At 64.1% G+C, this 44377-nt stretch carries 47 protein-coding genes, 1 tRNA gene and 1 pseudogene (1 of these 49 only partly in view); 23 read left to right on the top strand and 26 right to left on the bottom strand.

From position 1 onward, the window contains the following. Positions 1 to 175: transposase (locus IQ35_RS02440; protein ID WP_199739889.1), on the top strand; the 175-nt coding region annotated here is incomplete at its 5' end. Between the two features lie 207 nt (positions 176 to 382). Continuing rightward, on the top strand, positions 383 to 1087 hold the full coding sequence (locus IQ35_RS02430; protein WP_145071843.1) for a glutamine amidotransferase: 705 nt from the start codon (positions 383 to 385) through the stop codon (positions 1085 to 1087). A 27-nt stretch (positions 1088 to 1114) separates the two neighbouring features. Here the strand turns inward: IQ35_RS02430 and IQ35_RS02425 are convergent, their stop codons facing one another. Then, the gene (locus IQ35_RS02425) at positions 1115 to 1771 is read right to left on the bottom strand and encodes a glutathione S-transferase (RefSeq protein ID WP_145071842.1); all 657 of its coding nucleotides are present in this window, start codon (positions 1769 to 1771) and stop codon (positions 1115 to 1117) included. A gap of 123 nt (positions 1772 to 1894) precedes the next feature. Here IQ35_RS02425 and IQ35_RS02420 point away from each other — a divergent pair, with 123 nt between their 5' ends. Then, complete coding sequence (locus IQ35_RS02420) at positions 1895 to 3118, top strand: polyhydroxyalkanoate depolymerase (protein WP_040602566.1); 1224 nt, start codon at positions 1895 to 1897, stop codon at positions 3116 to 3118. 12 nt (positions 3119 to 3130) lie between these two features. Here the strand turns inward: IQ35_RS02420 and IQ35_RS02415 are convergent, their stop codons facing one another. The 5 genes from IQ35_RS02415 to IQ35_RS02395 form a co-directional block, all read right to left on the bottom strand. Continuing rightward, positions 3131 to 3484, bottom strand: coding sequence for a YbaN family protein (locus IQ35_RS02415; RefSeq protein ID WP_021243782.1), 354 nt, complete (start codon positions 3482 to 3484; stop codon positions 3131 to 3133). Next, on the bottom strand, positions 3484 to 4788 hold the full coding sequence (locus tag IQ35_RS02410; protein WP_031290603.1) for a sensor histidine kinase: 1305 nt from the start codon (positions 4786 to 4788) through the stop codon (positions 3484 to 3486). The genes IQ35_RS02415 and IQ35_RS02410 overlap by 1 nt, the downstream gene beginning before the upstream one ends. A 145-nt stretch (positions 4789 to 4933) precedes the next feature. Continuing rightward, positions 4934 to 5596 carry a response regulator transcription factor gene (locus IQ35_RS02405; protein WP_021243784.1) on the bottom strand — a complete coding sequence of 221 codons (663 nt, stop codon included), beginning with the start codon at positions 5594 to 5596 and terminating at the stop codon, positions 4934 to 4936. 40 nt (positions 5597 to 5636) lie between these two features. Next, positions 5637 to 5945, bottom strand: a complete 309-nt coding sequence (locus IQ35_RS02400; RefSeq protein ID WP_174401667.1) for a hypothetical protein — start codon at positions 5943 to 5945, stop codon at positions 5637 to 5639. A gap of 107 nt (positions 5946 to 6052) precedes the next feature. Then, positions 6053 to 6790: an SIMPL domain-containing protein gene (locus IQ35_RS02395; protein WP_145071841.1), complete on the bottom strand. Its 738-nt coding sequence runs from the start codon at positions 6788 to 6790 to the stop codon at positions 6053 to 6055. Between the two features lie 141 nt (positions 6791 to 6931). Between IQ35_RS02395 and IQ35_RS02390 the strand changes: the two genes are divergently transcribed. The 4 genes from IQ35_RS02390 (at position 6932) to IQ35_RS02375 (ending at position 10742) form a co-directional block, all read left to right on the top strand. Further along, a complete protein-coding gene (locus tag IQ35_RS02390; protein ID WP_145071840.1) occupies positions 6932 to 8716 on the top strand; it encodes an ABC-F family ATP-binding cassette domain-containing protein in 1785 nt (594 codons plus the stop codon). Between the two features lie 2 nt (positions 8717 to 8718). Next, positions 8719 to 9447: a VIT1/CCC1 transporter family protein gene (locus IQ35_RS02385; RefSeq protein ID WP_145071879.1), complete on the top strand. Its 729-nt coding sequence runs from the start codon at positions 8719 to 8721 to the stop codon at positions 9445 to 9447. Between the two features lie 40 nt (positions 9448 to 9487). Further along, entirely contained in the window at positions 9488 to 10033 is a 546-nt protein-coding gene (locus IQ35_RS02380) for a glutathione peroxidase (protein ID WP_031290605.1), read from the top strand. 61 nt (positions 10034 to 10094) lie between these two features. Then, entirely contained in the window at positions 10095 to 10742 is a 648-nt protein-coding gene (locus IQ35_RS02375) for a trimeric intracellular cation channel family protein (RefSeq protein ID WP_021243790.1), read from the top strand. Between the two features lie 90 nt (positions 10743 to 10832). On the opposite strand, the gene sppA is transcribed toward IQ35_RS02375, so the two are convergent. Continuing rightward, on the bottom strand, positions 10833 to 12716 hold the full coding sequence (sppA, locus tag IQ35_RS02370; protein WP_021243791.1) for a signal peptide peptidase SppA: 1884 nt from the start codon (positions 12714 to 12716) through the stop codon (positions 10833 to 10835). Between the two features lie 157 nt (positions 12717 to 12873). On the opposite strand from sppA, the gene gpmA reads away from it, so the two are divergent. The 8 genes from gpmA (at position 12874) to IQ35_RS02330 (ending at position 20597) form a co-directional block, all read left to right on the top strand. Beyond that, complete coding sequence (gpmA, locus tag IQ35_RS02365) at positions 12874 to 13560, top strand: 2,3-diphosphoglycerate-dependent phosphoglycerate mutase (RefSeq protein ID WP_031290607.1); 687 nt, start codon at positions 12874 to 12876, stop codon at positions 13558 to 13560. A gap of 158 nt (positions 13561 to 13718) precedes the next feature. Continuing rightward, the gene (purE, locus tag IQ35_RS02360; RefSeq protein ID WP_021243793.1) at positions 13719 to 14213 is read left to right on the top strand and encodes a 5-(carboxyamino)imidazole ribonucleotide mutase; all 495 of its coding nucleotides are present in this window, start codon (positions 13719 to 13721) and stop codon (positions 14211 to 14213) included. A gap of 1 nt (position 14214) precedes the next feature. Next, entirely contained in the window at positions 14215 to 15285 is a 1071-nt protein-coding gene (locus tag IQ35_RS02355; protein WP_021243794.1) for a 5-(carboxyamino)imidazole ribonucleotide synthase, read from the top strand. After that, positions 15282 to 15782: a dihydrofolate reductase gene (locus IQ35_RS02350; protein ID WP_145071839.1), complete on the top strand. Its 501-nt coding sequence runs from the start codon at positions 15282 to 15284 to the stop codon at positions 15780 to 15782. Before IQ35_RS02355 ends, IQ35_RS02350 begins: the two co-directional genes overlap by 4 nt. Positions 15783 to 15828: 46 nt before the next feature. Continuing rightward, a complete protein-coding gene (locus tag IQ35_RS02345) occupies positions 15829 to 16770 on the top strand; it encodes a bifunctional riboflavin kinase/FAD synthetase (protein ID WP_021243796.1) in 942 nt (313 codons plus the stop codon). Positions 16771 to 16816: 46 nt separating this feature from the next. Then, complete coding sequence (gene ileS, locus IQ35_RS02340; protein WP_145071838.1) at positions 16817 to 19672, top strand: isoleucine--tRNA ligase; 2856 nt, start codon at positions 16817 to 16819, stop codon at positions 19670 to 19672. Beyond that, positions 19669 to 20187, top strand: a complete 519-nt coding sequence (lspA, locus tag IQ35_RS02335; RefSeq protein ID WP_145071837.1) for a signal peptidase II — start codon at positions 19669 to 19671, stop codon at positions 20185 to 20187. Before ileS ends, lspA begins: the two co-directional genes overlap by 4 nt. After that, positions 20187 to 20597, top strand: a complete 411-nt coding sequence (locus IQ35_RS02330; protein WP_021243799.1) for a DUF3035 domain-containing protein — start codon at positions 20187 to 20189, stop codon at positions 20595 to 20597. Before lspA ends, IQ35_RS02330 begins: the two co-directional genes overlap by 1 nt. A 60-nt stretch (positions 20598 to 20657) precedes the next feature. Here IQ35_RS02330 and IQ35_RS02325 read toward each other — a convergent pair whose 3' ends face one another. The 10 genes from IQ35_RS02325 to IQ35_RS02280 all read right to left on the bottom strand — a co-directional run bounded on the left by IQ35_RS02325 (position 20658) and on the right by IQ35_RS02280 (position 31568). Continuing rightward, on the bottom strand, positions 20658 to 20990 hold the full coding sequence (locus IQ35_RS02325; RefSeq protein ID WP_145071836.1) for an ArsR/SmtB family transcription factor: 333 nt from the start codon (positions 20988 to 20990) through the stop codon (positions 20658 to 20660). Further along, the gene (locus tag IQ35_RS02320) at positions 20977 to 21432 is read right to left on the bottom strand and encodes an SRPBCC family protein (RefSeq protein ID WP_145071835.1); all 456 of its coding nucleotides are present in this window, start codon (positions 21430 to 21432) and stop codon (positions 20977 to 20979) included. Before IQ35_RS02320 ends, IQ35_RS02325 begins: the two co-directional genes overlap by 14 nt. 69 nt (positions 21433 to 21501) lie before the next feature. Next, positions 21502 to 23013 (bottom strand): DUF4403 family protein, encoded by a 1512-nt coding sequence (locus IQ35_RS02315; protein ID WP_184204842.1) that lies wholly within the window; start codon positions 23011 to 23013, stop codon positions 21502 to 21504. A 98-nt stretch (positions 23014 to 23111) separates the two neighbouring features. Then, a complete protein-coding gene (gene dxs, locus IQ35_RS02310) occupies positions 23112 to 25040 on the bottom strand; it encodes a 1-deoxy-D-xylulose-5-phosphate synthase (protein WP_021243803.1) in 1929 nt (642 codons plus the stop codon). Between the two features lie 50 nt (positions 25041 to 25090). Then, positions 25091 to 25561: a Fur family transcriptional regulator gene (locus tag IQ35_RS02305; RefSeq protein ID WP_021243804.1), complete on the bottom strand. Its 471-nt coding sequence runs from the start codon at positions 25559 to 25561 to the stop codon at positions 25091 to 25093. A 52-nt stretch (positions 25562 to 25613) separates the two neighbouring features. Next, positions 25614 to 25940 carry a DUF423 domain-containing protein gene (locus tag IQ35_RS02300; RefSeq protein WP_021243805.1) on the bottom strand — a complete coding sequence of 109 codons (327 nt, stop codon included), beginning with the start codon at positions 25938 to 25940 and terminating at the stop codon, positions 25614 to 25616. Beyond that, complete coding sequence (locus tag IQ35_RS02295) at positions 25937 to 27757, bottom strand: monovalent cation:proton antiporter-2 (CPA2) family protein (protein ID WP_376699471.1); 1821 nt, start codon at positions 27755 to 27757, stop codon at positions 25937 to 25939. Before IQ35_RS02295 ends, IQ35_RS02300 begins: the two co-directional genes overlap by 4 nt. Beyond that, positions 27757 to 28179, bottom strand: coding sequence for an iron-sulfur cluster assembly scaffold protein (locus IQ35_RS02290; RefSeq protein ID WP_145071834.1), 423 nt, complete (start codon positions 28177 to 28179; stop codon positions 27757 to 27759). Before IQ35_RS02290 ends, IQ35_RS02295 begins: the two co-directional genes overlap by 1 nt. Before the next feature lie 49 nt (positions 28180 to 28228). After that, the gene (gene purT, locus IQ35_RS02285; RefSeq protein ID WP_021243808.1) at positions 28229 to 29416 is read right to left on the bottom strand and encodes a formate-dependent phosphoribosylglycinamide formyltransferase; all 1188 of its coding nucleotides are present in this window, start codon (positions 29414 to 29416) and stop codon (positions 28229 to 28231) included. Positions 29417 to 29510: 94 nt separating this feature from the next. Further along, positions 29511 to 31568: a transglycosylase domain-containing protein gene (locus IQ35_RS02280; protein WP_145071833.1), complete on the bottom strand. Its 2058-nt coding sequence runs from the start codon at positions 31566 to 31568 to the stop codon at positions 29511 to 29513. A gap of 120 nt (positions 31569 to 31688) precedes the next feature. Between IQ35_RS02280 and IQ35_RS02275 the strand changes: the two genes are divergently transcribed. Beyond that, a complete protein-coding gene (locus IQ35_RS02275) occupies positions 31689 to 31889 on the top strand; it encodes a hypothetical protein (protein ID WP_021243810.1) in 201 nt (66 codons plus the stop codon). A gap of 4 nt (positions 31890 to 31893) precedes the next feature. Here the strand turns inward: IQ35_RS02275 and IQ35_RS02270 are convergent, their stop codons facing one another. Next, the gene (locus tag IQ35_RS02270) at positions 31894 to 33204 is read right to left on the bottom strand and encodes an MFS transporter (RefSeq protein WP_021243811.1); all 1311 of its coding nucleotides are present in this window, start codon (positions 33202 to 33204) and stop codon (positions 31894 to 31896) included. A gap of 152 nt (positions 33205 to 33356) precedes the next feature. Between IQ35_RS02270 and pgsA the strand changes: the two genes are divergently transcribed. From pgsA to IQ35_RS02255, 3 genes are read left to right on the top strand one after another with little or no spacing between them, the layout of a single operon-like run. Then, complete coding sequence (gene pgsA, locus IQ35_RS02265) at positions 33357 to 33920, top strand: CDP-diacylglycerol--glycerol-3-phosphate 3-phosphatidyltransferase (RefSeq protein ID WP_021243812.1); 564 nt, start codon at positions 33357 to 33359, stop codon at positions 33918 to 33920. Positions 33921 to 33923: 3 nt separating this feature from the next. After that, on the top strand, positions 33924 to 34184 hold the full coding sequence (gene moaD / locus IQ35_RS02260) for a molybdopterin converting factor subunit 1 (RefSeq protein WP_021243813.1): 261 nt from the start codon (positions 33924 to 33926) through the stop codon (positions 34182 to 34184). Beyond that, the gene (locus IQ35_RS02255; RefSeq protein ID WP_021243814.1) at positions 34181 to 34624 is read left to right on the top strand and encodes a molybdenum cofactor biosynthesis protein MoaE; all 444 of its coding nucleotides are present in this window, start codon (positions 34181 to 34183) and stop codon (positions 34622 to 34624) included. Before moaD ends, IQ35_RS02255 begins: the two co-directional genes overlap by 4 nt. Before the next feature lie 6 nt (positions 34625 to 34630). Here the strand turns inward: IQ35_RS02255 and IQ35_RS02250 are convergent, their stop codons facing one another. Beyond that, positions 34631 to 35557: a hydrogen peroxide-inducible genes activator gene (locus tag IQ35_RS02250; RefSeq protein WP_021243815.1), complete on the bottom strand. Its 927-nt coding sequence runs from the start codon at positions 35555 to 35557 to the stop codon at positions 34631 to 34633. Between the two features lie 41 nt (positions 35558 to 35598). Further along, positions 35599 to 36372, bottom strand: coding sequence for a sulfite exporter TauE/SafE family protein (locus tag IQ35_RS02245; protein ID WP_021243816.1), 774 nt, complete (start codon positions 36370 to 36372; stop codon positions 35599 to 35601). A 171-nt stretch (positions 36373 to 36543) separates the two neighbouring features. Between IQ35_RS02245 and epsC the strand changes: the two genes are divergently transcribed. Together epsC and IQ35_RS02235 are read left to right on the top strand one after the other, a co-directional pair. Beyond that, the gene (gene epsC / locus IQ35_RS02240) at positions 36544 to 37263 is read left to right on the top strand and encodes a serine O-acetyltransferase EpsC (RefSeq protein ID WP_031290616.1); all 720 of its coding nucleotides are present in this window, start codon (positions 36544 to 36546) and stop codon (positions 37261 to 37263) included. After that, positions 37263 to 37607, top strand: a complete 345-nt coding sequence (locus tag IQ35_RS02235; protein ID WP_021243818.1) for a DUF2794 domain-containing protein — start codon at positions 37263 to 37265, stop codon at positions 37605 to 37607. Before epsC ends, IQ35_RS02235 begins: the two co-directional genes overlap by 1 nt. Before the next feature lie 5 nt (positions 37608 to 37612). Here IQ35_RS02235 and IQ35_RS02230 read toward each other — a convergent pair whose 3' ends face one another. Continuing rightward, positions 37613 to 38686 (bottom strand): hypothetical protein, encoded by a 1074-nt coding sequence (locus tag IQ35_RS02230; RefSeq protein ID WP_021243819.1) that lies wholly within the window; start codon positions 38684 to 38686, stop codon positions 37613 to 37615. 86 nt (positions 38687 to 38772) lie between these two features. Between IQ35_RS02230 and IQ35_RS21370 the strand changes: the two are divergent. Continuing rightward, positions 38773 to 38960: pseudogene (locus IQ35_RS21370) on the top strand (nitronate monooxygenase); the annotation flags it as partial. 67 nt (positions 38961 to 39027) lie between these two features. Here the strand turns inward: IQ35_RS21370 and IQ35_RS02220 are convergent. Continuing rightward, entirely contained in the window at positions 39028 to 39906 is an 879-nt protein-coding gene (locus IQ35_RS02220; RefSeq protein WP_021243820.1) for an alpha/beta fold hydrolase, read from the bottom strand. A gap of 108 nt (positions 39907 to 40014) precedes the next feature. Next, the gene (locus IQ35_RS02215; protein ID WP_145071832.1) at positions 40015 to 41589 is read right to left on the bottom strand and encodes a PAS domain-containing sensor histidine kinase; all 1575 of its coding nucleotides are present in this window, start codon (positions 41587 to 41589) and stop codon (positions 40015 to 40017) included. A 143-nt stretch (positions 41590 to 41732) separates the two neighbouring features. On the opposite strand from IQ35_RS02215, the gene IQ35_RS02210 reads away from it, so the two are divergent. Further along, positions 41733 to 42755: an acyltransferase gene (locus IQ35_RS02210; RefSeq protein WP_145071831.1), complete on the top strand. Its 1023-nt coding sequence runs from the start codon at positions 41733 to 41735 to the stop codon at positions 42753 to 42755. 45 nt (positions 42756 to 42800) lie between these two features. On the opposite strand, the gene IQ35_RS02205 is transcribed toward IQ35_RS02210, so the two are convergent. From IQ35_RS02205 to IQ35_RS02195, 3 genes are all read right to left on the bottom strand, one after another. Continuing rightward, positions 42801 to 42874 (bottom strand) — tRNA-Gly (locus IQ35_RS02205). A gap of 34 nt (positions 42875 to 42908) precedes the next feature. Then, positions 42909 to 43442, bottom strand: a complete 534-nt coding sequence (locus IQ35_RS02200) for a response regulator transcription factor (RefSeq protein WP_145071876.1) — start codon at positions 43440 to 43442, stop codon at positions 42909 to 42911. Next, positions 43432 to 44377 carry the 3' portion of an ATP-binding protein gene (locus tag IQ35_RS02195; protein ID WP_145071830.1) on the bottom strand. 386 nt of this gene lie beyond the right edge of the window, so only the last 946 of its 1332 coding nucleotides appear in the window; its start codon lies beyond the right edge, outside the window — the gene reads right to left on this strand; its stop codon occupies positions 43432 to 43434. Before IQ35_RS02195 ends, IQ35_RS02200 begins: the two co-directional genes overlap by 11 nt.

Raw genomic sequence — 44377 nt, 5'->3', positions numbered from 1 at the left:
CAGGACCGCTGCTCTGGCAAGCGCGGAGTTTACCACCTTGCGCCTGCGGCTGCTCAAGGTCGCTGCGCGCGTCGTAGAAAGTGCTAGCCGCATCCGCATTGCCTTCGCTTCCGCCTGTCCGGATGCCGACCTGTTCCGCGCCCTCGTTCTCCGGCTGAAGCCTGCGCCGACGTAGCCCATGCGGCAGCGCCGCAGAACTCCGAGCCCAGCCCTTCAACCCGAAAAGCCCATCAATCCGAATGCGGTGAAACAAACGCCAGCGATGCCGGTCGTCCGCGCAATACAGCCAGCCGCAGCAAATGCCCAGAGCGGACCCGAAACCGAGCGTCGTGAATAAGAGAGGCTAGCCAATCGCCTCCCTTTGCGCTTATTCGATCCGGCCATGAAGAAAGCGCTCATCGTCCGTCATGTTCCGCGTGAAGGCGCGGCAGGATATCTTCAGCCGATCGAGGCGGCGGGCTATCATATAGAAAGAGTGGACGTGGCGAATCCCGACTTCGCCGGCGTCGATCTGTGCGAGCCTGACTTGCTCATCATGATGGGCGGTCCCATGGGCGTTTACGAGCATGATGCGCATCCCTGGATTCCCCTCCAGATAACCAAGCTGGCGCAGCGGCTGGAACGCGACCGGCCGACGCTGGGCGTTTGCCTGGGCAGCCAGATGATGGCCGCGGCCCTGGGCGCGCCGGTCTATCCCGGCGGCAGGATGGAAATCGGCTTCGCGCCCATTGCTCTCAATGGAACGGGCGCGGCTTCCCCTCTGCGCCATCTGGAGGATGTGCCGGTGCTGCATTGGCACAGCGATACGTTCGACTTGCCGCAGGGCGTGGAATTGCTGGCATCGACCCGGCACTACGCCCATCAGGCATTTCGGCGGGGCGCCAATGTGCTGGCGCTCCAGTTCCATGCGGAAATGGGGGAGGATGCCCGCTTCGAAGATTGGCTGACCCATTTCTGGACCGATCTCGACATGGCGGGACAATGCGGCATCGCCCTGCGCGACGACCATGACAGGCATGGACCGGAAGCGGTGGCGGCTGGCCGGGCCATGATTGCCGAATGGCTTGGAAATATCCGCCAGGATTGAACGCGCGGTCGAAGTCGCGGAGCCGCCTTAAAATTCGTAATCCAACTCTTCGACTTCATCCGGCTCCCGCCGCGCGTCGTCGATCCATTCGCGTATCAGATGCCAGTCGTTGATGGTCCTGCAATAAGCGGCCGAAGCGGGGGACAGCGTGACGGCATAGGTGAGGAAACGCTCCGCCACGGGCGCGAACATCGTGTCCGCCACCGTCGGCTTCTGCCCGAACAGCCAGGGGCCGCCATAGCGGTCGAGACATTCCGCCCATATGGTTTCGATCCGCTCGATATCCGGCCTGGCACCGGGAAAGATCGGGAATTTCTCATGTCGGACCTTGAGATTCATCGGCAGCGCCGATCGCAGATTGGAAAAGCCCGAATGAATCTCACCGGAAACCGACCGGCAATGGGCGCGGGCGATCCGGTCGGCGGGATAGAGGCCGGCCTGCGGGTAAAGTTCATGCAGATATTCCGCGATCGCGAGCGTATCCCACACGCTCGCGCCTTCATGCGTCAGGCGCGGGACCAGCACCGACGGCGAAAGGAGAAGCAGCTCTGCCCTGTTTTCGGGATCGTCGAGCGCGATCATCCGCTCGACGACTTCCAGGCCAGCCAGACGGCACAAGAGCCAGCCCCGCAAGGACCAAGAGGAATAATTTTTGCTCGATAGAGTAAGTTCCGCGACTGCCATGATGTTTTCCCCGTGGAGAAAGGCTTTCAATTGGGTATGATGCGGTGCACCATGAAGCGCTCACAAGGCGTTTTGCGCAAGGCCGAATCGGCACCGGAACGAAAAAAAGGCGCGGCAGGAACGATGCGAATGCTTTATACAGGCTATCAGGCTTGGAATGATATGCTGGCTCCGTCGCGCTGGGGCGCACGGCTGGCGCTGGGCATGAAGGATAGCCTCGGCTCCTTCGCCGATCTGCCGGGGCCGCGCCGCCTTTTTGCCCTGATGGATGTGTTCGAAGGCGCCAAGCTCACGCACAAGCGCCCGTCCTACGACATCGGAACTGTGACCAGTTGCAACGCGGAGGTCGCGGTGAGAGAGGAGGTCGTGCTGGAGATGCCGTTCGGCGATCTTCTGCACTTCGCCAAGGACGATGTCATGACGGCTCAGCCAAAGGTGCTCGTGGTCGCACCGATGTCGGGTCATTTTTCGACATTGCTGCGCAGCACCGTGACGACCTTGCTGCGCGACCATGACGTCTACATCACGGACTGGAAGAATGCGCGGGACGTTCCCCTGAGCGCCGGGCCGTTCGGCTTTGACGACTATGTCGATTATGTCATCGGCTTTTTTCAGGAGCTTGGCCCCGGCGCGCATCTGTTGTCCGTGTGCCAGCCCTGTGTTCCGGCATTGGCCGCAGTGGCGTTGATGGCGGAGGATAAGGACCCGTCCACGCCTCGCTCCATGACGCTGATGGCCGGTCCCATCGATACGCGGACACAGCCCACGGTGGTCAATGAGCTGGCGCAGGACAAGCCGATCGACTGGTTCGAACGGAATCTGATTTCCGTTGTCCCGTTTCGTTTCGCGGGACGCGGGCGGGAAGTTTATCCGGGATTCCTTCAGCTTTCGGCTTTCGTCTCCATGAATCTGGGGCGGCATGGCGCGCAGCATCGCGAACTCTATCAGCTCCTTGCCGATGGAAAGGATGTGGAAGCGCAGCATATCAAGGATTTCTACGAGGAATATTTCGCGGTCCTGGACATGACCAAGGAGTTCTATCTCGAAACCGTCGAACGCGTGTTTCAGCGGACCTTGCTGGCAAAGGGGGAACTGATGCACCGGGATCGGCTGGTCAACCCCGGTGCCATCCGCAAGACGGCGTTGCTGACGGTGGAGGGCGAGAGGGACGATGTCTGCGGCATCGGTCAGACTTCGGCCGCTCATGCGCTTTGCACGGGGCTTCGGCCGCATATGAAACGCCATCACCTTCAGCCCGGGGTCGGCCATTATGGTGTGTTTTCAGGCAGCAAATGGGAAAAGCTGGTTTATCCCCAGGTACGGAACATGATCCTGGCGATGAACTGACGGAGCGGACGGCTAGCTCTCCGGCCTTGTCCATATCCATGCGCCCCCGATCAGGGCAGCGGCGAACGGTATCAGGAACCATGGAAAAGGTGAGAACAGCAGCGCCAGTATCGCGCTGAAAAGGAAAGCGGCCAGCGCGGCCTTTTTCCCCCGGCGGCTGATCGCGCCGCTTTCCCGCCATCGCCGGATATGCGGACCGAAATGGCGATGATCCAGCAAGCGGGCTTCCAGCGAAGGGCTTGAGCGCGCAAAGCAGAAGGCGGCCAGGATCATGAAGGGAACGGTGGGAAGCAGGGGCAGGAACGCGCCGATAGCGCCTAGGCCCAGGGATAGAAAGCCGGAGAGAAGATAGAAGGTCCGGCGCATCAGGCGACGGGCAGCCGCAAGCGGGCCAGCAGGCCGCCCAGATCCTCGCTTTCCTCCAGAGCGACGGAGCCGCCATATATTTCGGCCACGTCGCGCACGATGGCAAGGCCAAGACCGGTGCCCGGCTTGCCCGAATCGAGCCGCACGCCCCGGTCGAAGATGCGGATGCGCTCGGTCTCCGGAATACCCGCGCCGTCGTCCTCCACCAGTATCTCGACCATGTCCCCCTTTTTCTCCACCGTCGCGAAAACGCTGCCTCCGCCATATTTCGCGGCGTTTTCGATGAGATTGCCGAGCATTTCGTCCAAATCCTGCCTTTCGACGCGAACGATGGCGGTCTTGTCGCCACTCATGTCGATGCGCACTTCGGGATACAGGCGCTGAACCGCCCGTTCGACGGCCTGAAGACTGGTCCATAGCTCCGCGCGGCTTTGGGCCGCGCCACGGCGACCCACCGCCCTGGCGCGGGCGAGATGGTGATCGACCTGCCGCCGCATCGTGGTTGCCTCGCGGATCACCGTATCCCCCAGATCGGGCGATTGCGCCGTCGCGGCGTTCATGATGACGGTCAACGGCGTCTTGAGCGCGTGGGCGAGATTGCCCGCGTGGGTCCGCGCTTCCTCCGCCTGCCGCTCATTATGCGCGAGCAGGGCATTCAATTCCTCCACCATCGGCAATACTTCAGCGGGCATCGGTTCGGTCACCCGGCTTTTTTCGCCCGCCCGCATCCGCACGATCTCATGCCGCACTTTGCGAAGGGGCCGCAGGCCATATAAGGTCTGGAGCGTCGTGAGGGCAATCAGCCCCAGGGCGAGCAGGGCGAAGCTCTGGAACAAGGTGGAGCGCAGCGTATGGATTTGCGCGTCCAGCCCATCCCGCGCCGCCGCGACCATGAACATCCATCGGGTATTCGACCCCGGCAAGACGACGGTCCGCTCCATGATCCGCAGATCCTCATCGGGGAACTGCTTGCTGTCATAGGTATGGAAATTCTGGTCGGCATGGCCATGAGATGCCGTGAGCGCCCGGTCCCAGAGGGAACGGGACCGCCAGTCTTCATGGCCCTTGGCGCTGATCTGGTAATAAAGGCCGCTATTGGGTTCGAGGAAGCGCTGATCGGCCAACGGGCGATTGAACAGGACTTCGCCATCGGGACCGATTTCGGCCGAAGCGATCATCGCGGTCAGCACATAGTTGAGGCCATCGTCGAAATTGCGTGTGATTGCGTCCGACAGCACGCGATCCAGCGCTACGCCCCCGCCCAGCAGAAGGACGCTGATCCACAGCGCCGCGACGCCGATCATGCGCCGGCTGAGCGATCCTGTGGAGCGCACCGCGGAAGGCGTGTTGGCTTCCATCATCCCCGTTCACGCGAAGTCGAGACAATTGAGATGCGCCCCGGCCCCGTCCTTCGACTTCGCGCGGGGCGGACAGGGAAGGGGGGTGGGATTATGCCGGTTCGTCCAGACTGTAGCCAAGGCCCCGGATGGTGGTGATGACGTCCGCGCCCAGTTTCTTGCGGATGCGCGTCACGAACACTTCGATCGTATTGGAATCGCGGTCGAAATCCTGATCGTAGATATGTTCGATCAGTTCGGTGCGGCTGACCACCTTGCCCTTGTGGTGGAGGAGATAGGAGAGGAGCTTATATTCCTGTGCGGTCAGCTTCACCGGTTCGCCTTTCAGCGTGACCTTGCCCGATCGCGTGTCGAGCCGCACGTCGCCCGCCGTCAGTTCGCTCGACGCATTGCCCGAAGCGCGGCGGATCAAAGCGCGCAGGCGGGCGATCAATTCCTCGCTCTGGAACGGCTTGGCGAGATAATCGTCGGCGCCCGCGTCAAGGCCCGCCACCTTGTCCGACCAGCTGTCGCGCGCCGTCAGCACCAATACGGGAAAGCCGCGGCCTTCCTTGCGCCAGCGGTCCAGCACGGTCAGTCCGTCGATGGTGGGCAGGCCCAGATCAAGCACCACGGCGTCGTAATTTTCCGTCGAACCGAGAAAATGACCGTCTTCGCCATCGTCCGCCAGATCCACGGCATAGCCCGCGCCTTCGAGCGTATTGCGGAGCTGCTGCCCCAGGCTGGGTTCATCTTCGACGATCAGCAGACGCATAGGACCCCGTTCTTGTTTCGCTGTTTCCGTGCGGCCGCGCCTAGCGCGCCCAGCCCGTTATATCGCCTGTGCGGCCGTCCGCATCAACCCATACCACCTTGCCGTCCTTAACATATTTCAGGCGATAGCGGTTGGAGGAAGGGTTGAATTCGCTTCCCAGATAGGTCGCATTGCCGACCGCGGCGTCAACCCGGCGCTTGATGAGGGAAAAGGGCATGACCTGCCCGTCCAGCATGGCGCGGCGCGCGGCATCCTGTTCGTCGCGCCGGTTTCCGGCCTCGGCCACTGGCGCCATCGCCATGAGGGCGCTCAGCACGCCCAGTCCGGCGATCAGGCTGTTCCTCTTCATCGTCATGGATCATGGCATAGGGCAATGGCATTGAACAACCGGTGAATGGTGCGCGGCGGCAGAAAGGCCGGCGCGACATCGTGCCGCGCCGGCCAAATTTTCAGTGTTCATCGTTCCAGCGCATATTGCACGCTCAGCGTCACCGACGATCCCACCTGTCCGGGTTCGACCGGCGTGGGAACATCGGAGGCCGCTTCCACCTTGAAGCGGGCCGACTGCATCATCGGCATCGGCGGATTGCCGCCGCTGTTGCTTTCCGAGATCGAGAGGAGCCGCGCCGAACGGAAACCTGCCGCCTGCGCGTAGAAATCGGCCTGCGTCTTCGCGCTCTTGAGCGCGGTGACGCGGGCCTGCGCCAGCATCGGTGCGGGATCGTTGACGGAGAAGCTGGGACCGTTGATATTGGTCGCGCCCGCCTTGACCATCGTGTCGAGCAGCGATCCCACCCGTTTCACGTCGCGCAGCTTGACGCTGAGTTGGTTCGACGCCTCATAACCCAGGAAACGCGGGCCGGCCTCAACGCCGTCGCGGTTCGTATAGTCATATTGGGCGTTCAGGTTGATGCCGCTGGTCTGGATATCCTTGCGGGCGATCCCGGCCTTGGTCAGCGCGCCGATCAAGCTGTCCATCTTCGCCGCATTGTCGGTCATGGCCTGCTGAGCGGTAGGCGCGCGGGTCTGAACGCCGGTGCCGACCGTCGCGATGTCGGGTGCGGCCTCGACGGTTTCGGTGACGTTCAGCGTGACGACCGGCGCCGTCTCGGCGATGGTGACGCTGGTCTGGGCGATTGCCGCTACGGGAAGCGCGGCTGCGCCGAGCGCCATCAGGGCGAGAGCGGATTTCATGGGCTTTTCTCCTCTGGAAGCTATGCGGCCTTTTGTATCGGCTGCGATGAATGGACGCTGACATGCGTTGAAAGCCGTCAGACAGCTTCCGGTTCCATGCCCCTCTTGCTCCCGCGCGCGTGAAGCCCTAGCTGCACCGCCATGGCAGCACCGATCCTTTCGTTCGAAAATCTGGGCCTTTCCCAAGGCACCCACTGGTTGTTCCGCGATATCGACATCTTCGTGGGCGAGCGGGACCGGCTGGCGCTGATCGGCCGCAACGGCGCGGGCAAGACGACGCTGCTCAAGCTGCTCGCCGGCCAGATCGAGGGGGATGAGGGTACGCGTTCCGTCCGCCCGGGCGCGCGCGTCATCATGCTGGAGCAGGACCCGGATGTCAGCGCCTTCAAGACGCTGCACGATTTCGCGCTGGCGGGCCAATATGCGCCGCAAGCGCATGAGGTGGAGGCCATCGCCAGCCAGCTTGGCATCGACCTCAGCCGCGAAGCCGCGACCGCTTCGGGTGGTGAGCGCCGCCGTGCCGCCATCGCCCGCGCGCTGGCGAGCGAACCGGACCTGCTGCTGCTGGATGAGCCGACCAACCATCTGGATATCGCCGCGATCGATTGGCTGGAAGGCTGGCTTGGGCGCTATTCCGGCGCATTCATCGTCATCAGCCACGACCGCGCCTTCCTCACGCGCCTGACGCGGCAGACGCTGTGGCTGGATCGCGGGTCGCTGCGGCGCAACGAGATCGGCTTCGGCGGGTTCGAGGATTGGATGGAGGCGGTCTATGCCGAAGAAGCGCGCGCCGCCGAGAAGCTGGACGCCAAGCTCAAGATCGAGGCGCACTGGCTCCAGCGCGGCGTCACGGCGCGGCGCAAGCGCAATCAGGGACGCCTGGCGAAGCTCCACGAGATGCGCGCCCAGCGCGCCGACATGGTCGGGCCACAGGGCGTGGCGAAGATTGCCGTCGCCAGCGACGACAGCAAGACCAAGAGCGTCATCAAGGCCGAGCATGTCACGAAATCTTTCGGCGACCGGGCGCTCATCAAGGATTTCTCGCTCCGCATCCAGCGCGGCGACCGCATCGGCATCGTCGGCGGCAACGGCGCTGGCAAGACGACGCTGCTCAAGCTGCTGACCGGCGAGCTTGCGCCCGACAGCGGAACCGTCAGCCAGGCTAAGACGCTGGACATGATCTTCATCGACCAGCAGCGCAGCCTCATGCAGCCCGATAAACGGGTGCGCGACGTGCTGGCCGAAGGGGGCGACTGGATCGATGTGCGGGGCGTCCGTAAGCATGTCCATGGCTATCTCAAGGATTTCCTCTTCGATCCCTCGCTGGCGGAAGCGAAGGTCGGCACGCTGTCGGGCGGAGAACGCTCGCGCCTGCTGTTCGCGCGGGAGTTCGCGCGCGAATCCAACCTGCTGGTGCTGGACGAGCCGACCAACGATCTCGACCTTGAAACGCTCGACCTCTTGCAGGAAGTCATGGCGGATTATGACGGCACGGTGTTGATCGTCAGCCATGACCGCGATTTCCTCGACCGCACGGTGACGGTGACGCTGGGCCTCGACGGGTCGGGTCATGTCGATGTGATCGTCGGCGGCTATGCCGACTGGGTTGCGAAGCGTCAGCCGCGCAATGCGCCCAGGGCCGGCAAGAAGGCCCCGGCTTCCTCCCCGCCGCCGCCGCGTCCCGCTCCGGCCAAGCTCAGTTACAAGGACCAGCGCGATCTGGACCTGTTGCCCCGGCATATCGAGGAACTGGAAGCCGCCATCGCGCGGGACGAGGAGGCGCTCCACGACCCCAATCTCTATGCCCGCGATCCGAAGAAATTCGATACGCTGACCAGGGCCGTCGAACAGGCGCGCGCCGACAAGGACGCCGCCGAGGAGCGCTGGCTGGAACTGGCGGAAAAGGCCGAGGGGCTGAGCGGTTGAACGTGCGTCCGGGCGAGCGGGGGGAAGCGGTGGCGCCGCCGCGGCCGCATCATGCGGTCCACTATATCAATCGCATCGGCTGGCTGCGCGCCGCCGTTCTGGGCGCGAATGACGGCATCGTGTCCACCGCCAGCCTGCTGACGGGCATTGCCGCGTCCGGCGCATCGCGCGACGCTGTCCTGTTGTCCGGCATCGCGGCGCTGGTCGCAGGCGCGATGTCGATGGCGGCAGGCGAATATGTCTCGGTCAGCGCCCAGTCCGACACGGAGCGCGCCGACCTTGCCAAGGAACGCCGCGCCATTGCCCAGCAGCCGGAGGAGGAATGGGCGGAACTGCGCGACATTTATGTCGAGCGCGGCCTTTCGCCCGATCTGGCGGCGCAGGTTGCGGATCAGTTGATGGCGGACGATCCGCTGGGCGCGCACGCTCGCGACGAGCTGGGCATTTTGGAAGCGACGGCGGCGCGGCCCGTGCAGGCGGCGCTTACCTCCGCCGCGACTTTTGCGGCCGGGGCGATTGCGCCCGTGCTGGCGGCGGCTTTCAGCCCCGCGTCTCGGGCGATCCCCATCGTTGCGATAACCTCGCTGCTCTGCCTTGCGCTGCTGGGTTATGTCGGCGCGCGGCTGGGCGGGGTGAAGCCCCTGCGTTCCGTGGCGCGCGTCGTTTTCTGGGGCGTGTTGGCCATGGCGGTGACAGCGGGAGTGGGCGGGCTTTTCGGCGCGGCCATATGATGGCATGGTCCGCGCCGGCAACCCCCTCAAGGAGACGATCATGTCCGCAATTCAGCAAATCCCCATCAAGACCATCAAGGGCGCCGACGCCAGCCTGGGCGACTATGCCGGAAAGGTGGTGCTGGCGGTCAATGTCGCCTCCAAATGCGGCCTGACCCCGCAATATGAGGGGCTGGAAAAGCTCTACGGCGAGTATAAGGACAAGGGCCTTGTCGTTGCGGGCTTCCCCGCCAACGACTTCGGCGCGCAGGAACCGGGCGGCAACGATGAGATCGCTGCCTTCTGCACCACCAATTTCGGCGTGGATTTCCCGATGTTCGAGAAGATCGTCGTCACCGGCCCGGAAAAACATCCGCTCTATGCGGCTCTCACCAGCGCCCGGCCCAAGGCGCAGGGCGATGGCGATGCCTTCCGCGAAAAGCTCAAGGGCTATGGCATGACGCCCAATCCCGAACCGGAAGTGCTGTGGAATTTCGAGAAATTCGTGATCGCGAAGGATGGCTCCGTCGCCGCGCGTTTCGCGCCGACCACCGCGCCCGACGATCCGGCGCTGATCGCCACGATCGAGGCTGAACTGGCGAAGTGATGGCGCAGCCGCCGTTCCGATGACCGGAGCGGCGGCTTTCCAATCCTGAAAAAGTGCAATCATGCTGTCTTCCAACCCGGATTTCGTGCCCCGGATCGGCACGGTGCTGGAGGTGCTGAGCATCCTTGGCATCTTCGTCTTCGCCGCATCGGGCGCATTGGCGGCGGCGCGCTTGCGTCAGACGATCGTCACCTTCGCTTTTTTCGCGCTGGTGACGGGCGTGGGGGGAGGGACGGTGCGCGACCTGCTGATCGGATCGCCGGTTTTCTGGGTCCATGATGCGGCGCCGGCCATCACCTGCATGGTCGCGGCGCTGCTGGTCTGGATAACGCCGCGTTCCTTCTGGAGCGACCATGCGCTCGACTGGCTGGATGCCGTCGGCCTTGCCGCCTTTGCCGTGTTCGGCGCGGCAAAGGCGTTGAATTTCGGCGTCCCGCCCTTTGTCGCGGGGATGATGGGGGTGGTCACGGGCTGCGTCGGCGGGATCATGCGCGATCTGCTCGCGGGGGAACCGTCCATCCTGTTGCGCCCTGAGCTTTACGTGACGGCGGCGGCGGTTTCATCCGGCTCGTTCGTCCTGTTGCGCTGGTGGGGCATCGATGTGCCCGTTGCCAGCGTCATCGCGGCCTTGCTCGGTTTCGTATTGCGCGCGCTCGCCATAAGGCGCGGGCTGGGCCTGCCCGTCTACCGGGGGATACGTCCAGAATAGCGGGAGGATCGCGAAAATTGTTCGACGGCGCGATTTTTGAGCAGGATATGGGCTGTCCCCTGAACGTCGATCCCCTCCGATGGGCAAGATTCAGCGCCAGAGCGCCGCAAGCGTAGCGAACAGGCCGCGCCTGTCTTCCATGCTCCCCGCACGCGGCGCACCGAATCCCCGGCACTCCAGGCAGTCGGCCTTCATGCCCGCGCCGCTTGCCAGCGCCTTCACGTCGCTGATCGCCTGCATGGCCCAGCGCCGCTGGAGCATCGCTTGCCGCGCCAGCATGTCGCGGGAACTGCTTTTGTCCTCTTCTTCGCGTTCGATCATGGACTGGATGAACTGGGCGAACTTGTCCGGTTCCTTCTCGATGCGATAGGGCCGTGCCGAAGCCGGATCGATCTTCGCCAGCCGCGCCGCTTCGGCGATAGCGTCCTCCAGCCCGCCGAAACGGTCCACCAGGCCGATCTGCCGCGCGGTTCCGCCGTCCCAGACCCGGCCCTGCGCGATGGCGTCGATCTCCCCCGGGGTCTTGCGCCGCGATTGGGCGACGAGGCCCAGGAAGCGGCCATAGATGTTCTCGATGCTCATCTGCATGATCCGGTCGAATTCGGGCGTGGTGCCTCCCGCGAGATCGGGCTGTCCCGACAGCGGCGTGGTCCGCACGCCGTCGGTGGTGATCCCCATCTTTGCCAGTGTGCCTTCAAAGCTCGGCAATATGCCGAACACGCCGATGGACCCGGTGATCGTGCCCGGTTCGGCAAAGATCATATCGGCCGGCGTCGACACCCAATATCCGCCGCTCGCCGCCACATTGCCCATGGAGACGACCACGGGCAGTCCCTTGGATTTCGCTTCCATGATGGCGCTGCGGATCTTTTCCGACGCCATCACCGATCCGCCCGGCGAATCGACCCGGACCACCAGCGCCTTCAGATCCTTTTCCGCCAACGCCTTGTAGAGCAGGTTGGAGATCGTATCGCCCGCCGCGGCGCCCGGCCCGCCTTCTCCATCCACGATGTCGCCCGCGACGGTGAGGACGCCGATTTGCCCGTCATTGGCGGGTTTGCGCGCCTTTACATAGCCGGCAAGGTCGATGCTCGCGAAACCGCCTGCCCGCTTTTCCGAAGACCGGCCCGCGACTTCGGCCACCCGCCGCCCGAAAGCGGTTTCATCGCCCAGCCTGTCGACCAGTCCGGCGCTTTCCGCCGCCTTGGCCAGATTGCCTCCGGCCCCCAGCGCCGCCTTCCCCGGATCGGCTACATAGGCCGCCAGCTTCGCCTTGGGACGGGCTTTGGCGACTTCCTCCTGCCAATCCTGCCACAGCGCATCGGCGAGCGCCTGATTGGCCTGCTTCGCTTCGGGCGATTGGTCGGAGCGGATGAAGGGTTCGACGAAGCTCTTATAGGTGCCGACGCGGTAGACATGGGTGTTGATGCCCAGCTTGTCGATCAACCCCTTGTAATAGAGCGCCGACCCGCCGCGCCCCATGATGGCGACGCCGCCCAGCGGATCGAGCCAAGTTTCGCTGGCATGGGCGGCCAGTTGATAGCTGTCGTCGCTGTAGAGGGTAGCGAAGGCGAAGACCGGTTTCTTCGCCGCGCGCACGGCATCCAGCGCCTTGCCCACCCGTTCCAGCGCGACCTGTCCGCCGCCCATGAAGCCGTCCAGGTTCAGCACGACCGCCTTCACCTTGCCGTCGTCCTTCGCCGCTTCCAGCGCGGTCACGATGTCGGACAGGCGATATTCCTTCGCCTGCGGGCCCGAGCCGGACAGCAGCGCCATCGGATCGATCTGGACAGGCTGTTCAACGATGGTGCCGTCCAGGTCGAGCGTCAGCGCGCCCGCCGCGACGCTTTTCGCGGGCTTGGGCGACCAGGACAGCGCCGCATAGAGCAGGCCGAAGAACAGCAGCAGGAACAACAGCACCAGCCCATCCTTGATCGCGACCAATATGCGCCATGCGCCCTTTATGAATGCCAAGTTGCCGGTTCCTCTTGCTTGTCCTGCGTCAGGGCTATCCTATCGCCTGAACGACTGCAATGTGGGGCGAAAGGCCGCAGCGACAAGCTTGCGCCCGCGATTTCCCGCGCTATGGGAAAGCGCATCCCACGGCCTTCCCAGCAAGGAGACGCGTTTCATGCCCACTCTCGTCCTTATCCGTCATGGCCAGTCGGCCTGGAATCTGGAAAACCGCTTCACCGGCTGGTGGGATGTGGACGTGACGGAAAAAGGCGCGGAAGAAGCGCGCGCCGCCGGACGCCTGATGGCGGAAAAGGGGCTGGATTTCGATCAGTGCTTCACCTCCTTCCAGACCCGCGCGATCAAGACGCTCGACCTCGCGCTGGAGGAAATGGGCCGGTTATGGCTGCCGGTCGAAAAGGACTGGCGCCTGAACGAGCGTCATTATGGCGGCCTCACCGGCCTCAACAAGGCGGAGACGGCGGCGAAGCATGGCGAGGCTCAGGTGAAGATCTGGCGCCGCAGCTTCGACGTGCCGCCCCCGCCCATGGAGCCGGGCAGTGAATTCGACCTGACGAAGGACCGCCGCTATGACGGCATCGCGATCCCATCGACGGAATCCTTGAAGGACACCATCGCCCGCGTCCTGCCTTATTGGGAAAGCCGCATCGCGCCGGAATTGAAGGGGGGCAAGCGCGTACTGATCTCCGCCCATGGCAATTCGCTTCGTGCGTTGGTCAAGCATCTTTCCAACATTCCCGATGACGAGATCACGGAACTGGAAATCCCGACCGGCCAGCCCATCGTCTACGATCTGGCGGATGACCTGACGGCGAAGGACCGTTACTACCTGTCGGAACGGTAGGGCGGCACGCACGATCTCCGTTCGTTTCGAGCGAAGTCCAGAAACGGACATGAATGCATGTTGTTTAGCATATCCGCATTGCCCCTTGGCGGTCCGCCCGCTAAGGGGCTTTGCTTTCCGGGCGGTTTCGGGCCGCTCCTTGACGGGAAGCATGAGGAATGAGCGGGGGTAGTGCAGCCGCGCAAGTCGGCATCATCATGGGCAGCCGGTCCGATTGGGAAACGATGCGCCATGCCGCCGAAACGCTGGAAGCGCTGGGCGTCGCCCATGAATGCAAGGTCGTATCCGCCCACCGCACGCCCCAGCGCCTCTATGACTATGCCACCGGCGCGGTGGGCCGCGGGCTGAAGGTCATCATCGCGGGCGCTGGCGGGGCGGCGCATCTGCCCGGTATGGCGGCTTCCATGACGCGCCTGCCGGTGCTGGGCGTGCCGGTCGAATCCAAATCCTTGAAGGGCATGGATTCGCTGCTTTCCATCGTCCAGATGCCCGGCGGCATTCCCGTGGGCACGCTTGCCATCGGCAAGCCCGGCGCGATCAATGCCGCGCTGCTCGCCGCCTCCATTCTCGCCACCACCGATAGCGCGCTGGCGGGGCGTCTCGACGCCTGGCGCGCAAAGCAGACCGACGATGTCGCGGAGACGCCCGAATAAGATGACGACCATCGCGCCCGGTTCCACCATCGGTATCCTCGGCGGCGGCCAGCTTGGCCGGATGATCGCCATCGCCGCCGCGCAGCTTGGCTATCGCACCCACATCTATGCGCCCGAAGACGGCGGCCCGGCGGCCGATGTCTCCCCATGCTGGACACAGGGCGCGTATGAGGACGCCGCGGCGCTCGCCGCCTTCGCCGATGCGGTCGATGTCGTCACCTATGAGTTCGAGAATATCGACCCTTCCGCTGTCGATGTGCTTGCGGACCATGGCCTCGTCCGGCCCGGCGCGCAGGCGCTGCGTGTCGCGCAGGATCGCCTCGCCGAAAAGCGGTTCGCCAGCGGCCTGGGCGGCCTCACTGCGCCTTTCGCGCCGGTTGAAAGCCTGTCCGATCTGGAGAGTGCCATTGCCCGGATCGGCGGACGCGCGATCCTCAAGACCAACCGCATGGGCTATGACGGCAAGGGGCAGGCGCGGCTCGGCCGGCCTGGTGATGCCGCCACGGCTTGGGACGCCATCGGCCGCCAGAGCGCCATCCTCGAAGGGTTCGTGACGTTCGAGGAGGAGTTTTCCGTCATCCTCGTGCGTGGCGTGGATGGACAGGTTCGCTTCTGGGATTCCGCCGCCAATGTCCATGTCGACGGCATCCTCGCCACATCCACGGTGCCCGCCGGGCCGCTGATCGAAGGACAGGTGGAGCAGGCCCGCGCGCTGGCGCGGAAGGTCGCGGATGCGCTGGATTATGTCGGCGTTCTGACGCTTGAGTTCTTTGCCAGCGCCGCCGGCCCGGTCTTCAATGAAATGGCGCCCCGCGTCCACAACAGCGGCCACTGGACCATCGAAGGCGCGCTCACCAGCCAGTTCGAAAATCACGTCCGCGCGATCTGCGGCCTGCCGCTTGGGGATACGGGACTTGCCGCCGGTGGCGCGCAGATGCGGAACCTGATCGGCGCGGATGCCCATGACTGGCAGGCGATCCTGTCCGATCCGGCCAATCACCTGCATCTCTATGGCAAGCATGAAGCGCGGCCCGGTCGCAAGATGGGCCACGTCACCCGGCTGATCCTGTGACCGAAGAGCCGGAAATCGTCCTGATCCTGGCCCGCGCCGACAATGGTGTCATCGGCCGGGACGGCGACCTGCCCTGGCGCCTGCCCGCCGACCTCAAGCGTTTCAAGGCGCTTACCCTGGGCCATCCCATGATCATGGGCCGCAAAACCTTCGACAGCCTGCCGGGTCTGCTCCCCGGCCGCCGCCACATCGTCATGACCCGTGATGAAAGCTGGGCAGGGCAGGGGGCGGAAGTCGCCCATGACGTCCAAAGCGCCCTGCGTTGCGCCGCCGCGCCCATCGTCATGGTGATCGGCGGCGCGGACATCTATCGCCAGTTCCTGCCGCTGGCGGACTGCATCGAACTGACCGAAGTGCATATCGACGTGGATGGCGACGCGCTGATCCCCTATCCCGACTCCGCCGACTGGGAAGAGGCGGCTCGCGAAGATCATGAAGCGGCGGACGGCCGTCCCGCTTATGCCTTCGTCACTTTCCGGCGGCGCGCGCGCCCATGACCGGCACGCATTGCGTCGCGCCGGTCCTGTCCCTATAGCCCGCGCCATGGAGCGGCTGGAAAGCGGTGCGCCGATCCCCGCGCATCTGCGCGGGTCGATCATGGCGCTGGGCAATTTCGACGGATTTCATCGCGGTCATCAGGCCGTGGTTTCCCGTGCGATAGACTGGGCGAAGGCGGAAGGGCGTCCGGCCATCGTCGCCACCTTCGATCCGCACCCCATGCGCTTCTTCCAACCCGACACAGCGCCCTTCCGCCTGACGACGCTCGACCAGCGGCAGGCTTTGTTCGGGCGATCCGGTGCGGATGCAATGATGGTCTTTGCCTTCGACGCCGCCCTGTCGGCGCGCACGGCGGAGGATTTCGTGCACCTGCTGGCCCGTGACATGGGCGTCGCAGGCGTCGTCACCGGCCAGGACTTCACCTTCGGCAGGGGCCGGCGCGGCACCGTCGGGCGACTCGCTGAACTGGGCGCCGCAATGGGAATGACGGCGCAGGCTGTGCCGCCCGTCATCGGCAGGAATGGCACTGTCATTTCCTCCAGCCGCATTCGCGAAGCGCTCAAAACCGGTGATTGCGAGACCGCCACGCGCCTGCTCAGCCGCCCTTTCGCCATTCAGGGGAGGGTCCAGCATGGCGACAAGATCGGCCGCACCATCGGCTTTCCGACCGCCAATATCGACCTCGGCACATATTTGCGCCCGGCCTATGGCGTCTATGCCGTGCGCGGGCTGCTGCCCGATGGGCGCGTGTTGGACGGCGCGGCGAACCTGGGCATCCGCCCCAGCTTCGATCCGCCCAAGGAGTTGCTGGAACCGTATTTCTTCGACTTCTCCGAAAGCCTCTACGATCAGGTGATCGAAGTGCAGATGATCCACTATCTGCGGCCGGAAGCGAAATATGAAGGGATGGACGCCCTGATGGCGCAGATTGCAAAGGACTGCGACGATGCGCGGCAAATCCTTGCGGGAACGCCCCACCTCGCTTAATGCCGCGCGGATAATTCAGCATATAGCGTAATTGCGCGGACCCTTCATGACCGATCAGCCAGATTATAAATCCACCGTTTTCCTTCCCGTCACCGACTTTCCGATGAAGGCGGGCCTCGCGCAGAAGGAACCGGCGATCCTCGCGCGGTGGGAGGCCATGGACCTCTACGGCAAGCTGCGCGAGCGGCGGAAGGGCCGGACACGCTTCATCCTGCATGACGGCCCGCCCTATGCCAATGGCGACATCCATATGGGCCATGCGATGAACAAGGTGCTCAAGGATATCATCGTCCGCAGCCAGTCGCTGCTGGGCAAGGATGCGCCCTATGTGCCCGGCTGGGACTGCCACGGCCTTCCGATCGAATGGAAGATCGAAGAGGAATATCGCAAGAAGAAGCAGAACAAGGACGAGGTTCCCGCGCAGGAGTTTCGTGCCCAGTGCCGCGCCTATGCGGACAAGTGGGTCGGCGTGCAGAAGGAGCAGTTCAAGCGTCTGGGCGTGATGGGCGACTGGGACGATCCCTATCTCACCATGAAGTTCGACGCCGAAGCGACCATTGTCGGCGAACTCCTCAAATTCGCGGAGAGCGGCCAGCTTTATCGCGGCGCGAAGCCCGTCATGTGGTCCCCGGTCGAAAAGACCGCGCTGGCCGAGGCGGAAGTGGAATATGAGGACATCGTCTCGACCCAGATCGACGTGGCGTTCGAGATCGTGGAAGCGCCCAACGCGCCTGAACTGGTCGGCGCCCATGCGGTGATCTGGACGACGACGCCGTGGACGATCCCGGTCAATCAGGCTTTGGCTTACGGGCCGGAAATTGAATATGTCGCCATGCGGGCGGGTGGTCGCGTCATTCTAACCGCTGCTGATCTCTGGAATGATTTTGCCCAGCGCGCTGGAACAACGCCTTGGCTTTCGGAAGGCGCTGGCTGGACTGTTGCTTGGACTGGCAGAGGCTCCGACCTCGCCCGTGCCGTCGCCCGTCATCCCATGCACACCCTCGGCGGCTTCTTCGCCAAGCCGCGCCCGTTCCTCCCCGGCGATTTCGTGACCACCGACGCGGGCACCGGCCTTGTCCACATGGCGCCCGACCATGGTGAGGACGACTTCGCGCTCTGCAAGGCGCACGGCATCAACCCCGTCTTCGCAGTCGAAGGCGACGGCAAATATCGCGAGGACTGGCTCTGGCTCGGCGGGCAGGGGAGCGTCATCAACGCCAAATTCGTCAGCAAGGACGGCCCGATCTGCACCGACCTGCGTGAAGTAGGCGGCCTGCTCGCCGCGTCGGATGACTTCAGGCACAGCTATCCCCATAGCTGGCGGTCCAAGGCGAAGATCATCTTCCGCTGCACTCCGCAATGGTTCATCCCGATGGACAAGCCGCAGGACGGTGTGCCGGTCGATGTCGACGGCAGCTTCCTGCCCACGCCCGTCATTGTCGGCAACGGCCCGACGCTGCGCGACGTGGCGCTCGACGCCATTGCTCACACCCGCTGGGTGCCGGAGCGGTCGACCAATCGTATCCGTTCCATGGTGGAGGGCCGCCCGGACTGGGTGATCTCCCGCCAGCGCGCATGGGGCGTGCCGATCGCGCTCTATGTTCATCGCAAGAGCGGCGAATATCTGGTTGATAACGCAGTAAACGCACGCATCATCGAAGCCTTCAAGCAAGGCGGCGCTGACGCATGGTTCGGCGCGGATCATCAAGCGCTGCTCGGTCCGGACTATGATCTGGCCGACTATGAGGTGGTGAACGACATCCTCGACGTCTGGTTCGATTCCGGCTCGACCCACGCCTTCACCGTCGAGGCGCGCTATGGCGAGGACGTTCGCGCCGACCTCTATCTCGAAGGCTCCGACCAGCATCGCGGCTGGTTCCAGTCCTCGCTGCTCGAAAGCTGCGGCACGCGCGGCCGCGCGCCCTATGACGCCGTGCTGACCCATGGTTTCGCGCTCGACGGACAGGGCCGGAAAATGTCCAAGAGTCTGGGCAATGTCGTCGATCCGCTCAAGATCATGGCCGAAAGCGGCGCTGACATATTGCGCGTCTGGGTCGCCAGCACCGACTATTTCGACGACGTCCGCATCGGCAAGGAAGTGCTTGCCGGATCGTCCGACGCCTATCGCAAACTTCGTAACACTTTCCGGTATTTGCTGGGCGCTCTTTCCGACTTCTCGGAAGAAGAGAAGCTGCCCGTCGGCCAGATGCCGGAGCTGGAACGCTATATGCTCCACCTCCTCGCGGGCCTCGACGCGGAATTGCGCGGCGTGGTGGACAAGGCGGCGCACAGCGAGAATTGGCTGGAGTTCAGCCGCTACACCCGCGCGTTGATGGACTTTGCGAACAGCGACCTGTCGGCCTTCTTCTTCGACATCCGCAAGGACTGTCTCTATTGCGACGCGAAGTCGGACCCCAAGCGCCGCGCCTATCGCACCGTGCTCGACACGCTGTTTCATGCGCTCGTCCGCTATGCCGCGCCGATCATCCCCTTCACCGCCGAGGAAGTGTGGCAGAGCCGTTTCCCCGATGAGGAGGAAAGCGTCCATTTCCTCGAATGGCCCGAAGTGGACCGGCATTGGTCCGATCATGGCCTGGGCGGGAAATGGGCCGAAATCCGCAATCAGCGCGATCAGGTGAACGAAGCCATCGAGCCGCTGCGCCGGGAAAAGATCGTTCGTTCCAGCCTGGAAGCGGATGTGGCCATGGGCGAACTGGTCCCCGTGGGCGATGTGGACTTTGCCGAGGTCGCCATCGTGGCGCGCGTTGAAATGGGTGTCGGCGACGGCATCATCGTCAAGCCGTCGCAATGGCATAAATGCGGTCGTTGCTGGCGGTTGCTGCCGGAGGTGAAGGAAGACGGCGCGCTGTGCGGCCGCTGCGACGGGGTGCTGAAGGCATGACTGTTCCCGCCGTCAATCATCGCCCCCTGGGCCTCACCATCGCGGTCGTCACGCTCGCGGTGGACCAGCTTGTCAAATATACCGCCACCTATCCGCTGGCGCTCAAGAGCCGAGGGGAAGAGGGCATCGACATTCTGCCGATCTTCCGCCTGCGCTGGCTGGAAAATCGGGGCGTTTCGATGGGCTTCTTCCATGCGGATACGGACCTGATGCGCTGGCTGCTGGTGGGCATGACCATGCTGATCGCGATCTTCGTCGGCATATGGATGTGGCGGGAAAAGGCACGGCAGGACGTCGCGGCGCTGGGCCTCGTGCTGGGCGGGGCGATCGGCAATATCGTCGATCGCGTGAGGCTGGGCTATGTCATCGATTATGCCGATCTCCATTTCGGCGAATGGCGGCCTTTCCTGATTTTCAACCTGGCCGACGCGGCGATCACCATCGGCGTGCTGATCCTGCTTGCGCGCGCGCTTTTGCTGCGCGAGAAGGGCGCAAAGACGGAGTCATTGAACTGATGCGTAAACTGATCCTCGCCGCCGGCCTTGCGGCTTCCCTGTCCGCCTGCGGTTCTTCGGGCCTGCTCAACCGGGACCGTCCCGATGAATTCGCCGTGTCGCGGCAGGCGCCGCTCGTGATTCCGCCCGACTTTGCGCTGGTCCCGCCTGCACCCGGCGCGCCTTCGGCTGCTACCGTGGATTCAAGCCGCGCCGCGATGGAAGCGATGTTCGGCGGTCCGGCAGCGCGCAGCCCGACCGAAAGCGCCGCGCTTTCCGCGGCGGGGCGCGGCAATGCGGCCCCCGGCATCCGTTCGTCCGCGGGCGATCCGGCAACGGATGTCGTGGAAAAGGGGGAAACCACTCGCGACATCATCGCCGCGCCGGAAGGCGACGGACAGGATGCGCGCGCTTCCGTTCCCCAGCAATAAGACAGCGGTGATCGATGGGCCGGGATGATATCCGGCCCAAAAGATCGTGAAAACAGCCCGCTATGGGCTATCTTCCACAAATATTTTCAGCCGCGCCAATGTGGCATCCCATTGGGCGCCGACCTTGGCGAGCCAGAGCCGGGCGTCCTCGATCGCCTCCCTTCGCAGGACGAAATGCACCTCGCGGCCGGAGCGCGTCCGCTGGACCAGCCCCGCCCGGCGCAACACGTTCAGATGCTTGGCCACGGCTTGCCTGCTTATCGGCAGGTCTTCCCCTATTTGCGCGATGGATCGTCGCCGACCGTCCGCCAGTTGCACGATGAAGCCCAATCTCGTCTGATCGCCCAGGGCAGCGAACAGGCGCGCCGGATCGGACTGCTCAGCCGGCGACATAATCGCGGATGTTCCCGACCTGCTCGGCCCAGCCGCCCTCATTGTCGCGCATGACATTGGTACGGCGCGGTTCGGGCACCTTGTCGAAGCCGCTTTCCGTAACGGTGAGGCGCGTGCCGCCCTCCATGGGCTTCAGCACGAACTCGACCAGCGTCCATTCCGGAACGGGAACGCCGCTGTCCATCAGTTTCTTGTCGCCGCCCGTCGCGGGCCATTCGAAGGCAAAGCGCGCCATCGGTTCCATGGCCAGCACGCGCGCCTCCCAGGAATAATCCTCATAGCCGGGATAGGTCATATGCCCGGTGGAGAGCTTCCCCACCTCGAACGGCTGGTCAAGCGCGACACGGAACCACGCGCCGAATTTCTCATGATCGACAAGAGCATCCCAGACCCGGTCCACGGGCGCGTTGATGTCGATCGTCTTGACGATGGAATCGGTCATATGTGCAACCTCCTGGTTGCTTATGGGGCAATGAAGGAGGAAATGCAACCAATAGGTTGCCTTTCATGATCAGGACGGCTTATAGGCTATCCGGGCCTTTCCCCTTGCGCGGACGGGCAGATGCAGCCCTTGTCCGAAAGCCTTGATCTGCCCGATTTCCACCTGTTCCAGATCGGTCGTGATGAGGAAATCCCCCATCCGCTTTTCATCGATGGCCCGCCGGATCTTGCCCAGAAGCTCCGCGATATCGTTGGAAAAATTCTGGGTGAGGGACTGGGCGATGAGGGTGCTGACGGCGGGGCTGTTGCCCAGCGCCAACAGCAGATCGCCGCTCAGGGCGTCCGTATTCCCCGCCACGGCCAGCGCATCGAAATGGACTTTCGGCGAATTGGGTGCGTTGCGGGGAATGGCGGTGATCCATATCCTGCCGTGCACTTCATCCGCTTTGCCGCGGGCCTCCGGTCGAGCCGCCAGGGTAAGGCCCACCGCAATGCGGCCGCCGTTCGTTCCATAGGCTTCGACCTTGTCGAACCGCGCGACGACCGGCCCCACGGTGGGCAGGCGGAACGGGCGGTGCGAACGCTTGGTCAGCGCGCGCATGATGACGGGTTCCAGTTCCGCATAGTCGGCGGTCACGGGAATGAAGAAATGGAATTGTCCATCCGCCTTTGCCGAGGCCGGCGGTGGAAGCGCGGTCGGCTCCACTGGGCGGGGCCGGTTGCCGACATAGGTTTCCGTGACTGCTTCGATGCCCAGGTTGAACCGCAACCGGCTTTCCCGCATCGCATAGCCGTTATAGAGAATCCGGAGCGGCGTGACGCGCATCCAGACGGGCGGATTTCTTTCATTCAGTTGGACGGACGTGAAACTTTGCCGCCAGAGCCGCTCGACCTGCGCCGGCAGGTTCGCCCGGGACAGCGTGCGCGGCAGATCGCGTTCCAGATTCCGGACGACGGGGCGCAGTTTCCGGTCCGCTTCGTCGGTGAAGGTGATGCGCTGCCCCAGGAAATCGATTCCCGGCGCCTGGGTCCAGTCATAATGCAGGCGAACCGTCCCGTGCGGCTTCCAGTCCTTGCCGATGTCCAGCCTGATCCGCGCGCGCGCCAGAGCGGAGCCGGTCGCCGTTTCTCCCTTCAATATCCCGCCCACGTCGCGCGCGCTGATCTGCGCGTGGATGGGGATGTCGGCGACGATGTCCTGTCCTTCTCCCCGCAAATGGACAGGCCCCCTGGTGACGACGCCCACGATCGTGCAGCTGATCGCGGGCGTGACGTTCAGCTTCGCGCCCAGGATCTTGACGCGCTGCGGCGGGATGCAGCGGGGGGAATGCCGGTTGATTGTCCATAGCTGGCGCGGAATGGCCTGTTCCACGGCATGACGTATGGCGCTTGTATCGACATCGACCGGAACGGACAGGATCGAGGATTCGCGGGGAACGGGAACCGGATCATGGGCGCGGGGCGGCGCTTGTGCCTGCTGCGGCCTTGAACAGCCGCTTCCCAGTCCCGCAAGGCAGAGAAGAAGGAGGGCTAGGCGCGGAACGGGGAATGGCGGGGGTTTCCCTTGCCTGGATCGCGCCACCAAATCCCTTCCTCCTTCTGAACAGATCGCAACGCTCGGTTTCCGCGGGACGCGGCAAACTTCATTCTGTTCCGCCGCTCGCGGAGCGGCGCAGGAAATCAGGCCCGTGCCGTTTCGACGCCCGCGCTGTTGTGGCGCAATGCGGTCAGTACCGTATCCACGATGCCTGCGGCGTCCAGTTTCGCGTCGGCATATTGCTTTTCGGGCTTGTCCTGATCCTGGAAAATGTCCGGCAGGCGCATCGTCCTGAGCTTCAGCCCGTTGTCGATAAGCCCGCAGTCGCTCGCAAGCGTCAGCACATGGGCGCCAAGCCCGCCGATCGCGCCTTCCTCGATGGTGACGGCCACCTCATGCGTCGTCAGCAGCCTGCGGATCAATGTTTCGTCGAGCGGCTTGGCGAAGCGCAGATCGGCGACGGTCGTGGACAGGCCCTTGGCCTCCAGCGCTTCCGCCGCTTTCAGGGCCTCCTCAAGCCGCGTGCCGAGCGACAGGATCGCGACCTGCCGCCCTTCGCGGACGATCCGCCCCTTGCCGATTTCCAGCCGTTGCGGAACGGCCGGGAGGGCAACGCCTACGCCGTTCCCGCGCGGATAGCGCACGGCGGCCGGCCCATCGTCATGCAGGGCGCAGGTGTGGACCATGTGGACCAGTTCCGCTTCGTCGGCCGCCGCCATGACGACCATGTTGGGCAGGGTGGCGAGATAGGCTATGTCGAAGCTGCCCGCATGGGTGGACCCGTCCGCGCCGACCAGTCCGGCCCGGTCGATGGCAAAGCGCACGGGCAGATTCTGGATCGCCACATCGTGCACCACCTGATCGTAGGCGCGCTGGAGGAAGGTCGAATAGATCGCGCAGAAAGGCCGCATACCCTGCGCCGCCAGCCCCGCCGCGAACGTCACCGCATGTTGCTCCGCGATGCCCACATCGAAGGAACGGTCCGGAAAAGCCTCCGCGAAGCTGTCGAGGCCCGTGCCCGACGGCATGGCGGCGGTGATGGCGCAAATCCGCTCGTCCCGTTCCGCCTCGGCGATCAGCGCCTTGGCGAAAACGCTGGTATAGCTGGGCGGTCCGGGCGGCGCCTTGGCCTGCGCGCCCGTGACGACGTCGAATTTCTGGACGCCGTGATATTTGTCGGCGGCCGCTTCGGCGGGGGCATAGCCCTTGCCCTTCTGCGTGACGACATGGATCAGGCACGGCCCCTCGGCGGCATCTCGCACATTTTCGAGGACCGGGATCAACTGGTCCAGATTATGCCCGTCGATGGGACCGACATAGTAGAACCCCAGTTCCTCGAACAATGTCCCGCCCATCGCCATGCCGCGCGCGAACTCGTCGGTCTTGCGCGCGGCATTGTGCAGCGGGCGGGGCAGCTTTCGCGCGAATCGCCTCGCCAGGCCGCGCAGCCCCAGAAATTCCCGACTGGATACCAGGCGGGCCAGATAGGCCGAGAGTCCGCCGACAGGCGGTGCGATCGACATGTCGTTGTCATTGAGGATGACGATCAGCCGATTGCCTGCCGCGCGGGCGTTGTTCATCGCCTCATAGGCCATGCCGGCCGACATCGCTCCGTCGCCGATCACCGCTATGGCCTTGCCCGGCCTGTCGGCGAGCTTGTTGGCGACCGCAAAGCCCAGCGCCGCGCTGATCGATGTCGAGCTGTGCGCGGCCCCGAAGGGATCATATTCGCTTTCGGCGCGCCGGGTAAAGCCGGACAGGCCGCCGCCCTGCCGCAACGTGCGGATACGATCGCGCCGCCCGGTCAGGATCTTGTGCGGATAGCATTGATGGCCCACGTCCCAGACCAGCTTGTCCTCCGGCGTGTCGAACACATAGTGGATCGCCGTGGTCAATTCCACGACGCCCAATCCCGACCCCAGATGCCCGCCGGTCACCCCGACCGCCGAAATCACTTCCTGGCGCAGTTCGTCGGCCAACTGCGCAAGCTGGTCGGGGTTGAGGCGACGCAGATCGGACGGCCATTGAACCTGGTCGAGCAGCGGCGTGGAAGGGTTGTTCATCGAAGGCATATACTCATCAAGCCGCTAGGCCGTTCCGGGCCGGAAAGCAACGCGGGGGATCAGGCCGCGCATTTCGCGCATGTGCCCAGTATCTCGATCACCGGGCGCTCTGGACGGAAACCTTCATGCTCGGCCAGGGCGCGCACGTCGCCTGTCACCTTGTCGTCGTCGACATGGGTGGCCTGACGGCAGTTGCGGCACACCAGGAATATGCAGTCATGATGGCAGCCGGGATGGGCATTGGCGAGATAGGCGTTCGCGCTTTCCACCCGCATCGCTATGTTGTTCGCGACGAACAGGTCCAGAATCCGGTAGACGCTGTTGGGGGCGACCCGCTTTCCACGTGTCTTTGAAACCGTATCCGCGATGTCATAGGCCGAAGCGGGCCTTTCCTCCGCGGCGAGCGCGTCGAAAATGGCGGCGCGCATCGGTGTCCATTGCTCGTTCTGCGCCTGGAGCGTGGCGCGTGCGGCGTCAGCCAGCTTGGCGCCGGTCGGTTCGCGATGGTCGTGATGATGATGATCGGCCATGGGCTTCAATCTAAGCTCGCAATGGGCCTGGAGCAAGGGCGCAACCGCAGTTTCAGCCCCGCCAGAAGGCCCATGCGGCCCACAGCCAGCCCGCTATCATCAGCGTGCCGCCGATGGGGGTTATGGCCCCCAGCCATTTGGGGCCGCCAAAGGCCATGATGTAGAGCGTGAAGGCGAAGATCGCCGCGCCTGCCAGCAGAAGGACGGCCGGTCCCCGCGCCGTTGACGCCAGAACCAGCGCGGCGACGGCATGAACCATTTGATACAGGCCGCCCGTGCGCAGCCATTCCGCCGCCTGCGGATTGGGGGCGCCATGCGCGCCGAAAGCCCCCGCGCCGATGGCGATCGCGGCCGACAGCGCAGCCAGAACGGTGATCATGCCACTTCCTTCCCTTCGCCTCGTGACAGCAGGCGCATCCGCCTGCCGGGCCGATAGATCAGGTCCTTGGCCACTGCCAGATCGCCATGCCCTCTCTGAACGTCCAGCCGTTGCCGGTCATTTTCGCGATATTGCTGTTCGACCTCTTCGATTTCCGCCCGTGGCACGCCCAGCGCTTCCATCGCCTGCACGCCCATGCAGATGGCCGATTCGAAGACCTCGCGGACCACGCCCGCCAGGTTCATGTCCTGCAATTCCAGCAGCTGCCGCCGATCGAACGCGCGGGCCAGGATCGCCGCTTGCGGGAATGTCTCCGCAATCGGCTCCAATATCCGGCTGTCGAGCGACGGGTCATCGATGCAAAAGGCGATGAGCCGCGCTTCGTCGGCCCCCGCCCTGTGCAAAAGATCGATCCGCGTGCCGTCGCCATAGAAGACTTCCACGTCGAAACGGCTCGATACTTCGATCTGCGCGGGTTTCTTGTCGATCAGGACGACGCCGAAACCATGCCCGGCCAGCATTTGCGCCACCGTTTGGCCAAAGCGGCCATATCCCACGATGATCGCGGTGCCGCGCGGCGCCTGATCGGGATCGCGAAGCGAGGAATTGGCCTTGGGCCTGGCAAATTCGAACCGGGCCGCAAACAGCATCAGGAAGGGCGTGGTCGCCATGGAGAAGGTGACAATGGCGCTGAACAGGCTGGCGGCCTGCGGCGCGATCAGCAGCGCGTTCTGCGCCTGGGCGAACAGCACGAAACCGAATTCGCCGCCCTGGCTCAACAACAGGCCGGCGCCCATCGCTTGCCGCCACTCCATGCCGAACAGCCGCGCGAGGCCGCAGATCAGCGCTGTCTTGGTCACGACCAGCGCCGCCGCCATGCCGATGACGAACAGAGGGAAAGCCGCGACCGTTCGCAAATCCAGCACCATGCCCACGGCAAGGAAGAACAGGCCGAGCAGGATCGAACGAAACGGCTCCACATCCGCCTCGATTTCATGCCGGTAGGGAGAATCGGCGAGCATGACACCCGCCACAAAAGCGCCCAGCGCCGTTGACAGGTGCAGCGCATGCATCAGCGATGCGGCGGCCAGAACGGTGAGCAGGCCGACCGCGACGAACAGCTCGCGCTCGCCCAGACGCCCGACCAGTCGAAGCAGGGGACGCAAGAGGAAGCGCCCCGCCAGCACCAGGCCGGTGATCGCCGCCATGGTATGGAGGGCCAGCACCCATCCCGGCGGCCCGGCGGCGTCCGCGGGGTTGCGGGACAGCGCGGCGATGATGGTGATGAGCGGGACGATGGACAGATCCTGAAACAGCAGGATCGAAAAGATCTTCTCGCCAAAGGGCGAATTGATGCGGCCGCTGTTCTTGAGCATCGGCAGAACCTGCGCCGTGGACGACAGCGCCAGCGGCAGGCCAAGGGCGATCGCCGCACCCCAGCTGAAGCCCGTGGAATAGAAAATAACGGCGGTCAGCGCCAGGCCGCACAGGACGACCTGCGCCAGGCCAAGGGCGAAAATATCCCTTTTCAGCCGCCACAGCCGCGCCGGATGCAGTTCCAGTCCGATGAGGAACAGCAGCAGCACGATGCCGATTTCCGCGATGGCCAGCTTGGATTCCGCGCCTCCCACCAATCCCAGGCCCTGCGGCCCCACCAGCGCGCCCGCGATGAGGTAGCCCAGCACCGCGCCCAGCCCGAAACGCCGGAAAAGGATAACGAAGAATACCGCCGCCCCCAGCAGGATAACGCCTTCGGACAACAGGACATCCGTGGCGGACAGGGCGGTATCCGCCATCGCGCCGGTCGGCGATCCCATCATGATGCGGCTTGCCTGGCCGCTTCGGCCACGGCTTCGAAACCGAGGCGGATCGAGGGGTGGCGCGCCGGATAGCCGCGCGCGGGGGCCAGCACGTCAAGGCCGGGCCAGAAATCCAGATCGTCGCTTTCGCCCGCCAGCCAGGCGGTCAATAGGTCGCGCGCCTGGTCAAGCTCAGCGACCGTCAGGCCGATGGCATGGCGCGCCATCAGCGAAGCCGATGCCTGTCCCAGGGCGCAGGCTTTCACATCCAGGCCCAGTTCGGCCAGCCGTCCTCCCTCCATCCGAACGTCGGCGGTGATGCGCGATCCGCAGGTCGGGGATCGCCTTTCCACCCTTGCCTGCGGATCGGCCAGCCGCGCATGGTGCGGAATGCTGGCCGCAAGCCGCAATATGTCCTGATTATAGAGAGGCGCGCTCATCGGCCTTATTTAGGGTAGCAAGAGCGCGGGGAGAAGGGCGAACCCGCCTTTATCCCTCATCATGGACGATCCGCACCCTGGCCGCCGCGTCCGCCGCGATCCGCCGCGAGTCTTCCACCGTCCCGGCGCGCGCCAGCGCTACCCCCATTCGGCGATAGGGACGGGTCGTCGGCTTGCCGAACAGGCGCACGTCCACTTCAGCATCCGGCACCTCGGCGCCCGGCGTCGCCAGCGCATCGGCCAGCCCTTCAAAGCGGAAGCGGTCGGATTCCCGGTCGGCCAGGATGACCGCCGACGTCGCGGGACCGTACAGGCGGATTTCCGGGATCGGCAAGCCTAAAATGGCGCGGGCGTGCAGGTCGAACTCGCTCAGATTCTGGGAAATCAGCGTCACCATGCCGGTGTCGTGCGGGCGCGGCGACAATTCGGAGAAGATGACCTCCTCGCCCTTCACGAAGAACTCCACGCCGAAAATGCCATGCCCGCCCAGATTGTCGACCACCTTGCGTGCCATGTCCTGCGCATCGGCCAGAGCCTTGGCGGACATGGGCGTGGGCTGCCAGCTTTCCTGATAATCCCCGCGTTCCTGCCGATGCCCGATGGGCGGACAGAACAGCACGCCCTCGCGCGTCCGCACGGTCAGCAGCGTGATCTCATAATCGAAGGCGATGAACTCCTCGACGATCACCCGCCGGCGGTCGCCGCGCATATTGGCGACGGCATAGTCCCAGGCGCGCTCCAGTTCGTCGGCGCTCCGCACGGTGCTCTGTCCCTTGCCCGAAGAGGACATGACCGGCTTGATGACGCAGGGGAGGCCGGTATGCCCGGCCCCGGCCAGCACCTCCTCCAGGCTTTCCGCATAGCGATAGCGCGATGTACGCAGGCCCAGTTCCACCGCCGCGACTTCGCGGATTGCGTCGCGGTTCATGGTCATCATGGTCGCGCGCGCGGAAGGAACCACGGTTACGCCCTGCGCTTCGACCTCGGCCAGGGTTTCGGTGCGGATGGCCTCGATTTCCGGCACCACGAAATCGGGCCGGTGCTTTTCGACGGCGGATTTCAGCGCCGCGCCGTCGAGCATGGAGAAGACTTCGCAGCCGTCCGCCACCTGCATGGCGGGCGCGCCGGCATAGCTGTCGCAGGCGATGACCTGACAGCCCAGCCGCTTGGCGGAAATGACGAACTCCCGGCCCAGCTCGCCCGAACCCAGCAGCAGGATCTTTGCGGTGAATGCCATGCCTTCTTGTCCTTGCGAATCATGTTGCCGGGATAATGCGGATGTCCCCGCATGGCCTCGGCCGCGATGCGGCGTCAACCGTGGCGGGGAAATCCTATTGCGGGTTGTCGGGAGCGGGTTGCCGGGTGGGCGCGACCATGGGCGGGGGCGTGCCTTGCGGCGGCATGGGCGGCGGCGCGACGGGCGGCTCGCCGGTCGGCAGGCGGATCTGCGCGGGGCCGATATTCACCGTCATCCCCTCCTGATTCACGCCCAGGCTCATATTGCCGACGCCCGTTTCCAGCGTCACATTGGCGATGGCGTTGACCAGGTCGCTGTCCTTCTGCTCCGCCGGCGCGTTCTCGACGGGTTCGTTGATCGCGCGGCCCATGAAGTCGCGCCAGATGCGCGCAGGGATGCCGCCGCCCGCCGCGCCGCCGGGCAGGGGGCTGTTGTCGTCATTGCCGATCCATACCGCCGTCACCAATCCCCCTGCATAGCCCACGAAGATCGCGTCGCGGCTGTCCTGCGTGGTGCCGGTCTTGCCGAAGGTGCTGGTCCGCAGCGCCGCCGCGCTGCCCGTTCCCCGGTTGGCGGCGGAAGAAAGGAGATCGCGGATCATCTCCAGCTGGTCGTCGCTGAAATGATGCTGGCGGCGCATGAGCCGGTCGAACCAGCCCTGTTCCTCCGGCGGCAATCCGTGGGCCATGACCGGATAAGCGCCCGCCGCCACCGCCGCATAGGCTTCGGCCAGTTCGATGAGCGGGATTTCCGATGTGCCCAGCGCCAGGCTCAGGTCCTCCGTCAGCGGCGCGGTGACGCCCAGGTCGCGCGCGACCTTGATGACATTGTCCACGCCCACCTGCTGCGTCAGCCGCACCGCCGCGACATTGCTGGAGACGGCGAAAGCCTGCCGCAAGGTGATCCTGCCGCGATATTTGCCGCCATGATTGGCGGGTCGATAGGCGCCGGTGGTGATCGGGCTGTCCTCGACCATGTCGTCCGGCGTCATCCCGGCGCGAAAGGCCGCCAGATAGACGAACAGCTTGAAGGTCGAGCCGGGCTGGCGCTTCGCCTGCACGGCGCGGTTGAAGCTGCTCTTCCCGTAATTGCGCCCGCCCACCATGGCGACGACGCTTCCGTCCGGCTTCATCGCGACCAGCGCGGCCTCCGCCCGGCCCAGCGGCGCGCGGCGGATGGCGCCTTCGGCAAGCCTTTGGATACGCCAGTCGAGCGTCGTCGTCACATTCTGCGCGCCATAGACCGCGCCTGCCCGGTCCCGCGCGTCGGGCAGCACCCAGTCGGCGAAATATGTGCCGCTGGTCGGATCGGGCGTCTCATGCACGTTCAGCGGGGCAGGGGAGAGCGCGTCGCGCCGCGCTTTGGTGATATAACCCGCCTCCACCATCGCCTGCGTCACCAGGTCGGCGCGGGCGCGCGCGCCTTTCAGGTTGGTGGTGGGCGCAAGGCGCGAAGGCGCTTTCAGCAGGCCCGCCAGCATTGCCGCCTGCGATATGGTCAGCCGTTCGGGCTGACGGCTGAAATAATGGAGCGAAGCGGCTCTCAACCCATAGACATTGTCGCCGAAATAGACGTTCGACAGATAGCGCTCGAAAATCTGGTCCTTGGTCAGCCACGCTTCCAGCCAGAAGGCGATCAGCGCCTCGCGCGCCTTGCGTCCGAAGGTGCGGTCGGCGGACAGGAACACGCCCTTGGCAAGCTGCTGCGTAATCGTGCTTCCGCCCTGCGAGGAGCCGTTCGACCACATATTATGCCAGGCCGCCCGCGCGATCCCGCGCGGATCGACGCCCCAATGGCTGTAGAAGCGCCGGTCCTCGATCGCCATGAAGGCTTGGGGCACATGGGCGGGCAGGTCCTTGATCGCGACGGGCTTGTCGATCACCGCGCCCCGGCGGGCGATCAGATGCCCGTCCGACGACATCAGGCTGATGCTGGGAGGCGCGACCGGTTGCAGCGATCGTGACAGCGGTGCCGTCACGGCCAGCCAGGCGATGACGATCATCAGCACGGCCATCATCGCCGCGACGATCCATCCCGCGATCTGCAACCGCCTTTTCCACGGTGTCGGCGGCGCGAAGGCGCTGGGCGGCCCTGCGCCGAAGGGGCGCGGTGCCTGAGTGGCGGAATCGGCGGTCGGCAAAGGATCGTTCATCAATCAGGCCATGCTGTATTGTAAGAGTGATACAGTCAAGCATGTCCCGCGCCGGGACAACATCGCATTAACCATGATTGGGCGTGGCCAAAATGGTAAATGATGCGTTAACGACATGTCATGCGAAACCGTCCGCTCGTCCTCACCACCGAATCCGCCCGCCATCCCTTTCGCAGGATGCTGCCTCCCCATGTGTTGCGCGTGGCGGAGGAGAACGGGGCCGGTCGCCGCAAGCCGCCGGTGGACGACGACAGCGACTGGAAATTGTTCGCGCTGAGTTTCTGCGCCTTTTTCACGGCCTTCTACGGTTTCATCTTCTGACGGTTCAATGGCATGGGATGCCGTCACATGCCTTGTGCAGCTTCCAGGCGAGCCATGCGCATGGCAGGGATAGCAGCGCGACCAGCAAAAGCTGATTGATCACCGTCACGCCCGCGAAGCTCAGGCCGATGGCCAGCAGCGATCCGACGACCATCGCCCCCGAATTGACGATATTGTTGGCCGCTACCGTGCGCGCCGCTTCGCATTTTTCCACGGTGGTGGTCAGGAAGGCATAAAGCGGCACGACGAACATGCCGCCGAATGTCGCGACTCCCAGCAGGCAGAGCGAAAGAGCGATGGCGAGCGGATGCGCCAGAAAGCCGGAAAGGGTGAGCAACTCCCCTTCCGGTCCCGACGTCCACAGGTCGCAGACGATGTGGAAGGCGACGATGCAAAGCCCCATGCCGATCACGGACGCCGGAGCGAATCGGGCGGACACTTCCCCGCGCAACAGCCGGTTGATCGCGATGGACCCGATAGCGATTCCGATGGAAAATATGGCGAGGAACAGGCTGGCGACGGGTTTGTCGGCGCTCAGCACATTCTTCACCAGCGGCGGGAACTGGATGAACAGGATGGAGCCGACCGCCCAGAAGAGGCTGATCGACATGATCGCGAGGAAGAGGCGGCGGATGTGCATGGTGCCGCGCACCAGCGTGACGGACGAGCGGATGACATGGAAGTCGATCGGCTGCGTCTCCAGCAGCGACGGAGCGGGAGGAACGGCGCGGCCCGCCATATAGCCGATCAGCGCGGTCAGGATGATGCCGATGGCGGCGGCTTCGATCGGGATGATCCCGGCCAGGATCGTGCCCGCCAGGATGGCGATATAGGTGCCCGCCTCGACCAGCCCGGTGCCGCCCAGAACCTCTTCATCATGCAGGTGCTGGGGCAGGATCGCATATTTGATCGGGCCGAAGAAGGTCGAATGGACGCCCATCGCGAACAGCGCGGTCAGCAGCAGGGGAATCGCGAGCATATGGACGGCGATCCCGCTCCAGATGAAGGCAAGGCCCGCCGCGCCCACGGCCATGATCGCGATTTCGGCCGCCTTGATGATGCGGATGATGCCCGCCTTGTCGCGCTGGTCGGCCAACTGGCCCGAAAGCGCGGACAGGAGGAAGAAGGGAAGGATGAAGATCCCCGTCGCCAGCGCGCTGAACCAGGTTTCCGACCGCTCGTCATTATAGACCTGATACACCACGAACAGCACCATGGCGTTCTTGAACAGGTTGTCGTTGAACGCGCCGAGCAGTTGAGTCACGAAAAGCGGCAGGAAACGGCGCTTGTTGAGAAGCCTGAGCGAGGCCTGCATGTGCGATCGGTCTTCTTCGCTGTGGACAACCGGGCGGGGTCTAGCCGCTGACGGCGGCGCTGTCCAACCCTGTCGTCCAATCCCGCCGTCCACCTCGGGCGTTCGATGCCGCCAAGCTTGTGCCTGCGGCCCGACTGTGGCAGTCCGCCGCTATGCTGACGCTGCCCAATCTGCTGACGCTTTCGCGTATATTGACCGTGCCCCTTTTGGTCGCGCTGCTCTGGCCGGCCGAAATCGGCGCGCGCTGGACCACCGGCTATGCCCTGGCCTTCGGTCTTTACTGCCTGATGGGCGTGACGGATTATTTCGACGGCTATCTCGCCCGTGCGCAGGGGGCCGTGTCCCGGCTGGGCATTTTCCTCGATCCCATCGCCGACAAGATCATGGTGGGCGCGGTGATCCTGATGCTGGCGGCGACGCGCGACATTGCCGGCATCCATATCGTCGCGGCCATGGTCATCCTGCTGCGCGAAATCGCGGTTTCCGGCCTGCGTGAATTTCTGGCGGGGTTGCAGGTTTCCGTCCCGGTGTCCCGCCTCGCCAAATGGAAGACGACCCTTCAGCTTATCGCCCTGGGCGCGCTGATCCTGGCGGGCGCGGTGCCGCAATATCCTTTCGTGCAGATGGTGGGCCTGGCGACATTATGGGCGGCTGCCGTGCTGACGCTCCTCACCGGATGGGATTATCTGCGCGTCGGCATCCGGCATATGGATTGAACGATGGCGACGCTGACCCTCGTCTATTTCGCCTGGGTGCGCGAAGCCATCGGCCTGGATGAAGAGCGTATCGAGCGGCCTGCCTCCGGCACGACCATAGCCGATCTGGTCGCGGCGCTGGCGTCGCGGGGCGGCGGATATGCGGAGGCCTTGAGCGATTCGTCCCGCCTTCGCGCGGCCCTCGATCAGCGTTTCGTTCCTTTCGATGATCCGATCGGCGAAGCGCGGGAATTGGCGCTCTTCCCGCCGGTGACGGGCGGATGAAACGCGTTTCCATCCAGACCGCGGATTTCGACGCGGCCGCCGAACTCGCCGCGCTGGAGGCGCTGGGCGGCGGCGGCGTGGCGAGCTTCACCGGCATCGTGCGGGGCGAGGGCGGGCTGACGGCGCTGGAGTTGGAGCATTATCCGGCCATGACCCTGCCGCAGGTCCAACGGATCGCCGATGAAGCGATGGCCCGATGGCCGCTCTTGGGCCTCAGGGTCATTCACCGCGTGGGACCGCTGGAACCGGGCGCGCGGATCGTCTTTGTCGGCACGGCCTCGCGCCACCGGACGGCGGCGCTGGAAAGCTGCGCTTATCTGATCGACTGGCTGAAATCCCATGCGCCCTTCTGGAAGAAGGAGCATTTCACCGATGGCGCGGCCCGCTGGGTCGAGGCCCGCCCGGAGGACGAGGAAAAGGCGCGCGGCTGGACACGCTAAAAGAGGTCAAGCGTCGCCATGATTCAACGGCGGCGTTTCCGCCGCCCGTAATATTTCGGCAAGCAGGCGGAATTCCTTCTCTCGCGGGCTGTTTTTGCGCCAGATCAGCGCAATATCCCGGCAGGCTCGTTCCGATCGCACCGGGCGCGCGGTGATATGGGTATGGTCCAATATGCCGCCGGTGATCGCCATTTCCGGCAGCATGGTGACGCCCAGCCCGTTGTCGACCATCTGCACCAGCGTGTGCAGCGACGTGCCCATCATCGTGGCGCTGGCCCGCAATTCGGGCCGGTTGCACGCCGCCAGAGCATGGTCTTTCAGGCAATGCCCGTCCTCCAGCAGCAGCAGCTTCGTCTCGTCGATCATGTCCGGGCCGATCCATTCGGGCGGATCGCGCGGATCGTCGCGCGGGAAGGCGACATAGAGCCGGTCCTGGAACAGGATTTCGCTGTCCACCTCACCCGTCGGGAAAGGCAGGGCCAGCAGCACGCAGTCGACATTGCCATGGCGCAGTGACTCCAGGCCCGCCTGCGTGGTTTCCTCGCGCAGATAGAGTTTGAGTTCGGGCCGGTCGGCGCGCAGGCGCGGCAGCAGGCGCGGCAGAAGGAAGGGCGCGATGGTCGGAATGACGCTCATGCGCAATTCGCCTGTCAGCGGCTTGCCCGATGCCTCCGCGATAGCGGACAGCTCCTCCGCCTCGCGCAGGACGCGATGCGCCTTTTCCACGATCCGGTCGCCCAGCGCCGTGAAGCGCACCACGCGCCGCGTTCGCTCCACCAATGTCACGCCGATCAGCGATTCCAGTTCCCTGATCCCCGCCGACAGCGTGGATTGGGTGACATAGCAGCTATCGGCGGCCTTGCCGAAATGCTCATGCTCCTTCAGCGCTACCAGATATTGAAGCTGCTTCAGCGTGGGCATGTAATTGGACATATTGATCGGCTTTCTCGATTAACAAGCCGAATATAAGTGGCCTATCCTATATATCCAAGCCATTTGGCCACTCCGAACAGGGACGTCAGCGTCAGGATCGTGCCTACCGCGACAAACAGGACCCGCGGTGCGACATGACGGGCCAGCATGGCTCCGAACGGCGCGGCGACCACGCCGCCGATCAGCAGCCCGATGGTGTAGGTCGTGAACGTCTCCCACCCCAGATGCAGCAGAAAGGTGATGCTGATCGACAGGGTGAGGAAGAATTCGACTGTGTTCACCGTGCCGATCGTGTGCCGTGGGCTGGACCCCTGGATCAACAGGTTGGACGTGACCACCGGCCCCCATCCGCCTCCGCCCGTCGCGTCCATGAAGCCGCCGGCCAGCCCCAGCGGCGTAACCCACTTCGGATCGCGCGCTTGCGGCGGGAAATGGAAACCGCGCCAGATCAGATAGACGCCGATCGCCGTGAGATATAGCTGCACGAACGGTTTGATGAGCGTCCCATCGATATTGGACAGCAGATAGGCGCCGGCCACCCCGCCCAGCACGCCCGGGATGATGAGGCGCGCGAACAGGCGCCAGTCGACATTGCGATGCGCGATGTGGCTGATCGCCGAAACGCCGGTGGTGAAGGTTTCCGCCGCGTGGACGCTGGCCGACGCCTTGCTTGGCGGCAGGCCCAATGCCAGCAGCAGGGTGCTCGAAATCACGCCATAGGCCATGCCCAGCGCGCCGTCGATCATCTGCGCTCCGAAGCCGATGAGGATGAAGGGCAGAATGTCGCCGAAATGATTGAGGAGAGAATCGATCATGAACCGCCTTTAAATCGAATGTCTACCTCAATGATAGAAATGGTTCGTAAAGCCAAGCAGCTTTCCTTTCTCCGGCGATAAGCTGTCTTTAGGGCTTCTCTGGAAAAATCCGGCCCATGCGACTATGTAGAGCGGAACCGTGCATGGCACGGATTGTTCAGGGACGAAATGATGCTGCGTAATCTCATGGCATATCTGGACTCGGTGAAGTCGCGGGACCCGGCGCCGCGATCGCGCGCGGAAATCCTGCTTTATCCCGGCGTCTGGTCGCTGGCCTTTCATCGCGTGGCCCATCGGTTGTATCGCGTGCGCCTCTATTTCCTTGCGCGGGCGGTGAACCATCTGTCCCGCTTCCTGACGGGGAACGACATTCATCCCGGCGCCAGGATCGGCAAGCGTTTCTTTATCGACCATGGCTTCACCGTCATTGGAGAGACTGCGGAAATCGGCGACGACGTCACCCTCTATCAGAATGTGACGCTTGGCGGAACGGACCCAGCCAACGGTATAGCGGGAAAGCGTCACCCGACGCTGGAAGACGGTGTGATCGTGGGATCGGGCGCGCAGGTGCTGGGGCCGGTCCGCCTGGGCGCGCGCGCGCGCGTGGGCGCCAATGCGGTGGTGACGAAGGACGTGCCCGAAGGCGCGACGATGGTCGGCATCCCGGCGCGGCAGATGCTGGTCGACGTGACCGCCTATCAACGGGACTTCGTTCCCTACGGCACGCCCTGCTCGGATTGTTTCGATCCCGAAAAGCAGAAGCTGGAACTGCTCCAGTGCGAGGTGGAGCAATTGCAGAAGCGCCTTGCCCAACTGATCGGGGAACAGTCCAGATCCGGGCCGGACGGCAATGACGACATTCCCCTGTTCAAGGAACGCGATCGCGCCTGATGTCCAATGTGACACCCTTTCCGGCTTATGGGCAAAAGGCCGGGCAGACCGGGTTCGATCGTCAGGAGCTCCAACGGATCATGGATTTGTATGGCCGCATGGTTTCGGCCGGGCACTGGCGTGACTATGCGCTGGACATGGGTCGGGATGCGGCGATTTTCTCCGCCTTCCGCCGGTCCGCCGAACGTCCCGAATATCGCATCGAAAAGCGGCCCGCGTTGCGCCATCGGCAGGGCATGTGGGCGCTGATCGGCGAAGCGGGCCATGTCCTCAAGCGCGGGCAGGAGCTTCAGGGCGTCCTCGCGCCTGTCGAGCGCAAGCTGCTCAAGATCGTCGACGATTAAAATGGTCAGGCGGTGGCCTGACCTGCATTGGGCCGGTCCAGATAGGGCAGGCGGTCCGTCAGCGCGTCGGGCAATCCGCCGACGATCCAGGCCCGCGCCCGATGCCACAGCGCCGACAGCAGCAGCAGGGCCGATCCGATCACCAGGGCCGTGAAGGCGGCGGATAGTTCGACCGCCCCGGCCTTGTGGAACAGCGCATAGAGCGCGAACAACACATAAGCGAGGCTCGACACCAGAAGGGCGCGCCGGTCGATGGTCAGCGCCACCAGCCCGAAGGCGACATAGAGCGCGATGACCATCACGGCCTTGCCGATGCCCATTTCATTCCCTTCGAACACGCCCAGCAGATGAAACAGGGAATGGGCGATCATGGGAGCGGCCGTTAGGTGCAGCCAGAAAGCCACGTCGGCGCGCCGGGTCGTCCGTCCCCGGTCCGACATGTCCCAGCGCATCGCCAGGGCAAAGATCGCAAGGCCCGCGATCAGCAGCAGGATGACCCATAGTCTTTCATTTCCCGGCGCGATGGACAGGACAAGGCCCGCCACGACTGCCGCGCCCGCCGCCGCGCCTGCCGCGACGGTGATCGGCACCATGAAGCGCCGCCAATGCGCCCAGGCCGCGCCCGCGCTCGCCAAGGCGACGGCGGATACGATCAGCCCCGCGGTCCTGTCGTCCGCGTCGGGCAGGATTTGCCCCGCCAGCGCCGCAAGGGCAAAGGCCACGCCGCCCACGAATCCGCCCAGCAGCAATATGGAGGGCAGCGCCATCCGCCGCCGGCGCGTGAAATATTCGGCCAGCCCCCAACTGGCGGCGGCGACCAGCAGGCCCGACGCGATGGACGGATGATGCTCCGCCGCGCCCAGGCGCAGGCTGTTGCCCAGCCATCCGACCGCGACAAGCAATATGATGCTGGCGATGGCGACGAAGATATCGTTGAAGCCCGTCAGCAGGCGGAAATGTTCTTCGTCGACCACCGGGCTGGCGCGCATGCGGGCCACATGGTCGCGCAGCGCCTGGGCGGCGTCGGCGGAAAGGGCGCCGGCCGCTATGGCATCCTGCAAATCGCTCTCGCTATACATGGCCGCCCTCCGCCAAATGCTTGATCCCGTTCGATCTACCATTGCTGTATTGATTAAACAATACAGCATATTTTTCTCCTTTTCCGGGCCATGCGGGAACCCTGTCGCCCTTCGCGCTGGTCGAGGAAATCGGGTCCTGGTTCGACGGGCCGCTCCATCGCCGCGGCGCGGACGGGCGCGGACCTCGCCTATATGGGGTCGCCCTTCATCGCGACGGAGGTGGCCGATGCGGTCCGCCTATAAGCTGATGATCGTCAATAGCGGGGCGGGCGATTCAGCCTGCGGACGCGTTCATCGATCAGCTCAAGGCCGAATATGCGGATGCCGCAGCAGCCTTCCGCTCACAGGAAAGCGCGCAGTTCCGCGATGAAGCCATCGAACCTGTCATGATGCAGCCAGTGGCCGGCATTGGCGAATTCCACCAGCCGGGCGTCCTGAAAATGAGCGGCCCGGCCGTCCTGGACCGGATTTGACGCCCAACTGTCAGCGCCAAGGCACAGCAGGACGGGACAGGTGATCCGGCTCCAGAAATGCGGCAGTTCCTCATCCGCTCCCATGTCGGGCGCCCAGCCGCGCAGGCAGGGGTCGAATTTCCAGCCATAGCTGCCATCTTCGTTCCGGTTGGTGCCGTGGATCGTCAGATGCAACGCCTGCTCGACGGACAGATGGTCGTTGCGCGCGCGCATACGCTCCACCGCGGCTTCGATCGTGGCTAGCCTGCGGCCGGGCTTGCGCAATATGGTCCGCCGCAGGTCGATCCATTCGCGCCACTTGTCGACGACGGCTTCTTCCGCCCTTTCCCGAAGGCGCGCCGGGGAAAGGCCCAGCCCTTCTATGGCGACGAGCTTCGCCACCCGTTCGGGATACAGCCCCGCATAGCGCAGGCTGATCGACCCGCCGAGCGAATGGGCGACGATCGTCACCGTCTCGCTCCCGATCATGTCCACCATCTGCGCCAGATCATAGACGAAGCTGCTCATCATATAGCTGCCGTCCGAAGACCAGCCGCTGTCGCCATGCCCGCGCAGGTCAACGGCCATGACGTGATAGTCGCGGCACAACGCCCGGGCGGTCCAGTCCCAGCTGCGCGCATGATCGAAACCCCCGTGCACCAGGATCAAGGGCGGCGCCGAGGGATTTCCCCAATCCAGATAGTGCAGGCGCGTCCGCAGCGATGTGAAGAAATGCGATGTCGGGGTGGGCGCTGCGGGCGTGTCCATGCGATCCTGCCATTTGGGGAGAAGGTCTTTTCCTTCTTGGTCAAGCACAGGCCGCTTGCAATAGCCATGGCGGCGGAAAAAGCGGTTTTCCGTCTCCGGCCGGGAAATCTATCCCTTGGACCTGCGGCTGTCGGAAACCGGGCTATCAGGCATCGGCCTGCCGCCTATGGTGCTGACGATCCGGGCGAGGGCCGCCTGTTTGAACGGTTTGTCCAGCCTTGGCCTGCTGGTCGCATGGGGCGGCAGTTCGGCAAAGCCGGTGATGATGATGACCGGCAGGCCCGGCAGTTTTTCCTCGATCACATCGGCCAGTTGCGCGCCGGTCATGCCGGGCATCGCATGATCGGTGATGACCAGATTGATGGTCCCCTGCTCCAATATCCGCAGGGCGTCCGCCGCGCTGCTTGCCTGAAATACCGTGTGCCCCAGGTCCTCCAGCATCCCGGCCGTATTGGTCAGCACCAGATCGTCGTCGTCGACCGCCAGAATCACCAGCGGTTCGCCGGTTTCCCATGCGGGTTCCGCGTCGTTTTCCTCGATGCTCTGGGCGTGGGAGGCCGTCATCGGCAGCCAGAGCGACACCGTCGTGCCCTTGCCCACTTCGCTCGCGATGGTTATCGCGCCGCCGCATTGCTCCGCAAAGCCGTGGACCATCGACAGGCCAAGCCCTGTGCCCTTGCCCACGCCCTTGGTGGTGAAAAAGGGTTCGGTGGCGCGCGCCAGTGTCGCCGGGTCCATGCCGTCGCCCTCATCGATGACCGACAAGCGGATATAGGGACCGGGCGCCAGGTCGCTACGCGGAAGCGGGGGCATCGAGACCTCAACGCCTTCCAGGATCAGGCGGCCCACGCTCCGCATCGCGTCGCGGGCATTGACCGCAAGGTTGAGCAGCGCGAGTTCGAGTTGACCCGGATCGGCATGGGCGGATGCCATGGAAAGGGGAAAACGGGTTTCGATGGTAATGCCCGTGCCCAGCGTGGCCTTGAGCAATTCGGCCATGTCGCGCACCAGCGCGATGCAATCGACGCTTTGCAGTTTCAGTTCCTGCTTGCGGGCAAAGGCCAGCATACGCTGGGTCAGCATCGCGCCCCGCTCCGCTGCCGCCATGGCGTTGTCGATATAGCGGGAAATGTCGGCCCCGGTGGCCAGTCGCTGCCGCGCAAGGTCGAGGCTGCCCACGATAACGGCCAGCAGGTTGTTGAAATCATGGGCCACGCCGCCCGTCAGCTTGCCGATGGCTTCCATCTTTTGCGTCTGGAAAATGGCGTCGCGTGCTTCTTCGAGCGCCTGCTGCGCCTCGCGCCGTTCGGTAAGGTCGCGCGTGACCTTCGCAAAGCCAAGCAGTTCGCCCTCCGGATTACGGATGGCGTCGATGACGACGCTAGCCCAGAATCGCGAACCGTCCTTGCGCATCCTCCACCCTTCCGCTTCGAATCGCCCCTCGCGCGCGGCGGTTTCCAGCGCCCGGGACGGAACGCCTGCCAACCTGTCCTCTTCGGAATAGAAGCGGGAAAAATTGTGGCCGAGGATCTCCTGTTCCCGATATCCCTTCAGCCGCTCGGCCCCGGCATTCCAACTGGTCACCGTGCCGGTGGGATCGAGCATGTAAATTGCATAGTCCGTCACACTCTGGACCAGCAGTTCGAACCGATTTTCCAGCTGGTCAGGCACTGCCTTTTTCATCCGGACCCGAAATCCTTGTTATCTTTGCCCAGGCAAAACGCGCTGCCTTGAATAACGGTTCCTCGCAGGAGATGATTCGATCTTCCGCTGGCGGCCGGTATTCGATGGTCCCATAGCATGATCTGCCGCGTATAGGACGGCCCATGTGGGAAGGCCGCGGGATTTATGCAGATGCCAGGATCGGCGAGGATGAGAATGAAAGACTAGAACGTTGTTTCAGGGGAATAACCATGAAGGCTGAACAGATTCTTGCGGAGTTCGTGGGAGTCGATGATTTTGGTCCAATGACCGATTACGTGGTCACTGAGTTGCCAAAAGACACGTATGAGTGCGTGCCGATCAGCGACCTTTCGACAGACAATCCGAAGGGTCATGACCTGACGGACTCCGTGATATGGTATCCTAAAGGCGCGTTGGATATGGTGCGCCGCGTCAGGATTCAGGTGCTGAGACACTCTCCCAGATGCACGATCTACTTTCTCCGAACTGCACCGAGCATGATCCTCAAGCTCAATGGGCCGGGGCATTCGGTTTTGAATCTTTCCCGTAACAAGCTCGCGATGAAGATTCGCATGACCGGCGGCGATGGCGACGCGTTCCGGGGCTGCAAGGTAATCATCGGAGAGGGAGCGTTTGCCGGTGGTGTCGAGGCTGTCCTGTTGAACACCGACCTGCTCATCAAAAAGCAAAGTCTCTGGTCTGATGGAATATTGATTCAAGGCTCCAACCAGCACGGCATTGTGAATCGGGCGACAATGGAATTGGTCAACTATGGCCGCAATCGGATCATATTGGAGCCGCATGTTTGGATCGGCCGTCGCGCGGTGCTCACCAGCGGGGCGCACATCGGGGCTGGTTCCGTCGTCGGGACAGCCGCCGTCGCGACAAAGAGCTATCCGGCTTCTTGCATCATAGCGGGAAATCCGGGGCGGATCGTAAAGCGCAATATGACATGGGCAAACGCGCTTACGAACGTCAGCAATGTCGAACGGGCGATCATCGATCAATATGCGCCATTCGCTATCGATGAGCCGCTGCCCTCTCCTTCATGGATTGGTAAGGCGAAGGCGTTCGCCCAATCGGTCTGGCTCAAGGCCGCTGCCGCCGGGGTTGCAGGAGCGGCGATATTCGAAGCTTTGCAAGAGCTTGTCTTTGCCTTTGAATGACGCAAGGCGCATCATCTGTTGTAAATGGAAGCAAAGCGCCGAAGCTGGAGCGGGTGAGGGGAATCGAACCCCCGTCGTCAGCTTGGGAAGCTGCTGCTCTACCATTGAGCTACACCCGCGTTGTCCTGCCCATGGCATGACCGAAAAGGCGCGTCAACCGACCTGCCGTTTGGCCAGCTTTCGCGCCAATGTGCGGCGGTGCATCCCCAATCGCCGCGCCGCTTCGGAAATATTGAAATCGCTGTCCTTCAGCACTGCGTGGATATGTTCCCACTCCAGCGTCTTGATCGAGGTCGGCCGGGGCGCGAGCGGCGCCGAGGGATTGCCGCCCGAGCGCGCGAAGGCGGCCTCTATATCGTCGGTATTGGACGGTTTCGCCAGATAATTGGTCGCGCCCAGCTTGATCGCCTCCACCGCCGTCGCAATGCTGGCAAAGCCCGTCAGGACCACGATCAGAATCGCGGGATCGTGGGCATGGAGCGTCTGCACGCACAGCAACCCCGACTGCGCGCCGAGTTTCAGGTCCACCACGGCATAGCCCGGATCATGCTCCGCCAGCAGGGCCTCCAGCGCTTCCTGGCTGTTTGCGACCAGCACCCGATAGTCGCGCCGCTCGAACGACCGCTTGAGCGTGCGGGCAAAGGCTTCGTCGTCCTCGACGATCACCAGCAGCCGGTCATCGGTCATCGGCATTCCACTCCTCCTCCTCCATGGCGAGCGTGCCCAGCGGCAGGCGCAGCAGGATCAGCGCCCCGCCGTCCGCGCCGTTGCTGGCGTTCACCCGCCCGCCCAGCTTCCGCACGACGTTGACCACCAGGAACAGGCCAAGGCCGCCGCCCTGCTTGCCCTTGCTCGACCGGTAGGGTTTGCCGAAATCCGCCAGCATCTCCTCGCTGAAACCGGGGCCGTTGTCGCGCACCGCGATGTTGAGCCAGCTATTGTCCCGTCCGATCAGCATGTCGATCCGGCTCGCGCCAGCCTCCCGGGCATTGTCGAGCAGGTTGCCGATGGCCTGGCGGATCACCGGATCGGCGATGATGCGGGGATAGTCATGCGGCCCGAAATCGCACAGCAGCGCCGTGCCGGGATGGGCCGCCCGCCAATCCCGCGCGATGCCTTCCACGAAATCGCGCAGGCTCGTCACCTGCGAGGCTTCCCCGCGCGCTTCGCCCGACGACAGCAGGATGCCGGTAACGATCGCCTTGCAGCGCTGCACCGCCGCCTGCATCTCCTGCACTTCCTCGACCAGAGCGGGATGTTTCGTCACTTCCTTCATATGGAGCCAGTCGCCCAGCACGACGGCAAGCTGCGACAGGGGCGTGCCCAGTTCATGCGCCGCGCCGGACGCGAGCAGGCCCATGCGGACGATATGCTCCTCTTCCGCCGCCTGCTGCCGCAGCCGCGCCAGATATTTCTCCCGCAATTGCAGATTATGCGTCACGCGCGACATGAACAGCACCAGCAGCACCGCGATCATCGTGAAGTTGATCCATGTGCCGACGATGTGCAGATCGAACAAATGCCCTTCCAAGGCGCGGGAAAGGGTCAGCGGATGATAGAATATCGAAAGCAGCGCCGCGCAGAGCGCCGACAGGATCGCGATTCCCCAGACGCTCCATCGG

The sequence above is a fragment of the Sphingobium wenxiniae genome, from assembly GCF_007830065.1.
Classification (GTDB): Bacteria; Pseudomonadota; Alphaproteobacteria; order Sphingomonadales; family Sphingomonadaceae; genus Sphingobium; species Sphingobium wenxiniae.
This window is presented reverse-complemented; position numbering and strand designations above follow the sequence as displayed.

Bases quoted from the DNA above. Each gene is read 5' to 3' on its own strand.
- dxs (WP_021243803.1), bottom strand. From the start codon at position 25,040: ATGCCTTCGATGAACAACCCTTCCACGCCGCTGCTCGACCAGGTTCAA.
- IQ35_RS02375 (WP_021243790.1), top strand. From the start codon at position 10,095: ATGCTGTCTTCCAACCCGGATTTCGTGCCCCGGATCGGCACGGTGCTG.
- IQ35_RS02320 (WP_145071835.1), bottom strand. From the start codon at position 21,432: ATGACCGATTCCATCGTCAAGACGATCGACATCAACGCGCCCGTGGAC.
- IQ35_RS02355 (WP_021243794.1), top strand. From the start codon at position 14,215: ATGACGACCATCGCGCCCGGTTCCACCATCGGTATCCTCGGCGGCGGC.
- IQ35_RS02410 (WP_031290603.1), bottom strand. From the start codon at position 4,788: ATGATCGGCGTCGCGGCGCTGTGGATCAGCGTCCTTCTGCTGGGCGGG.
- IQ35_RS02400 (WP_174401667.1), bottom strand. From the start codon at position 5,945: ATGAAGAGGAACAGCCTGATCGCCGGACTGGGCGTGCTGAGCGCCCTC.
- lspA (WP_145071837.1), top strand. From the start codon at position 19,669: ATGACTGTTCCCGCCGTCAATCATCGCCCCCTGGGCCTCACCATCGCG.
- IQ35_RS02210 (WP_145071831.1), top strand. From the start codon at position 41,733: ATGTGGGAAGGCCGCGGGATTTATGCAGATGCCAGGATCGGCGAGGAT.
- pgsA (WP_021243812.1), top strand. From the start codon at position 33,357: ATGCTGACGCTGCCCAATCTGCTGACGCTTTCGCGTATATTGACCGTG.
- IQ35_RS02415 (WP_021243782.1), bottom strand. From the start codon at position 3,484: ATGCGCCGGACCTTCTATCTTCTCTCCGGCTTTCTATCCCTGGGCCTA.
- purE (WP_021243793.1), top strand. From the start codon at position 13,719: ATGAGCGGGGGTAGTGCAGCCGCGCAAGTCGGCATCATCATGGGCAGC.
- IQ35_RS02420 (WP_040602566.1), top strand. From the start codon at position 1,895: ATGCGAATGCTTTATACAGGCTATCAGGCTTGGAATGATATGCTGGCT.
- IQ35_RS02430 (WP_145071843.1), top strand. From the start codon at position 383: ATGAAGAAAGCGCTCATCGTCCGTCATGTTCCGCGTGAAGGCGCGGCA.
- IQ35_RS02220 (WP_021243820.1), bottom strand. From the start codon at position 39,906: ATGGACACGCCCGCAGCGCCCACCCCGACATCGCATTTCTTCACATCG.
- IQ35_RS02230 (WP_021243819.1), bottom strand. From the start codon at position 38,686: ATGTATAGCGAGAGCGATTTGCAGGATGCCATAGCGGCCGGCGCCCTT.
- IQ35_RS02290 (WP_145071834.1), bottom strand. From the start codon at position 28,179: ATGAGCGCGCCTCTCTATAATCAGGACATATTGCGGCTTGCGGCCAGC.
- IQ35_RS02345 (WP_021243796.1), top strand. From the start codon at position 15,829: ATGGAGCGGCTGGAAAGCGGTGCGCCGATCCCCGCGCATCTGCGCGGG.
- IQ35_RS02235 (WP_021243818.1), top strand. From the start codon at position 37,263: ATGTCCAATGTGACACCCTTTCCGGCTTATGGGCAAAAGGCCGGGCAG.
- IQ35_RS02250 (WP_021243815.1), bottom strand. From the start codon at position 35,557: ATGTCCAATTACATGCCCACGCTGAAGCAGCTTCAATATCTGGTAGCG.
- epsC (WP_031290616.1), top strand. From the start codon at position 36,544: ATGCTGCGTAATCTCATGGCATATCTGGACTCGGTGAAGTCGCGGGAC.
- IQ35_RS02300 (WP_021243805.1), bottom strand. From the start codon at position 25,940: ATGATCACCGTTCTGGCTGCGCTGTCGGCCGCGATCGCCATCGGCGCG.
- IQ35_RS02325 (WP_145071836.1), bottom strand. From the start codon at position 20,990: ATGTCGCCGGCTGAGCAGTCCGATCCGGCGCGCCTGTTCGCTGCCCTG.
- purT (WP_021243808.1), bottom strand. From the start codon at position 29,416: ATGGCATTCACCGCAAAGATCCTGCTGCTGGGTTCGGGCGAGCTGGGC.
- IQ35_RS02280 (WP_145071833.1), bottom strand. From the start codon at position 31,568: ATGAACGATCCTTTGCCGACCGCCGATTCCGCCACTCAGGCACCGCGC.
- ileS (WP_145071838.1), top strand. From the start codon at position 16,817: ATGACCGATCAGCCAGATTATAAATCCACCGTTTTCCTTCCCGTCACC.
- moaD (WP_021243813.1), top strand. From the start codon at position 33,924: ATGGCGACGCTGACCCTCGTCTATTTCGCCTGGGTGCGCGAAGCCATC.
- IQ35_RS02275 (WP_021243810.1), top strand. From the start codon at position 31,689: ATGCGAAACCGTCCGCTCGTCCTCACCACCGAATCCGCCCGCCATCCC.
- IQ35_RS02200 (WP_145071876.1), bottom strand. From the start codon at position 43,442: ATGACCGATGACCGGCTGCTGGTGATCGTCGAGGACGACGAAGCCTTT.
- IQ35_RS02395 (WP_145071841.1), bottom strand. From the start codon at position 6,790: ATGAAATCCGCTCTCGCCCTGATGGCGCTCGGCGCAGCCGCGCTTCCC.
- IQ35_RS02330 (WP_021243799.1), top strand. From the start codon at position 20,187: ATGCGTAAACTGATCCTCGCCGCCGGCCTTGCGGCTTCCCTGTCCGCC.
- IQ35_RS02215 (WP_145071832.1), bottom strand. From the start codon at position 41,589: ATGAAAAAGGCAGTGCCTGACCAGCTGGAAAATCGGTTCGAACTGCTG.
- IQ35_RS02255 (WP_021243814.1), top strand. From the start codon at position 34,181: ATGAAACGCGTTTCCATCCAGACCGCGGATTTCGACGCGGCCGCCGAA.
- IQ35_RS02305 (WP_021243804.1), bottom strand. From the start codon at position 25,561: ATGGCCGATCATCATCATCACGACCATCGCGAACCGACCGGCGCCAAG.
- IQ35_RS02245 (WP_021243816.1), bottom strand. From the start codon at position 36,372: ATGATCGATTCTCTCCTCAATCATTTCGGCGACATTCTGCCCTTCATC.
- gpmA (WP_031290607.1), top strand. From the start codon at position 12,874: ATGCCCACTCTCGTCCTTATCCGTCATGGCCAGTCGGCCTGGAATCTG.
- IQ35_RS02380 (WP_031290605.1), top strand. From the start codon at position 9,488: ATGTCCGCAATTCAGCAAATCCCCATCAAGACCATCAAGGGCGCCGAC.
- IQ35_RS02390 (WP_145071840.1), top strand. From the start codon at position 6,932: ATGGCAGCACCGATCCTTTCGTTCGAAAATCTGGGCCTTTCCCAAGGC.
- IQ35_RS02295 (WP_376699471.1), bottom strand. From the start codon at position 27,757: ATGGGATCGCCGACCGGCGCGATGGCGGATACCGCCCTGTCCGCCACG.
- IQ35_RS02405 (WP_021243784.1), bottom strand. From the start codon at position 5,596: ATGCGTCTGCTGATCGTCGAAGATGAACCCAGCCTGGGGCAGCAGCTC.
- IQ35_RS02425 (WP_145071842.1), bottom strand. From the start codon at position 1,771: ATGGCAGTCGCGGAACTTACTCTATCGAGCAAAAATTATTCCTCTTGG.
- IQ35_RS02270 (WP_021243811.1), bottom strand. From the start codon at position 33,204: ATGCAGGCCTCGCTCAGGCTTCTCAACAAGCGCCGTTTCCTGCCGCTT.